Annotated in this window: 54 protein-coding genes (2 of these 54 cut by a window edge); 19 read left to right on the top strand and 35 right to left on the bottom strand. The window is 67.3% G+C overall.

Annotation, left to right across the window (positions count from 1 at the left end):
- From AC07PT_RS20405 to AC07PT_RS20390, 4 genes are all read right to left on the bottom strand, one after another.
- Nucleotides 1–24, bottom strand: partial view of a patatin-like phospholipase family protein gene (locus AC07PT_RS20405; RefSeq protein ID WP_494657906.1) — the 5' end (the start) only. The gene continues 912 nt to the left of window position 1, outside the view; 24 of the gene's 936 nt are visible here — the first part of the coding sequence; its start codon is at nt 22–24; its stop codon lies beyond the left edge, outside the window.
- Nucleotides 21–641 carry an OmpA family protein gene (locus AC07PT_RS20400; RefSeq protein ID WP_494657905.1) on the bottom strand — a complete coding sequence of 207 codons (621 nt, stop codon included), beginning with the start codon at nt 639–641 and terminating at the stop codon, nt 21–23. Before AC07PT_RS20400 ends, AC07PT_RS20405 begins: the two co-directional genes overlap by 4 nt.
- A 188-nt stretch (nt 642–829) precedes the next feature.
- Nucleotides 830–1,204 carry a hypothetical protein gene (locus tag AC07PT_RS20395; protein ID WP_492350490.1) on the bottom strand — a complete coding sequence of 125 codons (375 nt, stop codon included), beginning with the start codon at nt 1,202–1,204 and terminating at the stop codon, nt 830–832.
- Nucleotides 1,205–1,269: 65 nt separating this feature from the next.
- Nucleotides 1,270–1,635: a TraR/DksA family transcriptional regulator gene (locus AC07PT_RS20390; protein WP_494657904.1), complete on the bottom strand. Its 366-nt coding sequence runs from the start codon at nt 1,633–1,635 to the stop codon at nt 1,270–1,272.
- 212 nt (nt 1,636–1,847) lie between these two features.
- Between AC07PT_RS20390 and AC07PT_RS20385 the strand changes: the two genes are divergently transcribed.
- On the top strand, nt 1,848–2,666 hold the full coding sequence (locus tag AC07PT_RS20385; protein ID WP_492350492.1) for an enoyl-CoA hydratase/isomerase family protein: 819 nt from the start codon (nt 1,848–1,850) through the stop codon (nt 2,664–2,666).
- Nucleotides 2,667–2,693: 27 nt separating this feature from the next.
- Here the strand turns inward: AC07PT_RS20385 and AC07PT_RS20380 are convergent, their stop codons facing one another.
- On the bottom strand, nt 2,694–3,338 hold the full coding sequence (locus tag AC07PT_RS20380) for a glutathione S-transferase (protein ID WP_494657903.1): 645 nt from the start codon (nt 3,336–3,338) through the stop codon (nt 2,694–2,696).
- Nucleotides 3,339–3,466: 128 nt separating this feature from the next.
- On the opposite strand from AC07PT_RS20380, the gene AC07PT_RS20375 reads away from it, so the two are divergent.
- The 8 genes from AC07PT_RS20375 to AC07PT_RS20340 all read left to right on the top strand — a co-directional run bounded on the left by AC07PT_RS20375 (nt 3,467) and on the right by AC07PT_RS20340 (nt 10,862).
- Complete coding sequence (locus AC07PT_RS20375) at nt 3,467–3,841, top strand: hypothetical protein (protein WP_494657902.1); 375 nt, start codon at nt 3,467–3,469, stop codon at nt 3,839–3,841.
- Nucleotides 3,842–3,948: 107 nt separating this feature from the next.
- Complete coding sequence (locus tag AC07PT_RS20370; RefSeq protein WP_492350495.1) at nt 3,949–4,518, top strand: Crp/Fnr family transcriptional regulator; 570 nt, start codon at nt 3,949–3,951, stop codon at nt 4,516–4,518.
- Nucleotides 4,519–4,560: 42 nt separating this feature from the next.
- The gene (locus AC07PT_RS20365; protein ID WP_492350496.1) at nt 4,561–4,920 is read left to right on the top strand and encodes a DUF2946 family protein; all 360 of its coding nucleotides are present in this window, start codon (nt 4,561–4,563) and stop codon (nt 4,918–4,920) included.
- An 84-nt stretch (nt 4,921–5,004) separates the two neighbouring features.
- Nucleotides 5,005–7,395 (top strand): TonB-dependent receptor, encoded by a 2,391-nt coding sequence (locus tag AC07PT_RS20360; protein WP_494657901.1) that lies wholly within the window; start codon nt 5,005–5,007, stop codon nt 7,393–7,395.
- Nucleotides 7,396–7,406: 11 nt separating this feature from the next.
- Complete coding sequence (locus AC07PT_RS20355; protein WP_492350498.1) at nt 7,407–8,003, top strand: YcnI family copper-binding membrane protein; 597 nt, start codon at nt 7,407–7,409, stop codon at nt 8,001–8,003.
- Nucleotides 8,004–8,025: 22 nt separating this feature from the next.
- Nucleotides 8,026–8,505, top strand: a complete 480-nt coding sequence (locus AC07PT_RS20350; protein ID WP_494657900.1) for a copper chaperone PCu(A)C — start codon at nt 8,026–8,028, stop codon at nt 8,503–8,505.
- Nucleotides 8,506–8,659: 154 nt separating this feature from the next.
- Complete coding sequence (locus tag AC07PT_RS20345; protein ID WP_492350500.1) at nt 8,660–9,493, top strand: PhaM family polyhydroxyalkanoate granule multifunctional regulatory protein; 834 nt, start codon at nt 8,660–8,662, stop codon at nt 9,491–9,493.
- Between the two features lie 88 nt (nt 9,494–9,581).
- Nucleotides 9,582–10,862 carry an FIST signal transduction protein gene (locus tag AC07PT_RS20340; RefSeq protein WP_494657899.1) on the top strand — a complete coding sequence of 427 codons (1,281 nt, stop codon included), beginning with the start codon at nt 9,582–9,584 and terminating at the stop codon, nt 10,860–10,862.
- Here AC07PT_RS20340 and AC07PT_RS20335 read toward each other — a convergent pair.
- On the bottom strand, nt 10,823–11,410 hold the full coding sequence (locus AC07PT_RS20335; protein WP_494657898.1) for a MarR family winged helix-turn-helix transcriptional regulator: 588 nt from the start codon (nt 11,408–11,410) through the stop codon (nt 10,823–10,825). The two genes, AC07PT_RS20340 and AC07PT_RS20335, sit on opposite strands and share 40 nt — an antisense overlap.
- A 196-nt stretch (nt 11,411–11,606) precedes the next feature.
- Between AC07PT_RS20335 and AC07PT_RS20330 the strand changes: the two genes are divergently transcribed.
- Nucleotides 11,607–12,812 carry a sulfite oxidase gene (locus AC07PT_RS20330; protein ID WP_494657897.1) on the top strand — a complete coding sequence of 402 codons (1,206 nt, stop codon included), beginning with the start codon at nt 11,607–11,609 and terminating at the stop codon, nt 12,810–12,812.
- On the opposite strand, the gene AC07PT_RS20325 is transcribed toward AC07PT_RS20330, so the two are convergent.
- The gene (locus AC07PT_RS20325; RefSeq protein WP_492350503.1) at nt 12,793–13,551 is read right to left on the bottom strand and encodes a helix-turn-helix domain-containing protein; all 759 of its coding nucleotides are present in this window, start codon (nt 13,549–13,551) and stop codon (nt 12,793–12,795) included. The genes AC07PT_RS20330 and AC07PT_RS20325 overlap by 20 nt on opposite strands.
- 166 nt (nt 13,552–13,717) lie before the next feature.
- On the opposite strand from AC07PT_RS20325, the gene AC07PT_RS20320 reads away from it, so the two are divergent.
- Nucleotides 13,718–15,646, top strand: a complete 1,929-nt coding sequence (locus AC07PT_RS20320; protein WP_494657896.1) for an MFS transporter — start codon at nt 13,718–13,720, stop codon at nt 15,644–15,646.
- A 3-nt stretch (nt 15,647–15,649) separates the two neighbouring features.
- Here AC07PT_RS20320 and AC07PT_RS20315 read toward each other — a convergent pair whose 3' ends face one another.
- Together AC07PT_RS20315 and pstS are read right to left on the bottom strand one after the other, a co-directional pair.
- Entirely contained in the window at nt 15,650–16,822 is a 1,173-nt protein-coding gene (locus AC07PT_RS20315; protein WP_494657895.1) for a saccharopine dehydrogenase family protein, read from the bottom strand.
- Nucleotides 16,823–16,913: 91 nt separating this feature from the next.
- Entirely contained in the window at nt 16,914–18,029 is a 1,116-nt protein-coding gene (pstS, locus tag AC07PT_RS20310) for a phosphate ABC transporter substrate-binding protein PstS (RefSeq protein ID WP_494657894.1), read from the bottom strand.
- 119 nt (nt 18,030–18,148) lie between these two features.
- Between pstS and AC07PT_RS20305 the strand changes: the two genes are divergently transcribed.
- Nucleotides 18,149–18,292: a CopG family antitoxin gene (locus tag AC07PT_RS20305; RefSeq protein ID WP_494657893.1), complete on the top strand. Its 144-nt coding sequence runs from the start codon at nt 18,149–18,151 to the stop codon at nt 18,290–18,292.
- A 59-nt stretch (nt 18,293–18,351) separates the two neighbouring features.
- Entirely contained in the window at nt 18,352–18,465 is a 114-nt protein-coding gene (locus AC07PT_RS20300; RefSeq protein WP_494657892.1) for a CopG family antitoxin, read from the top strand.
- Between the two features lie 10 nt (nt 18,466–18,475).
- On the opposite strand, the gene AC07PT_RS20295 is transcribed toward AC07PT_RS20300, so the two are convergent.
- From AC07PT_RS20295 to AC07PT_RS20270, 6 genes are read right to left on the bottom strand one after another with little or no spacing between them, the layout of a single operon-like run.
- Nucleotides 18,476–19,660, bottom strand: coding sequence for an amidase (locus tag AC07PT_RS20295; protein WP_494657891.1), 1,185 nt, complete (start codon nt 19,658–19,660; stop codon nt 18,476–18,478).
- On the bottom strand, nt 19,647–20,690 hold the full coding sequence (locus AC07PT_RS20290; RefSeq protein WP_494657890.1) for an ABC transporter ATP-binding protein: 1,044 nt from the start codon (nt 20,688–20,690) through the stop codon (nt 19,647–19,649). The genes AC07PT_RS20295 and AC07PT_RS20290 overlap by 14 nt, the downstream gene beginning before the upstream one ends.
- A complete protein-coding gene (locus AC07PT_RS20285; RefSeq protein ID WP_492350511.1) occupies nt 20,687–21,811 on the bottom strand; it encodes an ABC transporter ATP-binding protein in 1,125 nt (374 codons plus the stop codon). The genes AC07PT_RS20290 and AC07PT_RS20285 overlap by 4 nt, the downstream gene beginning before the upstream one ends.
- The gene (locus tag AC07PT_RS20280) at nt 21,808–22,707 is read right to left on the bottom strand and encodes an ABC transporter permease (RefSeq protein WP_492350512.1); all 900 of its coding nucleotides are present in this window, start codon (nt 22,705–22,707) and stop codon (nt 21,808–21,810) included. Before AC07PT_RS20280 ends, AC07PT_RS20285 begins: the two co-directional genes overlap by 4 nt.
- A gap of 32 nt (nt 22,708–22,739) precedes the next feature.
- The gene (locus tag AC07PT_RS20275; RefSeq protein ID WP_492350513.1) at nt 22,740–23,693 is read right to left on the bottom strand and encodes an ABC transporter permease; all 954 of its coding nucleotides are present in this window, start codon (nt 23,691–23,693) and stop codon (nt 22,740–22,742) included.
- 19 nt (nt 23,694–23,712) lie between these two features.
- Entirely contained in the window at nt 23,713–25,386 is a 1,674-nt protein-coding gene (locus AC07PT_RS20270; RefSeq protein ID WP_494657889.1) for an ABC transporter substrate-binding protein, read from the bottom strand.
- 172 nt (nt 25,387–25,558) lie between these two features.
- Here AC07PT_RS20270 and AC07PT_RS20265 point away from each other — a divergent pair, with 172 nt between their 5' ends.
- The gene (locus AC07PT_RS20265; RefSeq protein ID WP_494657887.1) at nt 25,559–26,503 is read left to right on the top strand and encodes a LysR family transcriptional regulator; all 945 of its coding nucleotides are present in this window, start codon (nt 25,559–25,561) and stop codon (nt 26,501–26,503) included.
- Between the two features lie 92 nt (nt 26,504–26,595).
- Nucleotides 26,596–28,851: a putative bifunctional diguanylate cyclase/phosphodiesterase gene (locus AC07PT_RS20260; protein WP_494657885.1), complete on the top strand. Its 2,256-nt coding sequence runs from the start codon at nt 26,596–26,598 to the stop codon at nt 28,849–28,851.
- Between the two features lie 13 nt (nt 28,852–28,864).
- Here the strand turns inward: AC07PT_RS20260 and AC07PT_RS20255 are convergent, their stop codons facing one another.
- Entirely contained in the window at nt 28,865–29,695 is an 831-nt protein-coding gene (locus AC07PT_RS20255) for a creatininase family protein (RefSeq protein WP_494657883.1), read from the bottom strand.
- Nucleotides 29,696–29,837: 142 nt separating this feature from the next.
- Here AC07PT_RS20255 and AC07PT_RS20250 point away from each other — a divergent pair, with 142 nt between their 5' ends.
- Nucleotides 29,838–32,753 carry a bifunctional diguanylate cyclase/phosphodiesterase gene (locus tag AC07PT_RS20250; RefSeq protein ID WP_494657881.1) on the top strand — a complete coding sequence of 972 codons (2,916 nt, stop codon included), beginning with the start codon at nt 29,838–29,840 and terminating at the stop codon, nt 32,751–32,753.
- A 42-nt stretch (nt 32,754–32,795) separates the two neighbouring features.
- Here AC07PT_RS20250 and AC07PT_RS20245 read toward each other — a convergent pair whose 3' ends face one another.
- From AC07PT_RS20245 to AC07PT_RS20210, 8 genes are all read right to left on the bottom strand, one after another.
- Nucleotides 32,796–33,320: an ureidoglycolate lyase gene (locus tag AC07PT_RS20245; protein ID WP_494657879.1), complete on the bottom strand. Its 525-nt coding sequence runs from the start codon at nt 33,318–33,320 to the stop codon at nt 32,796–32,798.
- Between the two features lie 58 nt (nt 33,321–33,378).
- Complete coding sequence (locus AC07PT_RS20240) at nt 33,379–33,681, bottom strand: polyhydroxyalkanoic acid system family protein (protein ID WP_494657878.1); 303 nt, start codon at nt 33,679–33,681, stop codon at nt 33,379–33,381.
- Nucleotides 33,682–33,683: 2 nt separating this feature from the next.
- Nucleotides 33,684–34,853, bottom strand: a complete 1,170-nt coding sequence (locus tag AC07PT_RS20235) for an aminopeptidase (RefSeq protein WP_494657876.1) — start codon at nt 34,851–34,853, stop codon at nt 33,684–33,686.
- Between the two features lie 112 nt (nt 34,854–34,965).
- Entirely contained in the window at nt 34,966–36,009 is a 1,044-nt protein-coding gene (locus AC07PT_RS20230; protein ID WP_492350523.1) for a peptidoglycan-binding protein, read from the bottom strand.
- A 304-nt stretch (nt 36,010–36,313) separates the two neighbouring features.
- On the bottom strand, nt 36,314–37,456 hold the full coding sequence (locus AC07PT_RS20225; RefSeq protein WP_494657874.1) for an ABC transporter permease: 1,143 nt from the start codon (nt 37,454–37,456) through the stop codon (nt 36,314–36,316).
- Nucleotides 37,453–38,973, bottom strand: coding sequence for an efflux transporter outer membrane subunit (locus tag AC07PT_RS20220; protein ID WP_494657872.1), 1,521 nt, complete (start codon nt 38,971–38,973; stop codon nt 37,453–37,455). Before AC07PT_RS20220 ends, AC07PT_RS20225 begins: the two co-directional genes overlap by 4 nt.
- Nucleotides 38,970–40,064, bottom strand: a complete 1,095-nt coding sequence (locus tag AC07PT_RS20215) for an HlyD family secretion protein (protein ID WP_494657870.1) — start codon at nt 40,062–40,064, stop codon at nt 38,970–38,972. The genes AC07PT_RS20220 and AC07PT_RS20215 overlap by 4 nt, the downstream gene beginning before the upstream one ends.
- 5 nt (nt 40,065–40,069) lie before the next feature.
- Nucleotides 40,070–40,804, bottom strand: coding sequence for an ABC transporter ATP-binding protein (locus AC07PT_RS20210; RefSeq protein WP_494657868.1), 735 nt, complete (start codon nt 40,802–40,804; stop codon nt 40,070–40,072).
- Nucleotides 40,805–41,091: 287 nt separating this feature from the next.
- Here AC07PT_RS20210 and AC07PT_RS20205 point away from each other — a divergent pair, with 287 nt between their 5' ends.
- A complete protein-coding gene (locus AC07PT_RS20205; RefSeq protein ID WP_494657866.1) occupies nt 41,092–41,415 on the top strand; it encodes a DUF1840 domain-containing protein in 324 nt (107 codons plus the stop codon).
- 234 nt (nt 41,416–41,649) lie between these two features.
- Here AC07PT_RS20205 and AC07PT_RS20200 read toward each other — a convergent pair whose 3' ends face one another.
- The 11 genes from AC07PT_RS20200 to AC07PT_RS20150 form a co-directional block, all read right to left on the bottom strand.
- Nucleotides 41,650–42,615 carry a tripartite tricarboxylate transporter substrate binding protein gene (locus AC07PT_RS20200; RefSeq protein ID WP_494657911.1) on the bottom strand — a complete coding sequence of 322 codons (966 nt, stop codon included), beginning with the start codon at nt 42,613–42,615 and terminating at the stop codon, nt 41,650–41,652.
- Nucleotides 42,616–42,787: 172 nt separating this feature from the next.
- Nucleotides 42,788–43,243: a MarR family winged helix-turn-helix transcriptional regulator gene (locus AC07PT_RS20195; RefSeq protein WP_492350734.1), complete on the bottom strand. Its 456-nt coding sequence runs from the start codon at nt 43,241–43,243 to the stop codon at nt 42,788–42,790.
- 195 nt (nt 43,244–43,438) lie between these two features.
- Nucleotides 43,439–44,416, bottom strand: coding sequence for a tripartite tricarboxylate transporter substrate-binding protein (locus AC07PT_RS20190; RefSeq protein WP_494657864.1), 978 nt, complete (start codon nt 44,414–44,416; stop codon nt 43,439–43,441).
- A gap of 172 nt (nt 44,417–44,588) precedes the next feature.
- Nucleotides 44,589–45,842 carry a phenylacetate--CoA ligase family protein gene (locus AC07PT_RS20185; RefSeq protein WP_492350732.1) on the bottom strand — a complete coding sequence of 418 codons (1,254 nt, stop codon included), beginning with the start codon at nt 45,840–45,842 and terminating at the stop codon, nt 44,589–44,591.
- Nucleotides 45,843–46,242: 400 nt separating this feature from the next.
- Nucleotides 46,243–47,052 (bottom strand): ABC transporter ATP-binding protein, encoded by an 810-nt coding sequence (locus tag AC07PT_RS20180; protein WP_027478903.1) that lies wholly within the window; start codon nt 47,050–47,052, stop codon nt 46,243–46,245.
- An 80-nt stretch (nt 47,053–47,132) separates the two neighbouring features.
- Nucleotides 47,133–48,467, bottom strand: a complete 1,335-nt coding sequence (locus AC07PT_RS20175) for an ABC transporter substrate-binding protein (protein ID WP_492350731.1) — start codon at nt 48,465–48,467, stop codon at nt 47,133–47,135.
- Nucleotides 48,468–48,509: 42 nt separating this feature from the next.
- Entirely contained in the window at nt 48,510–49,586 is a 1,077-nt protein-coding gene (locus tag AC07PT_RS20170; protein WP_492350730.1) for a branched-chain amino acid ABC transporter permease, read from the bottom strand.
- 29 nt (nt 49,587–49,615) lie between these two features.
- Nucleotides 49,616–49,870: a hypothetical protein gene (locus AC07PT_RS20165; protein ID WP_494657861.1), complete on the bottom strand. Its 255-nt coding sequence runs from the start codon at nt 49,868–49,870 to the stop codon at nt 49,616–49,618.
- The gene (locus tag AC07PT_RS20160) at nt 49,867–50,796 is read right to left on the bottom strand and encodes a branched-chain amino acid ABC transporter permease (protein ID WP_492350728.1); all 930 of its coding nucleotides are present in this window, start codon (nt 50,794–50,796) and stop codon (nt 49,867–49,869) included. The genes AC07PT_RS20165 and AC07PT_RS20160 overlap by 4 nt, the downstream gene beginning before the upstream one ends.
- 16 nt (nt 50,797–50,812) lie before the next feature.
- Entirely contained in the window at nt 50,813–51,598 is a 786-nt protein-coding gene (locus tag AC07PT_RS20155; RefSeq protein WP_019577245.1) for an ABC transporter ATP-binding protein, read from the bottom strand.
- Nucleotides 51,599–51,614: 16 nt separating this feature from the next.
- Nucleotides 51,615–53,561: an AMP-dependent synthetase/ligase gene (locus AC07PT_RS20150; RefSeq protein WP_492350727.1), complete on the bottom strand. Its 1,947-nt coding sequence runs from the start codon at nt 53,559–53,561 to the stop codon at nt 51,615–51,617.
- A 159-nt stretch (nt 53,562–53,720) separates the two neighbouring features.
- On the opposite strand from AC07PT_RS20150, the gene AC07PT_RS20145 reads away from it, so the two are divergent.
- The gene (locus tag AC07PT_RS20145; protein ID WP_492350726.1) at nt 53,721–54,437 is read left to right on the top strand and encodes a Crp/Fnr family transcriptional regulator; all 717 of its coding nucleotides are present in this window, start codon (nt 53,721–53,723) and stop codon (nt 54,435–54,437) included.
- Nucleotides 54,438–54,622: 185 nt separating this feature from the next.
- Nucleotides 54,623–54,760, top strand: partial view of a PilZ domain-containing protein gene (locus AC07PT_RS20140; protein WP_494657859.1) — the start only. The gene runs 213 nt beyond the window's last position; 138 of the gene's 351 nt are visible here — the first part of the coding sequence; its start codon is at nt 54,623–54,625; its stop codon lies off the right edge, out of view.

The following is a 54,760-nucleotide window of genomic DNA, read 5'->3' as shown; positions in this document are numbered from 1 at the left end:
ATCGATCGAGGGCCGTGTCGTCATGACGCGGCGGCCGGACGAACCAGGCCCTGATCGATCAGGGACTTGAGTCGCTCCCAGGCGGATTCGAAGGCGTTGGGGGCTTCGCCGCGGGTCAGGGTGTCCAGTTGCTCGTCCAGCACCAGCACCTCGACGCGCCGGTTCAGGCGCCGCCCCTCCTCGGTGGCGTTCGAGGCCACCGGTCGTTTGTAGGAATAGGCTTCGGTCTTCAGCCTTGGCTCGGGCACGCCCAGGGTGATCAGTGCGCGCCGCACGGTCTGTGCGCGGGCTTCGGACAAAGCCTGATTGGTGGCGTCCGAGCCGGTGTTGTCGGTGTGGCCCTCCAGCACCACCGGGTGATCGGTCTTGTGCAGCAGCAGGTCGGCCACGCGGCTCAGGTAGGGGCCCGATTCGGCCGGGTTCAGGCTGGCCTGGCCGGTCTCGAAAAGTGCCGTGCCGGGCAGGAAGATCTGCACCCCCCGTGGCGATTGCGCCACGGCCAGCGTGGGGCCGCTGTAGACCATGGGGGCCGGCGGCGTTGGTGTCGGGGCCGGTGGCGGGCTCTGGCAAGCGCTCAGGGCCCATGCAGCGGCCAGCAGCACGGTGTGTCGGAGGGAGGTGGGGCGGGCGTTGAGGGGCATGTCGGCGATGACCGAAGTGAGCAGAGTGGATTATCGAAACACCCTCCGGCTCCCGTGCCGCGCCGCCTCGCAAGTTCCTGCGCTCAGTGTGACATTCCGCGCAGAAAGCCCAAATTGAAAGCAATTGTTTCAACGACACAGCCCCCGGGCCGGAGGGCGACGGGGGCTGTGTCGGGGCCGCGCGGGCTTCAGGCCACGGACGGGTCGGCGGCCAGGTTGTCGAACTTCTTGAAGTACTGGCGGGCCAGGGCCACCAGTTGGGCGTCGGTGGGATGGTCGGCGGCAATCGAGTCGACGATCACGCCAGCAATCGCCTTCTGGTGGCTGTTGCACCAGTCACGGAAGTTGTTGCGGGCCAGGCCGGGGCCGGTCAGCAGCACTTCGCGGGTGCCGGCCAGGGCTTCGGCGATGGTGGCGTAGAAGGCCACGTCATCGGCGGTCTTTCCCTGGTGCTTGTGGTGGCTGCGCGACTTGATGCGCTGGGCTTCCACGTGCTCGCGGTCAAACATCAGCACATGGGCTTCGGAGTGGTCCAGCCAGACGACGGCGTGAAAAGTAGTCATGAGGTCTCTCTTTCTGAGTTGGGTGATTGAATGAAGTGGGTCAGGCACAGGCTGCGCAGGCAGACTCAGTGCGCGTGGTGGTGTTCCAGGGTTTCCTGGCACTGGATGCAACGTTCGGCTTCCGGGGCGGCATGCAGACGCGCGGCCGGGATCTCGACGCCGCAGGCCAGGCATTCGCCGTAATGGCCCTCGTCCATGCGTTTCAGGGCGGCATCGATGGCCGCCACTTCGGCGGTTTCGCGCTCGTCCAGTGCAAAAGCCAGTTCGCGCTCGGTGGCCGACTGGGCCCGCGAGTCCTCGGGTTGCGGGGCTCGGGCATCGGCCTGGGCACGGTCAACCAGGCCGCCGCGTTGCAGGGCCAGTTGCTCGATCAGCGCGGCGCGCTGAGTCAGCAGTTGTTCGCGGAAGGGTTGGGTGAGGTGGGAGTGCATAGGGGCCTTTCTGATCTCTGGTTCGGCCCGGTCTCCTGGGCCATGGCTTCATGATCTGCCGGGTGTGCGGCGCCGTCTTTGATCATGGTCAAGAGCGCGGGTGGGCGCAAATGGGCGTTGTTGAGGTTTGAAGGGCCATGGAGGTGACAGCGAAATCCGCACCGAGGACCGCACAATCTTGGCGATTCCAACCCGCGATCCAGGAGACCGATATGACGAGCCACGCCACCCCGGCACCCGACTACACGCGCTACACCACCCTGTCCATCAGCCGCCGTGGCACCGAGGGGCAGGTGCTGGACATCCAGATGCGAGCCCTCAACGGCAAGCTGCCCACGGCCGGCCACGCAGGCCATCGCGAACTGGCCGAGATCTGGCGCGATGTGTCGGCCGACGAGAGCGTGCGGGTGGCGGTGCTGCGCGGCGAAGCCGGTGGCTTCTCGGGTGGCGGCGATCTGGCCATGGTGCAGGAGATGAGCGAGAACCACGAAACCCGGGTGCGGGTGTGGAAAGAGGCCAGAGACCTGGTTTACAACCTGATCAACTGCGACAAGCCCATCGTCAGTGCCATGCACGGGCCGGCGGTGGGGGCGGGCCTGGTGGCCGGGTTGCTGGCCGATGTGTCGATCGCCGCGCGCAACGCCCGCATTGTGGACGGCCACACCAAGTTGGGCGTGGCGGCAGGGGACCACGCCGCCATCGTCTGGCCCTTGCTGTGCGGCATGGCGCGGGCCAAGTACTACTTGCTGCTGTGCGAGCCCCTGTCGGGCGAAGAGGCTGAGCGCATCGGCCTGGTGTCGCTGGCGGTGGACGAGGCCGAACTGCTGCCCCGCGCCTACGAGGTGGCCGAGCGCCTGGCCGCGGGCAGCCAGAGCGCCATCCGCTGGACCAAGTACGCACTCAACAACTGGTTGCGTCAGGCCGGGCCGACCTTCGACAGCTCGCTGGCGCTTGAATTCCTGGGCTTTGCCGGCCCCGATGTGCGCGAAGGCATCAACGCCTTGCGCGAACGACGCCCGGCACGGTTTTGACGACCCGTCACACCGGGCCGTGGCGGCTTACTTGCGCCGGCTCATCATGAGTTCGGTGTTGGTCTTGCGGTCGGCGTTGATCTTCTGCACGTGGGGGCGCTCACCCATGCGCTTGAGGTAGTCGCGCACCGGCAGATCGGCCAGGTAGTCACGGCCATAGACGATCTTGGTGGCGCCGCTGATCAGCGGCAGGTGCACGATGGCGGTGCAATCGGCCAGGCTGAATTGGTCGCCGGCGATGAAGGGCTGGTCAAAGCGCGCGAGCTTGGCAAAAGCGGCGATGTTCTTCTCCAGCTGGGCGCTGATCTTTTCGCGGGTGCCTTCGCTCACCTGGCCACCAAAAAAGGCCTGCGGATACAGGTTGCGGGCCACCAGCTCCAGATGCAGCTCCAGGTAGGTGATCAGCTCGCGCACCTTGGCCGCGGCAAAGGGGTCGGCCGGCAGCAGGGGGTGGGCCGGGTGGGTCTGTTCGATGTATTCGCAGATCACGGCCGATTCGCTCAAGGCGCCGTGTTCGGTCTTCAGGTAGGGCACCTTGCCCAGCGGGCTGGCTTTCAGGTCCACCTCGCCCACCCAGGCGAGCTCCTCTTCAAAGGGGAGGCCCTTTTCCAGCAGGGCCAGTTTGACCTTGTTGTAATAGTTGCTTGCCGCAAATCCGCACAGTTTCAGCATCGGGGGTCTCCAGTTGATCATTCGTGATGCCGGCGGCGCGGGGCCGTCGGCGCTTGCCATCGTAAAGGCCTGCCAGGGCAGTCGGGCGTCCCGCGCTTGACTTGCTGCAGTGCGACATAATTCAAGCCATGCCGTTCATCCGCCCACGTCAGCTCTTCGCCCAGTCCATGCTGGCTTGGTTTGTGCTGTTCGTCGGCGCGTCGGTGGCGTCGCCGCTGATCCATCCGGTGGATTGGCAGGAGGTCTGCACGTCGAGCGGTGCACGCCGCCTCGTGGCCGGCACCAATCCGGCGGACGAGTCCGATGGCGTCTGGAGTGCCCTGGCCCATACGCTGGACTGCCCGGCCTGTCTGCCCGGCTTGGCCCCGGCGCCAGGGCGGCTCACCTGGGCCATGCCCAGCGGGCCGACAAGCGGCGCTTTGGCCGTGGGCGGGTGGGGCGGGCCTGTGACCCTGGCCGCCAGCGCCCCCCTGCCGGCACGCGGCCCACCCGGACGGAACTGATTCCGCTCCGGACCGGGCCGGCCCTTGGCGTCGGCTTCGGGCTCAGTCATGCATCCCGGGAACGCTTTTTGCCTGTCCCTGGTGTTCGTCTTATCAAGGGGGTCTTGATGACCTGTCAAGAAATTCAGCTGCCCGGCGAGGCCAAGTCCTTGCGCATGGGCGATTCATTGTTGGAAGCCGGGGCGATTGGCCCGGTGTGGCGCGTCACCCGTGGGGTGTTCCGCCTGGAGCGCGTCAGCGACGAGGGCGTGGCCTTTGTCCAGTTGGCCTTGCCGGGGGATCTGCTGGGGGTCGAGGCCTTGTGCAGCGAGCGGTATTCGTTTTCGGCCACCGCCGTGGTCGACAGCGAGGCCGTGCCGCTGGCCCTCGCGGATGACGCGGCCCGGCACCGCGTGCTGGCCGACGCCTTTTTGCAGCAACAGGCCCGCACCGCCGAGGCCGTGCGGCTGCGCAGCGGTACGGTGGCCAGCCGGGTGGACCATTTTCTGACCACGCTGGCGCACGCCACCGGGGTGATCACCCAGCGTGTGCGCGACTGTGATCTGCCCTACCTGCGCGACATTGCCCACATCGTGGATTCGGCGCCCGAGAGCGTGTGCCGGGCCATGGGCGGTCTGGTGGCGCCCCGCACCCGTGCCCGACCGGCGCGGCGCAAGCTGGACTCGGCACTGGCCTGAGTGCCTCAACACGGCCCGAGCTTTACCGCATAATCACCGGCCATGCACATGCTGCGACACGCCCGATACCTTGCCCGCCTGCTGGCGGCCTGGTTTGTGCTGTCGCTGGGCGTGGCCGTGGCGTCGCCCCTGGTGGCGCCGCTCGACATGGAGTTGGTGTGCTCCTCCACCGGCGCCATGAAGGTGCTGGTCAAGTCTGCCGACGGCGGCCAGGCCAGCCAGACCGGCCACACGCTCGACTGCCCGCTGTGCGCTGTGCTGGGGGCTCCGCCTCCGGTGCACACCCTGGTGCTGCCCCCGGTACTGCCGCTGGGCCATGTGCTGCAGAGCATTCCGGCCGCTCGCATCGCGGCCCTCACCGCGGCGCCCCTGCCGCCGCGCGGGCCGCCTGCCCACTCCTGAAATCAGTCCCTCTGCCCAGCCTTCGTCTGCGCTCACCTGGTGAGTGCGTCCGGCGGGTCTTGACCTGTTTTTTCTGGAGTGCCCATGCGCAAAAGCCGCATGGCGTCGGCCCTGGCCGTCGCCTTCCCCCGTGTTTCCTCTTCCGTTGCCGCCCCCGTTCTGACCAGCTTGATGGCCCTGTCCCTGGCGCCCCTGGCCCAGGCGGACGACAACAGCAACACCCCCAGCAAGTCGCTGGGGGTGGTCACCATCAGCAGTGGCCAGCCCAGCTCTCTGCCCACGCAGATCCCCACCACCCTGGAGGGGGCCACCCGTGAGCAGATCGAGACCACCATCAATGCCACCGACAGCGAAGACGCGCTCAAGTACTTCCCCAGCCTGCTGGTGCGCAAACGCTACATCGGCGACTACAACCACGCCATCCTGTCCACCCGGGCCTCGGGCACCGGCAACAGCGCACGCTCCATGGTGTATGCCGACGGCATCCTGCTGTCCAACCTGCTGGGCAATGGGGTCGGCGGCCTGAGCTTTCCGCCGCGCTGGGGCCTGGTGACCCCTGAAGAGATCGAGCGGGTGGACGTGATGTACGGGCCCTTCTCTGCGGCCTACGCGGGCAACTCGGCGGGGGCCGTGGTCGACTACGTGACCCGCATGCCCACGCGATTCGAGGCCCATGTCTCGGCGGGCTTCACCACCCAGCCCTTCGATCTGTACAACACCCAGGACACCTACAAGGCCTGGCAGACCAGCGCCTCCTTGGGCAACAAGAACGGTGACCTGTCGTGGTGGCTCAACTTCAACCACACCGACAGCGACGGCCAGCCCCTGACCTTTGCCACCCGCCTGCTCAGTGCCGGCAGCAGCACCGGCTCGGGCACCGCCGTGACCGGCGCCGTGGCCAACGCCAACAATGTGGGGCAGAAGTGGATCGTGCTGGGCACCGGCACGCAGTACCACACGGTGCAGGACCACGTGAAAGCCAAGCTCGCCTATGACTTCAGCCCCACCGTGCGCGCCAGCTACACCCTGGGTGTGTGGCAGAACAACTCGGTGGGCAGCCCCGTGTCCTACCTGCGCAACGCGGCCGGGCAGACGGTGTACAGCGGGGCCTTCAGCACCGGCGGGCTCAACTACACGGGGTCGCAGGCCCTCACGGGGGCTGACTTTGCGCTGACCCGCCAGACCAGCACGCATTTCATGCATGGCCTGTCCGTCAAGAGCCACACCCAAGGCGAGTGGGACTGGGAGGTGTCCGCCAGTCTGTACGACTACAGCCGCGATCAGTTGCGCCAGAACGCCGCCAGCAACCCGGCCCCGGCGGCCGCCAGCGGCGGCGCCGGCACCCTGGCCGACGGCGGCGGCACCGGCTGGAACACCCTGGCCGCGCGGGGCACCTGGCGCCCGACAGGCCTGCAGGGCGGCCACATCGTCGACTTTGGCGTGCAGCAAGACAGCTACAAGCTCAGCTATGTCACCAGCAGCCTCAGCAACAACTGGCTCAACGATGCCTCGGGCAGCCTGGCTTCGAGCGTGAAGGGCCGCACCCAGCTGCGCAGCCTGTGGGCCCAGGATGTGTGGGCCTTCGCCCCACGCTGGAAGGCCGTGCTCGGTTTGCGCCTGGAAGACTGGACGGCCACCCAGGGCCAGACCGCCTTCTCGGCCAGCAGTGCGCTGGCCTATGCCGAGCGCTCGGTGCAGGCCGCCTCGCCCAAGGCCGCGCTGTCGTGGCAGTGGCTGCCCGACACCGTGCTCAAAGCCTCATTGGGCCGTGCCGTGCGCTTTCCGACCGTGGCCGAGCTGTATGGCGCCACCTCGACCACCAACTCGCAGTACATCAACGATCCGAACCTGAAGCCCGAGCGCTCCTGGACCGCCGAGCTCAGTGCCGAAAAAGACCTGGGCAATGCCCTGGCGCGCCTGACCTGGTTTGCCGAGACCACCCGCGACGCGCTGTACTCGCAGACCGTGTACGACGCCACCGCGAACAAGAACATCAGCCGCGTGCAGAACGTGGGCCGCATCGACACCCAGGGCCTGGAGGCCGCCTTCAATGGCCAGGGTGTCGGTTGGCGCCAGCTGGACGTGCTGGGCAGCGTGACCTATGCGCACTCCATCATCAAAGAGAACGCCGGCTACGTCAGCACCCCGGGCGATACCCTGGGGCGCCAACAACCCAACATCCCGCGCTGGCGTGCCACGGCCCAGGCCACCTGGCATTTCAACCCGCAGTGGAGCGCCAGCCTGGGCGCCCGTTACAGCGGCACCCAGTACCGCACGCTCAACAACGCCGACACCAATGGCTTCACCTACATGGGCGTGAGCCGCTACTTCACCACCGACCTGCGGGTGCTGTGGCGCATCGACAAGACCCTGACGGCGTCGTTCGGCATCGACAACCTGAACAACTACCAGTACTGGAACTTCCACCCTTACCCGCAGCGCAGCTACCAGGCCAATCTGCGGGCTGATTTCTGAAAGCGCATCACATGTTCAAAGCTACCTTCCTCCTGGCCGCGCTGGGCCTGACCGTCGGGCTGAGCGCTGGCGCGCAAGCCCATGTCACGCTGGAGCAGCCCCAGGCCGTCGCCGGCAGTGCCTACAAGGCCGTTTTCAAGGTGGGCCATGCCTGTGGTGAAGGGCAATCCACCACGGCCATCACCGTGCGCGTGCCCGAGGGCTTTCGCGGGGCCCAGCCGGTGCCCAAGGCCGGCTGGACCCTGCGCGTGCAGCGAGCGGCGCTGGCCCAGCCGTATGAAGCCCACGGCCGCGTGGTCAAGGACGACGTGGTCGAGGTGCGCTGGCAGGCTCAGGGGCCCGACAACGCCTTGCCCGGTGCCTACTATGATGAGTTTGTATTGCGTGGCACGCCGGCCGGCCCGGCCGGGCCGCTGTGGTTCAAGGTGCTGCAGGGATGCGACGGTGGCCAGGCCGATTGGGCCGAGGTGCCTGCGGCGGGCAGCGCCACACGGGGCCTGAAAGCCCCGGCGGCCCTGCTGGAGGTACTGCCGCCAGCCCCGGCCCTGACCTCGACAGCCCCAGTCGCTCCCGCAGCCCCGGTGGCCCCGGCCGCCCACGTTCATTGATTTCATCGCCAGAAAGAACCCCATGCAAAAAGCATTCATGACCTTGATCGCCGCCGCCAGCCTCGCGCTGACCACCTTGCCTGCCAGCGCCCAGGTGGTGCAGGTGCAGGGCGCCTGGGCCCGCGCCAGCGTGCCGGGCCAGAAGGCCACCGGTGCCTTCATGACCCTCACCGCCCCTGCCGGGGCCACCCTGGTGGGCGTCAGTTCGCCGGCGGCCGGTGTGGCAGAGGTGCACGAGATGAAGATGGAGGGCGACGTGATGAAGATGCGCGCCCTGCCGTCGCTGGCCTTGCCGGCAGGTCAGGCGGTCGAACTCAAGCCCGGCGGCTACCACGTCATGCTGCTGGACCTCAAGGCTCCGCTGGCCAAGGACAGCCAGGTGCCCCTGACCTTGAAGCTGCGCGACGCCAAGGGCGCCGAAAGCCAGCTCGACATCAGCGTGCCCGTGTCGGCGGTTCCACCCATGGGTGACATGAGCGGCCACCAGCACCACCAGCATTGAGGCGGTGGGCGCCGGCTGATACCCGGTGTCTTTGCTGCAACCAAAGGCAAGCCTTGTGTGCAGCGCACCGATCAAGTGCAAGTCCGCCTGTTCCAGCGGCGGGTCATCCGGTAAGCTGCGGCCATCGATCTCATTTTCAGAAGATGGAGCAGACATGACGGACACCACCCCCTTCGGCTTCGGCAAACTTGTGCCGGGTTTCGACTTCCTGCAGAACCTGGCCAGCTCGGCCGTCAAAGGGGCGCAGCAAGGCCTGCCCAACATGCCCAGTCTTTCGAGCTGGGTGGCCCCCACCCTGAGTGTCGAAGAGATCGAAAAGCGCATCGGCGAACTCAAGGCCGTTCAGTTCTGGCTGGATCAGAACGCCCGTGCCCTGGCCGCCACCATCCAGGCCCTGGAAGTCCAGAAAATGACCCTGGCCACCCTGAAGGGCATGAACTTCAGCATGGGCGATGTGGCCAAGGCCTTCCAGGTCAAGACGGCCGACATGGTGTCGGAGATGCAGAAGGCGTCGGCCAACCTCGCCGCTGCCGCTACCGCCGCCACCTCGGCCGCGGCCCCCGCACCGGCCCCGACGCCGGCACCGCCGCCTGCGCCTGAACCCGAGCCTGCTTCCGCGCCGGCTCAAGCCCAGGCAGATGGCAGCGCCGCCCCAGGCGTGGTCGACCCGCTGCAGTGGTGGGGTGCCCTCACCCAGCAGTTCCAGCAGATCGCCACCGATGCCATCAAGGACACGGCCGTGGCCCAGGCCCTGGACAGCACTCGGAACCTGGCCACCGGCCTGGCGCGTGAGGCCCTCAAGACCACGGCCGAAGCCGTGAGTGCCGGAGTCAAGGCCGCCAAGGCGGCCAAGGCCAGGGCCACCCCCGAAGCCAAGGCGCCCGCTTCGCCCAAGGCGGCGGCCAAAAAGGCACCGGCTGCCCGCAAAGCCCCTGCGGCCAAAAAAGCCCCTGCGGCCAAGAAGGCGGCGCCACGCCGCGCCGCCTGAGGCCGGGCTGGCCCGGTTCAACCGGGCCAGATTGCACTTGACGGGGTTTTGACGCGGCAGAATGGGGGCACGCAGAAGCGGAGTCCTCATGTCACTTTTTCCTCATGGCCACGCCACCCATCCCCAGTGGCGCATGGCAGCCGGCCTGGTACTGGCCCAGTTGCGGGCCCAGATGGCCTTGCCCGGTTATGCGCACAACCCCACGCTGGGCCTGCTCTACATCACCGACCATTACGCCGCCGAGGCCCAGGACCTGCTGGATTTCCTGTCGGCCGAGCTGCCTGAAATCAACGACTGGGCCGGCACCGTGGGCATCGGGGTGGCCGCCAACAACGCTGAATACTTTGACGAGCCCGCCCTGTCCCTGATGCTGTGCGACATCCCGGCTCACCAGTACCGGGTGTTTTCAGGGGTGGCCCCGCTGGGCCTGGGCTTTCAGGCGCATACCGCGCTGGTGCATGCCGACGCTGGCACGCCCGATGTGGCCGAGCTGATTGCCGAGATGGCCGGCCGCACCGACACTGGCTACCTGTTCGGCGGCCTGTCGGCCAGTCGCCACGGCAACGTGCAATTTGCCATCGGCGGTGACGGCAACATCCGTGGCCATGGCGCGGCACGGGGCGTGTTTCGCGGCGGGCTCAGCGGGGTGGCCTTCACTGAAGAGGTGTCGCTGATCTCGCGCGTGACCCAGGGCTGCCTGCCGGTGGCGCCGGTGCACGAGGTCACGGCCGCCGAGGGCCATGTGGTGCTGGCCCTGGATGGCGAGCCGGCGCTGGCTGTGCTGCTGCGCGATCTGCGCGTCACGCTCGACCTGGATGGCCCGCAACGCAGCCCCGCCCTGCAGCAGGCCCTGGAGGTCTTGCGCTCCACTCTGGTGGGGCTGAGTGCGGCCGGCGACGACAGCCTGGACCGGCATGGCCGCTTCGGCACCGACGTGTTGGTGCGTCACATCATCGGGCTCGACCCGGCACGCCAGGGGGTGGCCGTGGCGCACCCGCTGCAGGTGGGCATGCGCCTGGCGTTCTGCCGCCGCGACGTGCAGGCGGCCCGTGCCGACCTGATGCGCATCTGCGCCGAGATCCGAGAAGAGCTGGAGCCCGAGATGCTCTCGGCCGACCAGGCCTCGGCCCTGTCGTCGGGCTTGCCCGAATCCGGGCCGGTGGCCGGGCGCCGCATGGCCGGAGCGGTGTATGTGAGTTGCTCGGGGCGGGGCGGCCCGCATTTCGGCGGCCCCAGTGCCGAGCTGCAGATCGTGCGCCATGCCTTGGGCGACGTGCCCCTGGTGGGGTTTTTTGCGGGCGGCGAGATCGCCCGCCACCACCTTTATGGTTACACCGGTGTGCTGACGGTGTTCACCACCGAGGATTGACCGGTCGCCGTCGGCACCCTCTCGTCCGGGGGACCGTCCGGGATGTCGTCCGGGGTCTCCGACAGGCTCTGGCTGCGTGCATGGGCAATCAGCAGGTCGAACAGTTCGCCCAGCCGGGCCTGGTCCGATTCGGACAGGGCGCCGAAGATGGCCTGGTTGCGCCGTTCGATCACTTCCATCGTGCGGCGCCATTGCAGACGGCCGGCCTCGGTCAGGCTCAGCACCACGCCCCGGCCGTCGGTGGGACTGGCCTGCTTGAGCACCAGCCCTTGATCAACCAGCGACTGCGCGGCCCGGCTGGCCTGACCCTTGTTCAGGTTGGCCCGGTGCGCCAGATCGTTCACCGACAGCGGCTCGAAGGCCCCGATCGAGGCCAGGCAGCGCCCGTCACTCAAGGGCAGGCCGGCCTCGGCCAGGTAGGCGCGCTGGCTCTCCAGGTCGGTCAGTTTGTGCAGCAGGTGCAGCCGGTAGGTCAGGGTGCGCTCCAGCGGCATGGCAGGCATGGCTTCGCGCTGCGCTGCGGTGGAGGATGAGGGGTTGTTCGCCATAGGGGTAAGTCTACCCACGGCCCAGCCCGGACAGGCCCTGGCTTTGGTCCACAATCGTGGCCAGACCTTTTTGGGTCTGGTGTGGGGGCCGCCTGCAGGCGGGGCCGTTTGCCCGCCCATTGACCAGACCATTGACCAGCCCATTTGTCAGCCCATTTGTCAGCCTGTTCACCAGCCCGTTCCTTGTCGGTGTGCCATGTCCGAATCCCTCCAGACTGCCTTCCCTTCTTCATCATCACGCCGCCGCTGGCTGGGCGGTGCCGCGGGCCTTTGCTTGCTGGGAGGCTGGCAGTCTCCGGCCTGGGCCGAGCCTCGCGTGTTGCCCGGTTATGCGGCCTGGAAAGACGCCGCCGCGCTGGAGGAGCACAGCCACCTCGCGCTGGAAACCCGGCGCAGCGCCATGGGCAGCAGCGTCATCACGCCGGCCAGTCAGCTGTTTGTGCGCAGCCATCTGGCGCCCCCCGAATCACGCATCCTCAGTGATCGCGATGCCTGGGTGCTGCAGACCGCCGGCCTGAAGCACGCGCGCGACATCACCCTGGGCGAGCTGCGCGATCTGGGCCTGGAGACGGTCGCCACGGTGCTGCAATCGGCGGGCAATGGCCGGGCGTTTTTCCCGGGCAAGGTCAACGGCTTGCCCTGGGGCGTGGGCGCCGCGGGCTGCGTGGTCTGGAGTGGTGTGCCGCTGCGCCGGGTGGTCAGTGCCCTGGGCGGGCTGCTGCCCGAGGCCCGCTACATCACGGGAACCGGGGCCGAGGTGCTGCCCGAGGGCATTGACCCCTTGAACCTGGTGGCCGAGCGTTCGGTGCCCCTGCGCGCGCTCGACGAGGCCCTGTTGGCCTGGGAGATGAATGGCGAGCCGCTGCCCCTGGCCCACGGCGGCCCGCTGCGCCTCATCGTGCCCGGCTACTACGCCGAGAACCAGATCAAGTACATCCGCCGCCTGGCCTTCACCGAGCAGGAGAGCACGGCCCGCATGATGGCGCGCGATTACCGCCTTACCCCCGCCGGTGCCGAGCCTGGGCCGGGCGACGCGCCGCTGTGGGAGATGGACCTCAAGTCCTGGATCAACAGCCCCGCCCCGGGGGGGCGAGCCCTCAAGCCCGGCCTGGTGCGCGTGCTGGGCGTGGCCTTTGGGGGCACCCGAGCCGTGCGCCAGGTCGAGGTGTCGGTCGATGGCGGCCAGCGCTGGGGCGTGGCCCAGTTTTCCGGCCCCGACCTGGGCCGCTTTGCCTGGCGCCAGTTCGTCTTCGAGACCGAACTGCGCAGCGGCAGCCACGTGCTGGTCTGCCGCGTCACCGATGACGAGGGCCGCGAGCAACCACGCCTGCGCACCGACAACGCGGGCGGCTTTGCCAACAACAGCTGGCTCGATCACGCCGTCAAGGTGCAGGTGGCTTGAGTGGCTGGAGGCGTCGCAGCGCGCTGAAGGCCTCGAACTCCCAGCTGCGCTGGGCCAGCAGCAAGGTGTAACCCTCGCGCTGGCTTTCAGGCAGCTTCTGGTCGGCCAGGTGCTGTTGGGCAAAATCCTGCGCCACGCGCTGCAGCCGTTCCATGAACATCGGGGCCAGGCTGCGACTGATGCTGCCGTGCACCAGCAGCAGCCCCTCGTCCGGCCCCGAGAATGCCCCCGAAAAATAGTCCAGCAGGGCGTGCTCGCGGAAGTAATTCATCACCGGCCCATGCGGGCGCCAGCGGAAGGTCTTGGCCAGCTTCAGGCGGTAACGGTTCAGCGGGCGCAGCTCGATGATGCCCACGCGGTCCAACTGCAGCAGGGCTTTCACCGCCTCGGCCTCGCTGAGCCGGTAGGTCTGGGTGATTTGTTCCAGCGTCCATTGGCTCAGCACGCAGATGGCGCACAGCAGCAGTTTTTTGTCGGCCACCACGGCTCGCTCCTGCGCTTCGGTCATCTGGGCCAGCAGGGGCTGGGCATCGGCCACCCGGCGCGCCAGTTCGGCAAAGTCGAGTCGCAGCGCGCGGCAGATGGCATCGATGCGCGACAAGGACAGGTCGCCCTTGGCCAGCATGCGCTTCACGCTCGATTCGGCCATGCCCAGGGCCCGGGCCAGGTCGGCATAGGTCATCTGCGCGGATTTGAGTTCCTGCTTCAGGATGCGGATCAGGTCGGCGGTGCTGCTCATGGAAGCCTGGAAGGTAATGGGTATTGAAAAATGGTACCAAAAGTGGATTTTTGGCATTCAAGTGCCAAAAACGGGTGATCTCACGCACCGTTTGCGGACACTCCGGGCTCAGGTCCTCGGGTCTGCCTGCCTCTAAACTCGGCCCACCGTTGATTTCTGTCACACCATGAACACTTCCGTCCAGGACGCTCACTCTGAGCACCCCAATCAGTTTGCCCTGCTGCGCCAGCGTCGGTTCGCCCCCTTTTTCTGGACTCAGTTCTGTGGCGCTGCCAACGACAACCTGTTCAAGTTCGCTTTCACGGTGATGGTCACCTACCAGCTGCAGGTCAGCTGGTTGCCGGCCTCGCTGGCCGGGCTGGTGATCGGGGCCTTGTTCATCCTGCCGTATGTGCTGTTCTCGGCCACCTCGGGCCAGTTGGCCGACAAGTGGGACAAGACGCGGCTGATCCGCCTGGTCAAGTCGCTCGAGATCGCGATCATGCTGATCGCCGCCTGGGGCTTTGTCAGCGGCCTGGTGCCGGTGCTGCTGCTGTGCACCTTTCTGATGGGGCTGCACAGCACCTTGTTCGGCCCGGTCAAGTTCGCCTACATGCCCCAGGTGCTGAGTGAGCGCGAGCTCACCGGAGGCAACGGCATGGTCGAGATGGGCACTTTCGTGGCCATTCTGCTGGGCCAGGTGGCGGGCGGGCTGCTGGTGGCCGTGCCGGCCGTGGGGCATGCCGAGGTGGCCGTGGCCTGCGTGCTGCTGGCCCTGCTGGGGCGCGGCGTGGCGCAGGCGATCCCGGCCACACCGGCCACCGATCCGGGGCTGAAGATCAACTGGAACCCGGTCAGCGAGACCTGGCGCAATCTGCGCCTGGCGCGCGAGAACGTGGTGGTGTTCCGCTCGCTGCTGGGCATCAGCTGGATGTGGTTTTTCGGCGCCGTGTTCCTGAGCCAGTTCCCCAGCTTTGCCAAGGAAGTGCTGCACGGCGATGAAAAGGTGGCCTCGCTGCTGCTGGTGGTGTTCTCGGTGGGCATCGGCATCGGTTCGCTGCTGTGCGAGGTGCTGTCGCGGCGCCACGTCGAGATCGGCCTGGTGCCCTTGGGCGCCATCGGCATGAGCGTGTTCGCCATCGACCTGTACTTCGCCTCGCGCGGTCTGCCACCGGCCGAGCAGATGGGCCTGGCGGCCTTCGTGGCCCAGCCCGCGCACTGGCATGTGATGGCCGACCTGCTGCTGCTGAGCCTGTTTGCGGGCCTGTACAGCGTGCCCATGTACGCCCTGATCCAGATGCGCAGCCAGCCCACCCACCGGGCTCGCATCATTGCGGCCAACAACATCCTCAACGCCCTGTTCATGATCGGCAGCTCGGTGATCGCCGGCGCCTTGCTGGGGGCGGGCTTCAGCATCCCGCAGGTGTTTCTGTTCGTGGGCCTGGCCAATGCGGTGGTGGCCGGCTACATCTTTCTGCTGGTGCCCGAATACCTGCTGCGCTTCGTGGCCTGGGTCATGTCGCGCTTTGTGTACCGGTTCAAGGTGCGCGGCGATGAGCACCTGCCGGTGGCGGGGGCCGCGGTGCTGGCCTGCAACCACGTGAGCTTTGTTGATGCCGTGCTGCTGATGGCGGCCAGCCCGCGCCCGATCTACTTCCTGATGGACCACCGCATCTTCAGTGCGCCGCTGTTGGGCACGCTGTTCCGCCTGGCCAAAGCCATCCCGATCGCGCCGCAGAAGGAGGACCCCGCCGCCTACGAGGCCGCTTTCGATCGCGCCGCCCAGGTGCTGCGCGAGGGCGATCTGCTGGCCATCTTCCCCGAGGGCGGCATCACCCGCGACGGGCAGTTGCAGCCCTTCAAGGGCGGCATCGTGAAGATTCTGCAGCGCGCCCAGGCCGACGGCCTGAGCGTGCCGGTGTTGCCCATGGCCCTGACGAATCTGTGGGGCTCGTACTTCAGCCGCATCGAGCAGGGTGGCGCCATGGTGCGCCCCTTCCGGCGCGGCCTGTTCAACCGGGTCGGGCTGGAGGTGGGCGCGCCGGTGGCGGCGGCCGGCCTCAGCCCCGAGGGCCTGCGCGAGCAGGTGGCTGCCCTGCTCGCACGCGGGGACTGAGGCTCAGTCTTCTACCGAGAAGCTCAGGCCCGCATGGGCCTGCAAGCGCGCGATCAGCTTGTCGCCCATGGCCGAGGCCGGGGTCCAGATGCCGCCTGGGGTGGCGGCGCTGTCCAGCAGCAGGCAGGCGGCGGCCTCGCTGATCATCTTGGAGGTCGAGCCATAGCCCGGGTCGCGGTCGCCCTTCACGCCCACTTTCAAGCTGTGACCGGCGCTGTCCTGGCCCAGGAAAAGCACGTCGTAGTAGCCAGCCTCGCGCTCTTCGCGTGAAGGGCCTTCACCCGGCTTCGGGCCTTCGTCCGAGCCCATCGACTTGTCGCTGGCCACGGCCTGGGCGATGGCCTGGCCTTTTTCGCCAGCCCCGGTGACCAGCATCTCGTCGTAGACGAAGTCCTGGCCGTAGGCATGCTGCAGCAGGAAGTTGGAGCGGTGCACATTGCGGGTGTTGATGGCCGCCATCACAAAGGGGGCCACCCACAGGCCCAGGGCCTCGTCGAGCTCGGGCTTGTTGCCCGAGGGCTGGCGCGGGCCCTCAAAGCCCGGTGTCAGCGAGAAGGGGTTGCGCAACAGGGCCAACACGCCGGGGTCGCTGGCGGCGGCGGCCATGGTGGCTTTCAGGCTGGCGGCGGTGCCGCCCGAGAAGGTGCCTTTCATCTTGCGCACCCGGCCACGCACGCGCTGGGCGGCCTGGCCGAAGCGGGCCTTCATCTCGGTCTGCAGCAACAGCACGCCCAGGTCGAAGGGGATGGAGTCGAAGCCGCAGGAGAACACGATGCGGGCACCGCTGGCGCGGGCCTGGGCCTCGTGGGCGTCGATCATGTGGCGCATCCAGGCGGGCTCGCCACACAGGTCCACATAGTCCACCCCGGCCTGGGCGCAGGCGGCGACCAGCTCGTTGCCGTACAGCTGGTAAGGGCCGACCGTGGTCAGCACCAGGCGGGTCTGTGCCATCAGGGCCTGCAGGCTGGCGGGGTCGGCACTGTCGGTCACCACCAGCGGGGTGTCGGCGGGGGCGCCCAGCTCGTCGCGCACCGCGGCCAGCTTGGCGGCGCTGCGTCCGCCCATGGCCCAGCGCAGGCCGCTGCCGGCGGGGTATTGGCGCAACAGGTACTCGACCACCAGACGGCCGGTGAAACCCGTGGCGCCGTGCACCACGATGTCAAAGGGTTTGCTCATGAGGGCTCCTTGAAAAACCGTTGTTGCGCTGCGGCGCAGCACAAAGGCCGCGATTTTGGAGCCCGACGGCGCGGGGCGCTGTCGCCCAGGTTCAGCCGGCCTGGGCAATGGCCGAGAAGGCCTCCGCGCCCAGCTTGCGGCCCTGCTTGTCGACCACGCTGCTCAGGGCCTTGAAGGCGCTGGCCTGCAGGGCGTCTGGCAGGCGCACAAAGCTCAGGCCTTCGACCACCGAGTCGCCCTTGAGCAGGGCCCACATCAGAAAGCGCAGCGCCCGCGCGGTGTCGGCCGGCTGGCCGCTCACCCGTGGCAACAGCACGAAGGTGCCCATGGTGATCGGCCACACCCCAGGCCCCGGCAGGTTGGCCAGGCTGGCGTGGAAGTTGCCCTTGGCGGCCCAGTCGCTGGTGCGCAGGGCGGCCTTGAAACCGGCCACCCCGGCCGTCGCAAACTCACCGGCGGCATTGCGCAACAGCACCGGGCTCAGGCCATTGGCGCCCACGTAGTTGAAGTCGACATAGCCGAGGGCGCCAGCGGTGTCCTGCACCGCGCGCACCACGCCGTCGCTGCCTTTGGCACCCGTCACGTGCTCACCCCAGGGCAGGCTGGTCTTGACCCCCAGGCGTTCTTTCCAGGTCGGGCTCAGGCGGGCCAGGTAGTCGGCCACATACCAGGTGGTGCCCGAGCCGTCGCTGCGGCCCACTGGGCGGATCACCAGGTCGGGCAGGTTCAGGTCGGGGTTCAGGGCGGCAATCTCGGGCGCCGACCAGCGGGTGATGCTGCCCAGGTAGATCTGTGCCAGCACCTCGCCGGTCAGGCGCAGCCGGCCCCGGGGAACGCGAGGCAGGTTCACCACCGGCACCGCCCCGGTCACGAAGGTGGGCACCAGCACCAGTTGATCCCGGTTCAGTTCGGCTTCCGGTGGCGCCACATCCGAGGCGCCAAAGGCCACCTCCTGGGCGCGGATCTTCTTCAGCCCGGCCGACGAGCCACTGGCCTCGTACTGCAGCAGCACATCCTGCGTTTTGCCGTAAGCCGCCGCCCAGGCGCGGTACAGCGGGGCCGCGGCGGACGAGCCCGCCCCGGTCAGGGTCTCGGCGGCCAGGGCCGGGCCCCAGGCCGCGGCCAGCAGCAGCGACAGGGTGGCGCGGCGGCTCAGGGCGGGGGGCGGGGCGTTGTTCAGGTAGGGCTGGGCGGGGTGTCGGTTCATGGCGCAGTCGGGCAACAAGCGCGCGATGATACGGGCGATGTGTGACAAATTTCACAGAAAAAGCCGTCTGATCCGGGTCATTTCAGCAAGAGACATGCATCGAAAGGAGCGAGCCGTCTATGAACAAGCGCCTTGAGGCCATTCCTCATTTCGAGACCGAGGTGCAGGAGCGCGAATACTGGGCGTCGCATGACTCCAGCCCGCACCGGGGTTGGTCACTGGCCAGCCGGGCCGTTCTGCCGAATCTGAAGCCCACGACTTAGGGCCTGTTAACACTGATTTCGCTGGTGAAATCAGTGTTAACAGGCCCTGGACCATCTCCTTGCGCCTGCCCCCGCATTTGCTGGACTCGCTCAAGGTGGTGGCGAAGGCCCGGGATGTGCCCTATCAATCCCTGATCAAGGTCTGGCTGCAAGAAACGCTGCAGGAGCCGTGAGCCTCACGGCTCACCCCGCCAGCGCCACCCCCAGCCGGATCAGCGAAGCGTCCGAGCCCACCGGCCCGATCAGCGACACGCCCAGCGGGGCGTCGGCCTGGGTTTGGCGGGCCAGCGGCAGCGAGACCTGGGGCAGGCCGCCCAGCCCGGCCACGCACAGCATGTGGATGGCGCGGTTTCGGTAGTCCTCCAGGGCCGACTCAGGTTCGCTGCGCAGGGGGGCCACATCGGGCATGGTGGGCAGCAGCAGCACGCCGTCGGGCCCCAGCAAAGCCCGCATGTGGGCCTGGAAACGGCGGCGAAAGGCTTCGGCCTCGGTCACCTGGGCATCCGTCACCTGGCGCGACCAGGCAAAGCGCTCGGCCACGCCCGGGCCCAGCGGCGGGGCGTAGCGTTCGATCAGCGGGCCATCGGTCATCCAGGCCTCGCGGCCCTGGAGGTAGCGGAAGTTCCAGTACATGGCGTCGAACGAGTCCAGCATCACCGGGCAGGCTGCGGCCGGCCCCCACAGGGCTTCGGCCCGGGCCAGCACTGGTTGCACGGCGGCCACGGCGGCCGCCTGGGCAAAGGCCCACAGGTCCTCCGGTCTCAGCAGTCGGGGGCGGGCAGGCAGGGCCGTGCTGTCTTCGCCCAGCAGCACCTCGGCCACGCGCGAGAAGGTCAGCGGGTCGCGGGCAAAGAAGCCGCAGGTGTCGAAGCTGGGCGCCAGGTCCAGGGCGCCGGCCAGCGAGATGCGGCCGTGGCTGGGGCGCAGGCCGTACAGCCCGCAGTGGCTGGCCGGGGCGCGCACCGAGCCCCCGGTGTCCGTGCCCAGGGCAAAGTCGACCAGTCGGGACGACACGGCCGAGGCCGAGCCCGAGGACGAACCGCCCGTGATGCGCTCCGGCGCCGCCCCGTTGAGGGGGGCGCCGAAGTGCGCATTGTTGCCATTCATGGAGAAGGCCAGTTCGTCGGTGACGGTCTTGCCGGCAAAGGCCGCCCCGGCGTCCAGCAGGCGCTGCACCGTGGGGGCCGTGCGGGTCTTCAGCCCCGACAGGGCCAGCACCAGCGGATTGCCGCCGCCCGTGGGGTAGCCGGCCACGTCGAACAGGTCTTTCACCCCGAAGCGCAGGCCCGACAGGGGGCCGGTGCCCGCGTTCGGCACCGGGGCGTCGGGGTAGGGAACAAAAGCGTGCGCAGGGTCATGCAGAGGCATGGGTGTCTCCAACAGGGGGGGCGGGCTGGGGGGCGGCGGCCGGTTCAGGCAGCTGCCCATGGAAGCAGCGTACCGTGTGATCGGCATGGACGGACTCCACCGGGGGCTGGCTGCCGCGGCACAGCTCGCTGGCGCGCGGGCAACGCTCGGCAAACGAGCAGCCCGGGGGCAGCCGGGCCAGATCGGGGGGCGAGCCGCTGATGGTCTGCAGGCGCTGGCCGGGCACCATGGCGCCGTGCGAGCGGCTGCCCAGCAAGGCCTGGGTGTAGGGGTGGCGCGGGGCCCGGATCAGCTCGCGCACCGAACCCTCTTCGACAATGCGCCCGCCGTACATCACGGCCACGCGGTCGGCCACTTCGACGGCCGCCCCGATGTCGTGGGTGACAAAGATCACCGACAGGCCCAGCTCGCGCTGCAACTCGCGCAGCAGCAGCAGGATCTGGATCTGCACCGTGGCATCCAGCGCGGTGGTGGGCTCGTCGGCCAGCAGCACCTGGGGTTTGCAGGCCAGGGCCAGGGCGATCATGGCGCGTTGGCGCATGCCGCCCGACATCTCGTGTGGGTAGGCCTGCAGCCGGCGGGCCGGACTGGGGATGCGCACCTGCTCGAACAGGGCCAGGGCGCGCCGCTCGGCCTCGGCGCGGCTCACGGGTTCGTGGCGGCGGATGGCCTCGACGATCTGCCGGCCCAGGGGGTACACCGGGTCGAGTGCCAGCAGCGGCTCTTGAAAAATCATCGAGGTGGTCTTGCCGCGGTAGTCGTTGAGCTCGCGCGGGCTCAGCGCCAGCACATCGCGCCCGTCCACCAGCACCTTGCCGCGCATCTGGGTGCGGCGCTCGGGGTGCAGGCGCAGCAGGGTGCGCAGGGTCACGCTCTTGCCCGAGCCCGATTCGCCGATCAAGGCCATCACCTGGCCTCGGGCCACATTCAGCGTCACGCCGCTGACCGCCTGCACCGGCAGCTTGCCGCCGGTGAAGGTCACGCACAGGTCCTCGATCTGCACCAGGGGGGTGGGGTGGAGGCTGTTCATGCCAGGGCCTCTTGAGCGCCTTGGGGGCGCAACAGATTGCTCGGGTCGTGCAGCGAACGGTTCAGGGCATCGGGGTGTTCGCTGCCACGCTCATGCACCAGGCAGCGCACCTGGTGCAGCGGGCTCACGCTGCTGGGGATGGGGGCCTGGCGGGCGCAGGCCGGTGCGGCCATCGGGCAGCGCGGGTGAAAGCGGCAGCCGCCCGGCGGGTCGATCGGGTTGGGTGGGTCGCCGCTGAGGGCCGGGGCCTCGGTGCGGTGGTCCGGGTCCATCGAGGGCACGGATGACAGCAGGGCACGGGTGTAGGGGTGGGCCGGGTCGTCGAACAGGGCGCCTGCGGGGCCCACTTCCACCACCTCGCCCAGGTACATCACCAGCACCCGGTCGCTCATGTAGCGCACCACGTTCAGGTCGTGGCTGATGAAGACATAGGTCAGGCCGAACTCGGCCTTCAGGTCCAGCAGCAGGTTCAGCACCTGGCTTTCCACCGACTTGTCCAGGGCCGACACGGCCTCGTCCAGGATCAGCAGGCGCGGACGCAGTGCCAGGGCCCGGGCGATGTTGACGCGTTGGCGCTGGCCGCCCGACAGCTCATGCGGGTAGCGCCCGGCAAAGCGGGCCGGCTCCAGGCCCACGCGGGCCAGCAGGTCGTGCGCCCGGCTCATGGCCTCGGCGGCCGGCACCCCGTGCACCCGGGGGCCGAAGGCGATCGAGTCCTCCAGGGTCAGGCGTGGGTTGAGCGAGGCATAACTGTCCTGGAACACCATCTGCACCTGGCGGCGGAACTCTTTGAGCGGCAGGTCACGGCTGCCCACGGTTCGCCCGTCGAACACGATCTGCCCGGCGGTGGGTTCCAGCAACTGCATCAACAGCCGGGCGGTGGTCGACTTGCCGCAGCCCGATTCGCCCACCACGCCCAGGGTCTCGCCCTTGAGCACCTCGAAGTTCACGCCGTCGACGGCGCGCACCTCGCCACGGCGGCGGCCCAGCAGGCCGCCCTTGAGGGGAAAGTGCTTGACCAGGCCGCGGATGGTCAGCAACGGCTGGGCCGGGCCGCCCACGTCCACCACGCTCAGCGGCGCCTCTGGCCCGGTCTTGGGGAGTGAATGCCAGGTGCTCATGCGGCCCCCTTGTTGTCCATGGCCGAACGCAGGCCGTCCGACAGCAGGTTGAAGCTCACCGAGGTGATGAAGATCATCACCCCGGGCAGCGCCGCCACGGCGGGCTGGGAATAGATGGCCGTGCGCAGGGTGTTCAGCATCAGGCCCCACTCCGGCTCGGGCGGCTTCACGCCCAGGCCCAGAAAGCTCAGGCCGCTGGCCAGGATCATCGAGACCGAGATCAGGCTGGTCGAGTACACAAAGATCGGCCCCAGCACATTGCCCAGCACGTGCACCCGCACGATGGTGAAGGCGCTGGCCCCCGAGGCCCGGGCCGCATCCACGTAGTCGCGGTTGCGCACCTGGGTGGTCACGGCCTCGGCCACGCGGGCGATCTGCGGCACGAACACCACGGTCAGCGCCACGAGCGAGTTCAGGATGCCCGCCCCCAGGGCGCCGGACAGCGCGATTGCCAGCAGCACCGAAGGGAAGGCATAGAACACATCGATGGTGCGCATGATCACGGTGTTCACAGGCCCGCCGGCGTAGCCTGCCACCAGGCCGATCAGCGAGCCGAACACAAAGGCGCACAGCACCGGGGCCAGGCCCATGAACAGTGACAGGCGGGCACCGATGATCAGACGCGACATCAGGTCGCGCCCCAGCTCATCGGTGCCCAGCAGAAAGCCCGGGGTGCCGATGGGCTTGAGCCGCTTGAGCATCGAGGCCGCGTAGGGGTCGGCCGGGGTGATCCAGGGGCCCAGGGCGGCCATCAGCAACAGCAGCAGCACCACTGCGCCGGCGGTCATGGCCACGCGGTCGCGCAGCAGCCTTTGCAACACCGATTGCCAGTAGCCTGGCGAGGTCTGCGCGGTCACGGGCAAGGTGCGCCGGCGGGGGGCCAGGGTTGAAGACATGGGGCGCTTTCTCCGGGTCAAGGGGGGGGCTGTCAGGCCCGTGCGATGCGCGGGTCGAGCAGGGTTTGCAACAGGTCCACGATCAGGTTCAGCAGCACGAAGAACAGGGCCAGCACCAGGATGGTTCCCTGCAGCAAGGGCAGGTCGCGCTGGAAGATGGCCGAATTCAGCAGAAAGCCGGTGCCGGGCCAGGAGAACACGGTCTCGATCAGGATCGAGCCGCCCAGCAGGTAGCCCAGCTGCAGGCCCATCACCGCCAGCGCGGTGGGGGCGGCGTTTTTCAGCAAGTGGCGGAACACCCCGAACTGGGTCAGGCCACGGGCACGCAGGCCGACGATGAACTCCTGCTCCAGGATCTCGGCCACCAGGGCACGCACAGTGCGCGAGATGATGCCCATCGGGATCACCGACATGGTCACGGCCGGCAGCACCAGGAACTGCAGGTGCTCCCAGTCCCAGGCCCAGCCCTCCGAGCCCGAGGGGCCGGCGCCGGTGGCGGGCAGCCACATCAGGCTCGACGAGAAGACGATGACCATCACCATGCCCAGCCAGTAGTGCGGCACGCTCACGCCCAGCACCGACAGCAGCGAGGCCAGCTTGTCGACCCAGGAGTTGCGGAAGAAGCCCGCCACAAAGCCGAACAGGCTGCCCAGGACGAAGCCGATGGCGGTGGCCACCACGGCCAGGCGCAGGGTGTTGCCCACCGCCTTCATCACCTCGGCAGCCACCGGCCGGCCGGTGGCAATCGAGGTGCCCAGGTCGCCCTGGGCGGCCCGCCACAGCCACAGCCCGAACTGCTCGGGGTAGCTGCGATCGAAGCCATACAGCTGGCGCATCTGGGCGGCCAGCTCGGCCGAGGCGTCGGGCGGCAGGATGGACACCAGCGGGTCACCCGGCGCCAGGTGCACCAGGGCGAAGCACACCAGGGACACGCCCAGCATGATGGGCAGGGCGTAGCTCAGGCGACGCAGCAGGTAGGTGAACATGGTGCGGTCCCGGTGGCGCTCAGTCCATCGTCATGGTGGCAATGTCGATGAACCAGCTGCGCGGCTGCACCACGTTCTTCACCTTGGCCGACAGGGCGCGCGGACCCACGTCGTGGGCGATCCACACAAACGGGGCTTCGTCGACGATGCGGGCATGCAGCTTGGCCAGGGCGGCGTCGCGTGCCTTGTCGTCAAAGCTGGTGCGGGCATCGGCCACCAGTTTGTCGATTTCGGCATTGCCGAAATAGCCCCAGTTGTTGGACACCGGCGGGAAGGTCTTGGTGCTGACGAAGCGCACCATGGCAAAGAAAGGGTCCATGGCGGCAAAGCTCACGTTGATGGCGTTGCTGCCGTTGGCCGAGGGGTCCTTGCTGCCTTTGCGCCAGTTGGTGAACAAGGTGTTCCACTCGATCACGTCGAACTGCACATCGAAGAAGCATTGCTTGAGCGACTGCTGCACGAACTCGTTCATGGGCAGGGGCTGCATCTGACCCGAACCCGAGGCCGAGATCTGCACCTTCACCTTCACCGGCTTGGCGGCCGAGAAGCCGGCCTGGCCCATCAGGGCCTGGGCGGCCTTGACGTCGTACTTGATGTCAAACGCGGGGTTGCCCCACCAGGGGTGGCCCGGCGGCACGGTGCCCTTGGGGATGGCCATCATGCCGCCCAGCATCTGCTTGAGGCCCTCGCGGTCCACGCACAGGTTGGCGGCCTGGCGCACGCGCTTGTCCAGCCAGGGCGAGCCCTCGGCAAACGACAGCTGCCAGGGCCACACATGGGGCTGGGCGTTGCTGTAGAGCTTGAAGCCGCGCTGCTTGATCTGGTCCATGGCGTCGGGGGCCGGGGCCTCGATCCAGTCCACCTGGCCCGACAGCAGGGCGGCGGTGCGGGCATTGGCCTCGGGCATGGGCAGCATCACCACCTTGTCGATCTTGGGCGTGCGCTTGGGGTCCCAGTAGCCCTTGTTGGCGGCCAGCTCCAGGCGCTCGCGAGGCACAAAGCGGGTCATGTGGAAGGGGCCGGTGCCCGAGGCATCGGCGGCAAACGCGGCCCAGGCCTGCTTGCTGCGCTCCGCCGGCTCGCTCACGCTGGCGGGCACGGCCTTGAGCTTGGCCTCCCAGTGGCTGGGCGAGGCCATGAACAGGTTGCTCAGGTTGATCGGCAGAAAAGAGTCGGGCTCGCTGGTGATCAGCTCCACCGTGTGCTCGTCGATCTTGCGGGCCGATTTCAGCGTGGGCATGCGCGAGGCGGTCACGCCGACCTGGCTGGCGTCGAACTGCGGGGCCTCCTTGTCGAGCACTTTGCGCACGTTCCACACCACGGCGTCGGCATTGAAGGGGCTGCCGTCATGGAACTTCACGCCGCTGCGCAGCTTGAACACCCACTTGGTCTTGTCCTTGGCGTCCACCGCCCAGCTCAGCGCCAGCGCCGGGATCAGCACGCTGGGCGCATCGGCCTTGGACAGGTCCCACTGCGTCAGCGAGTCGTACATCGGGATGCCGGTGAATCGGTTGCCTTCAAAACCCTGGTCGGGCTGGCCCAGCGTGCGTGGGATGTCGCCGGCCGTCATGGCAATGCGCAACACCTTCTCTTGTGCATGGCTGCCGGTGGCGGCCAGCGAAGCGGCCAACAGCGTCAACACGGCGGGGGCGCGCAGCCAGGACATGGGAAAACGGTCTACCAAGCGATTCATGGAGTGCTCCTGCTAACCAGTCAAGATTGAATGCAGCAAAGTGCAAGTAACATGCCAACGTTTTGATGTCATTCCGGCGCTCGCCTGGTCCGCAACAGTGCATGCAGCCCTGTCGTGGTGCCGGTCCTGCCAATCCGGTTTGGATGCACCCGCCGCTTGCCCGGAGCTCACCATGTCCCTGGCCTACAACCTCGCCCGCTTTGACCTGATCTCGATCCGCCTGGCCGTGGCCTGCGCACAAAGCGGCAGCCTGACCGCGGCGGCCCGTGAGGGCCACCTGGCGCTGGCGGCGGCCAGCCGGCGCCTGCGTGAACTGGAAGACGCCACCGGCGGTCCCCTGTTCGAGCGCCACGCCAAGGGCCTGACCCCCACCCCGGCCGGGCGCCTGTTCGTGAAACATGGCCTGAGCCTGCTGCAGACCCTGGATCAACTCACCCGCGAGCTGGGCGATCTGCGCCAGGGCATTGCGCGCCACATCCGCCTGTGCGCCAGCACCGCCGCGATCAACCAGTTCCTGCCCGTGTTGCTGGCGCGTTTTGGCGAGCTGCACCCCCAGGTGCGGGTGGATCTGGAGGAGCAGGTCTCCGACACCGTGGTCCGCACGCTGCGCGAGGGGCGGGCCGATCTGGCGGTGTTTGTAGAAGGGCCCGACACCAGCGGCCTGAGCACCCGGCACTTTCGCGACGATGAGCTGATCCTGGTGCTGCCGGCGCGCCACGCCGTGGCCACCAGCACCCCGGCGCGTCAGCCGGTGGCCTTTGCCAGCCTGCTCGACGAACAATGGATCAGCCTGGCCGCCGGGGCCGCCATGCTGCAACAGCAGCAGCAGGCGGCACGTGCCGTGAACAAGCCCCTGCGCCTGCGCATGCAGGTGCGCAGCTTCGACGCGGTGTGCCACATGGTGGCCTCGGGCCTGGGGCTGGCGGTGCTGCCCAAGGCGGCGTCACTGCCCATCGCGCGGGCCATGAAGCTGGCCTGGCGCCCGCTGGCCGACCCCTGGGCACGGCGGCGCCTGCTGGTGGCCACCCCCGAAGGGGCGGTGGACGAGGGGGTGCAGTTGCTGGCGGACTTTCTGGTGGCAGCCCCGGGAAAATCCCGCGACAAAAAATCACCCTAGTTACTCTATAGTCACTGATACAAGGCGGTTGGTTGTTGAACTGAAAGGTTCAGGGACTGCTCGCGCGGCCTTGGCCCTTTCACAGGTAGCCCATGTCATCAGACGCACTGATTCCTTTCCTCCAGGAGCCCGACTCGCCCGAGGCCCCGCCGCCCCAGCCGGGTTCGCCCGCGCTGCCGCCTTGGCGGGTGCTGGTGGTGGACGATGACCGCGACGTGCACGACAGCACCGCTTATGCCTTGCGCGGCCTGGAGCTGGTGGGCCGGCCGGTGCAACTGCTGCATGCCTATTCCAGCGCCGAGGGCCTGATGCTGCTGCGCCACGAGCACGATGTGGCGGTGATCCTGCTCGACGTGGTGATGGAGACCGAGCACGCCGGCCTGGCCATGGTGGACAACATCCGCAACGGCCTGGGCCTGCACAACACCCGCATCATCCTGCGCACCGGGCAGCCCGGGCAGGCGCCCGAGATCGAGACCATCCGGCGCTACGACATCAACGACTACAAGACCAAGAGCGAGCTCACGCGGGCCAAGCTGTACGCCACCCTGACGGCCGCCGTGCGCTGCTATGACCAGCTGTGCCGCCTGGACGCCAGCCGCCGCGGGCTGGAGAAGATCGTCGCCGCCAGCAATCAGTTCATGGCCGAACAGGGCCTGCAGACCTTTGCGGAAGGCGTGATCACCCAGATCGCCAGCCTGATCGGCATTCGACCCGACGGCCTGGTGTGCGCCAGCACCGACCCTTCGCCCGGCGCGGGCCAGGCATCGGATTTCGTGGTCATCGCGGCGGCTGGCCCGTACCGCCACCTGATCCAGAAGCGCTTGGGCGAGATCACCGACCCCGAGATCGTTGAGCAGCTCAGCCGCTGCCTGGCCGAGCGCCGCAGCCAGGTGGCCCAGCGCAGCCTGACGCTGTTCTTCTCAGGCCGCGACGGTCAGGACTTTGCCGCCTTTGTGGCCGCGGGTGAGCCGCTGCGCGAGGTGGACGCCCATCTGCTGGAGGTGTTCTGCACCAACATCGCCCTGTGTGCGTCCAATGTGTCGCTGTTCATGCGCCTGCGCAGCGTGGCCTTTGTCGATCGCATGCTCGGCATCCCCAACCGCACGGCCCTGGTTCAGCACCTGGACGAGCAGGTGGCTGCGGGCGAGCTGCAGGATCTGGTGCTGGCCCTGATCGATGTGGACCAGTTCGCCGAGACCAATGACATGTTCGGGCACCGCTACGGCGACCTGCTGCTGGGCGCCATCGCCCAGCGCCTGTCGCAGGCCCTGGTCAGCCGCTGCTACATCGCCCGGGTGGCGGGCAACACCTTTGCGGTGGTGGGCCATGAGGACGTGGTCAACCCGGAGGAGTTGCGCACCCTGTTCGAGCAGCCCTTCCAGGTCGAGGAGATCAACCGGCGGCTGTCGGTGTCGATGAGCCTGGTGCGCTGCGCCGAGGTGCCGGCCCTCAACGGCAGCGAGTTGCTGAAGGATGCCTCGATCGCCATGAAGCGCGCCAAGGCCGCGGGCCAGGGGCGCATCGAGTACTACTCGGCTGCGCTGGGTGCCGACTCCAAGGAGCGCACCCGACTGCTGCACGGCCTGCACCGGGCCTTTGACCATGACCGGTTGTTCGTGGTCTACCAGCCCCAGGTCTCGCTGCTCACCGGGGCGGTGCTCGGGGTGGAGGCCCTGATGCGCTGGCGGGCCGAAGACGGCTCGCTGGTGCCGCCCGACCGCTTCATCCCGGTGGCCGAGCGCTCGGGCCTGATCGTGGGCCTGGGCACCTGGGTGCTGCGCACGGCCCTGAGCGACCTGGGTCGGCTGCACCAGTTGGGCTGGCGCCCGCTGCGCATGGCGGTCAACGTGTCGGCAGTGCAGTTTGGCCAGCCTGACTTTCTGCAGACCCTGGATGAAGCCTTGCACGACAAGCAGATCGCGCCGGATTGCCTGGAGCTGGAGATCACCGAGTCGGTGTCCATGGTCGGCATGGAGCGGGTGGCCGCCGTGATGCGCGAGATCCGCAGCCGGCAGGTGGCCGTGGCGATTGATGATTTCGGCACCGGGTTTTCGTCGCTGTCCTATCTTGATCAACTGCCGGCCGACCGCCTCAAGATCGATCGGGCCTTTGTGGAGCTGCTGGAGACCGAGCGCCCCGGCGCCCGCATCGCCCGCATGATCGTGCCCCTGGGCCATCAGCTGGGCATGAAGGTGCTGGCCGAAGGGGTCGAGACCGAACGGCAGGTGGCCATCCTGCGCGATCTGGGCTGTGACGAGGCCCAGGGCTACCTGTATGCCCGCCCGATGCCCTTTGACGTGCTGTGCGAGTGGCTGGCGCGGCATCCGGTGGGGATGGTGGCCTGAGCCCCTCGATCTTTCAGAACTGGGGTTTGTCCACCAAGGTGCTGAGCGGCAGGTCGGCGATCTCTTGCAGCAGCAGGGCCAGTTGGCGGGCGGCGGCGTCGATCAGGGCGTGGCCCTTGTCGGCGGTGGCGGCGGCGGCATTGCCGGCGGCGCCGGCGGGGTTGTAGTCTTGCATCTGCCAGCCCAGCTTGGCGCTGCGTCCGTTGCCCAGCAGCGTGTAGCGCGCGGCCCGGTCCTGCGAGCTGCTGTGAAAGTGGCGGGCCTGGGCCATGTCCACCCGTTCGGGCTGGAGCGCCAGCATCATCGAGGTCTCGATGTCACCGGCGTGGATGCCGAAGCGATGCTCATCGGGGCTGAACTGGGCCTCCAGCTCGGGGGGCAGCGGCAGGTTGAACCAGCTGCTGCTGTAGACGATCAGGTCGCAGCGGCTGCGCAGCTCGCGGGCCACGATGTCGAGCACGCTGACCTGCCCGCCATGGCTGTTGAACAACAACAGCTTGCGCACCCCGGCGCGGGCCACACACTCGCCCAGCTCCACCCACAGCCGGATCAAGGTCTCGGGCGACAGCGTCAGCGTGCCCGCAAAGCGCTGGTGTTCAGGGCTCAGGCCCACGGCCTGGGTGGGCAGGAACAGCGTTGGCAGCGCGGCGGGCAGGTAGGCCTGGCTGGCCGCCACGATGCCCTCGACCAGGGCCGTGTCCACGTTCAACGGCAGGTGCGGGCCATGCTGCTCGATGGCCGCCACCGGCAACACGGCCACCACCTCGGCGGCCTGGCCACTGGCCTGCAGGTGGGCAAAATCACGGGCACTCAGGTCGGCCCAGAAGCGCGATGGAAGGATCATTCGAGCATCTTAGATGGGTGGCGGCGATCGCAACAAGCCGGAGCACGGATGAACCCGTCATCTCCAGAATTGACCAATATCACCAATTTGCGCGTCACAACCCGTTAGGATGCAGGCCCATACCCACCCAAGCCCATCCCAAGTGCCCGTTGATCTGAAATCCAAGCTGCAGTCGGCGCTGTGGACTGCCGTGATTTATGCCGCTACGGGCTGGCTTTCCTTGCAGATCTGCATCCCGCCGGACTATGTCTCGCTGATGTTCCTGCCGGCGGGCGTGGCCTTGGGCATGGCACTGACCCGGGGCCCCTGGGCCTTGCCCGGGGTGGCGCTGGGCTCGATGGTGGTGCAATGGCTGGCGGCTCAGCAGGCGGGCCTGGAGGGCGGTCTGTCCTGGACCCTGTTGGTGTCCCCCGTGGGCGCCGCGCTGCAGGCCTGGCTGGGAGCTTGGCTGGCGCGCCGCTGGGTGGGCTACCCGGATCCGGTCGAGACGCCGCAGCGCGTGATGCTGCTGTTGCTGGGCGTGGGGCCGTTGAGCACGCTGGTCAACGCCAGTCTGTCGGTGCCGGTGCTGGTGCTGTCGGGCCTCATTCCGATCAGCGAGGCCATCTTCAGCTGGTGGACCTGGTGGCTGGGTGATGCGGTGGGCGCCGTGCTGGGCTTGCCCCTGCTGCTGGTGTTCCTGGGGCAGCCTGCCGTGGCCTGGCGGGCGCGGCGGCTCAGCGTGGCCATTCCCCTGTTGCTGGCCATGCTGGTGGTGGGGACGGTGGTGTTCGAGACCAAGAACTGGGAAGACCAGCGCATTCGCAGCCAGCTGAACCAGTATGCGCATGAGTTGGGCGGGCTGCTGCAGCGCCGCCTGGACGCCCAGAACGACAGTGTGCAGGCCATTGCCCGGGTGATGCAGATCAGCCGCACTGCGCCCGAGCTGGCCCAACCCGAGGCCCAGACCGACTTCTCCATCACCGTGCGCCATTGGCTGGACCGCTATGGCGGCACGCAGAATTTCGGCTGGAGCCCGCTGGTCCTGCGGTCCGGCCGTGCCGCCTATGAAGCCGGCCGATGGCCCATCAAGGGCCGCTCAGCCACAGGCGAGACCTTTGCCGCAGCCCAGCGCGACAGCTACCTGCCCATCACACTGATCGAGCCCCTGTCGAGCAATGCCCAGGCCCTGGGCCTGGATGTGGCCGTGCTGCCGGCCACGGCCGATTCGGTGGCCGGCACCCGCACCACGGGCCAGCCCCGCGTGAGCGAAGGCATCCGCCTGGTGCAGGAGGTGGGCGAGCAACGCGGCGTGGTGATGTACCAGGCCGTGTTCCAGCCCCACAGCACCGTGCTCAAGGGGGTGGTGTCGGCGGTCTTTCGCATGGATGACGTGCTTCAGGCGCTGGGCACGGCGGCCGCTGGGGTGCCCCCCGAGAGTTGCCTGCTCGACCCGCAGGCCGCCGCAGGCAACCGCCGCCTGGCCGGCCCGAGCGGCTGTGATGCGCCAGACTGGGCCCACGTGCCCATGAGTGTTCAGTTGCCGGTGCAGTTCGGCGGGCGTGACTGGTTGCTGCTGGTGCGCGCCAATGCCGGTTTTCTGAACCAGGCGCGTGACCTCAGCGCCTGGGCCATGGTGGCCCTGAGTCTGCTGTGTGTGGGTTTGCTGGGGGCGTTTCTGCTGGTCATCACCGGCCAGACCCGGCGCACCCAGGCCCTGGTCGAGCAGCGCACGCTGGAGCTGGCCGCGCTGGCCCATTACGACAGCCTCACCGGCCTGCCCAACCGCAGCCAGTGGGTCTCGCGCGGCCAGGCCGAGCTGCAGCAGGCCCTGCAAGAACACCAGTCACTGGCCGTGCTGTTCCTGGACCTGGACCACTTCAAGCACATCAACGACACCCTGGGCCATGCGCTCGGTGACGAGCTGCTGCAGGCCGTGTCGCAGCGGCTCCAGCCCTGCCTGGAAAGCCACCACATGCTGGCGCGCATCGGGGGCGACGAGTTCGTGGCCCTGCTGCCCCAGCTGCAAGGCCCCGACGAGGCCGCCCAGGTGGCCGAGCGTCTGCGCCGGGCGCTGCAGGCCCCCTTGTACATCCAGGGCCATGAGATCAACCTGTCGGCCAGCATCGGCATCGCCTGCTACCCGCAGGACGGCGACAACCTGGACCACTTGCTCAAGCACGCCGACACCGCCATGTATGTGGCCAAGGATGCCGGGCGCAACGGCTACCAGTTCTTCATGAAGGAGATGAACGCGCGCGTGTCGCGGCGCATGTTCCTCGAAAACAACCTGCGCCGCGCGCTGGAGCGCGACGAGTTGTTCCTGGTCTACCAACCCCAGATCGATGCCGCCAGCGGGCAGGTGGCGGGGGTCGAGGCCCTGGTGCGCTGGCGCCACCCTGATGAAGGCCTGATCCCGCCTGACCGCTTCATTCCGGTGGCCGAGGATTGCGGCCTGATCGAGCCTCTGGGGGCCTGGGTGCTGCACCAGGCCTGCCGTCAGCTGCAGGACTGGACCCAGCTTGGCGAGATGGACCTCATGATGGCCATCAACATCTCGCCCATGCAGTTCCGCAAATCGGGCTTCATCGACACCGTGCGCCATGCGCTGAGTGCCAGTGGCGTGGACCCGGCACGCATTGAACTGGAGATCACCGAAACCCTGCTGATGCAACCGCTGAAGGACCTGGACAACCGCCTGCGCGAATTGGCCGACATGGGCCTGACCTTCGCGCTGGATGATTTTGGCACCGGCTACTCCAGCCTGGGCTACCTCAAGCGCCTGCCCATCTCGCGCATCAAGCTCGACAAATCCTTTGTGGCCGACCTGCCCGGCGACGTGGAGGACGAGGCCATCACCCGGGCCACGCTGTCCATGGCCAAGGACCTGGGTTTGCGCTGTGTGGCCGAGGGCGTGGAGACCGAGGCCCAGCAACGCTTCCTGACGGAGCGTGGCTGCGACACCTTGCAGGGCTACCTGTTTGCCCGGCCCATGCCGGCTGACGAATGCCGTGAATGGCTGCGCCGTTACCGGCGTGGCCAGCTGCGGGCGACCGTGGCCGAACCGCTGCGGGCCTGAGCTGACCGATGCCCCGGACTCCGGCCGGGGCCGCGGCCCCAGTCAGCCCAGGCTCAACTGCAAGGTCTCGGCCAGGGTGGCCAGTTCGCAATCGATGGCGGCACCCGCGGGCGGATGCCGTTCCAGCACCACGAAGCTGCCCGCCTCCACCGCCAACAGGGCGTGGTGCCAGGTGCCGGGGTGCAGCAGCACGCCCTGACGGCCATTGCTGATGAAGGCTTGTACATCGTCGGGCCCCGGCAGCGCATTGGGCCGGGCTACCACTACCACGAAGCGCGCCCCTTCCAGCGGGATGAAGGTCTGGCTGGCCAGGGTGTGGCGCTCCAGCACATCCACGGGCAGGGGAAAGCGCCGGGCCTCGGCGCTGTAGATGGCCAGGCCCGCCTGCCCGCCGGCCTGCTCGAAACGCAGGTCCAGCGGCAGATCGAGACGCCAGCAGCTGTGGTCATTGATGGGGCGCGCCTGCGCCGGCGGCGTGCCAAAGCCCTCCAGCACGGCACCAAAAGGGGCAAACGCCGAGGCACTCAGCGGCTGGGGCCGCAGCAGGGTGGGGGTCAGACAACTCATGCCGCCCAGGCAAGCATGGGGCGTGCCTGCCCTCGTGCGGCCGGGGGCCATCCCGGGTTCAGGCCTGGCGCTGTCGCCCGATCAGCTCGTCGAGCTGGCGCGCGATTTCCTGTTCGATCTGGTCCTTGAACGAGCCCAGCAGAAAGCCCAGCGTGGCCTGCAGCTCGAAACGCTCGGCGTTCACCCGCAGCGTGCCCTGCGCACCGGCCCGGCTGAAATGCAGCACATCTTCGGCGTCGCCCTCTTCGTAGCGGCAGCTCATGTCCAGTTTGCGTTCGGCCTTTTCGGCCCAGCCTGTGGCCACCTCGCGGGCGCCGTTCAGGCCCAGCTCATGGTCGCGGTGGATGTGGATGTCGGGCAAGTTCAATCTCCGGCAGAAGGGGTGGCCGATGATACCGGTGCGGGTGCCTGCAGCCGGCGCAGGCGCTCGGCCTCAGGCTGACGAGCCAGTTGTCGCACGGCCTCGTAAAACAGCGGCCAGGCCTGCTCGGGCTGGCGCTCGTGCTGCTGCTCGAACAGGGCCTCGAAGCCCGGCACCAGCGCGTCGTAGGCGGCCAGTGCGCCAAAGGCCGCATTGTTGGCGTTCGCCACCCAGGCGTCGTAGGCGGCCTGCCGGGGTGGGTCGATCTGCCAATGGCGGCGCATTTCGGCGTACTGACGGCGGAAATCCGCCATGACCTCGGCTTTCTGCTGCGCCAGGTCGGCGGGCTTGCGGCCTGGCTGGCGAGCCCCGGCATACACCGCCTCCAGGCGGGCCCGCGTGGCCCGGGTCAGTTGGCGAAAGCCCAGGCGCTGGGCTTCGCTCTGGGCATAGGTTTCGCGCGCCGCCGGGCTGGCGGCCTGGGCCAGCCATTGGCGCACACCGATCAGCTCGACCGCAGTGGCAAAAGATTCGTTGAAGGGGGTGTCGCCGTTCAGGTAGACCACCTGATGCGCCAGCTCGTGGAAGATCAGCCGGGCCAGTTCACCTTCGGGGTACTGGATGAAGGTGTTGAGCAGCGGGTCGCCCCCGGCCCAGTTGAGCCAGCCCAGGGTCGAGTAGGCCGGCACGCCGTAGACATGGGTTTCCAGCCCCTGCTCACGCAACGTGGCCGCTTCGGTACGGGCCTCCTGCACATCGAAGTAACCTCGGTAGCCGATGCAGCCCGTGACCGGGAAGCACCAGGTGTGCAGCGTCAGGGCATCGGGCGGCGCCGCCGTCACATTCCAGATCACGGCGCTGCGGTGCAGGTCGGCGTAGCGGTGGTAGCTGGCGTTGTCGGGCAGGCCCAGCTGGCGCACCGCGTATTCGCGCAAGGCCTGTGCCGATTGCAGCCGGGTTTTGAGCAGGGCGGGCGTGGCCGGGTCGGCCAGCCAGTCGGGGATGGGCCGGGCGGCCTGCATCAGCTGCACATGGCCCCTCGCCGATTGCCAGTAATAACCCAGGGTGCTGCAGCCCGTCAGGCCCCACGCCAGCAGGCAGGCCAGCAGCGCTTGGCGCAGGATACGGCCAGGCAGGAAGACGGTTGATGTGGACAGATCAGGCGCACGCATGGTCGGATTACAGCATGCGTGAAACGCCTGCAGCCCCAGCAAAAAGGCGCCTGGCCCATTCCGAAATCAGAACAGGCCAGGCGCCTTCATGGCCGCCGTGAGCGGATCTCGCTTACTTGCTCAACTCGGCCTGGGTGGCGGTGTCGAGTTCGCCGGTGGTGGGCAGTTGGCGCGACTTCTGGAACTTGGCCAGTTCACGCTTGGTGCGCGGGCCCATCGAGCCATCGGGCTTGCCGACGCTGAAACCCAGGTCATTGAGCTTCTGCTGAGCTGCCAGCACGCTCATGCCGGCGCCAGCCGCCGGGGCTGCCTTGGCGGCCGGTGCGTTGGGGTTGACGCCGCCGTCCACGTTCAGGCGCCCACCGGTGCCCAGGCCGCCCTTGACGGTCTGGGCCTTGTAGTTCTGCACGGCCTTGACGATGTTGGCGTACGAGTCGAGGAAGGCGGCCACGATCACCTTGCCCTCGGCGGTGTTGGTGTAACCACCGCCCAGGCCGCCGAAGCCGGCACCCAGGATGCCGCCAAAGGCACCGAAGTCCCAGTTCTTGGCACTGCCTTCGGCTGCGGCAATCTGCACGCTGGAGCGGTTGTCGTCCAGGGTCAGCAGGGTGCTGGCTTCCTTGGCGCTCATGCTGCCGCCCACCAGGGCACCCACGGGGCCCAGCAGGCCACCGACTGCCGCACCGGCGCCACCGGCGTTGTTGTTCGAGAAGGTGATCGAAGGGGTCAGCGAGTAGTCGGCCGACACCATCTGGCCCTTGCCGAAGTTGGAGTTGTTGCGCAGTTCACCCGATTGGGCCAGGGCGCGTTCCTGCATCATGTTGTTCATGGCGCGACCCCGGTCCACCACCACGAAACAGTTCGACTGCTGGATCAGCAGCTTGAGCACCGGGGTGGTCGGGCCCAGGTGGCGTTGCTGCGTCAGCATCACGTACCAGGGGGCATTGGTGTCTTCGACGATGGCGATCGTGCCCAGCGTTTCTTCGCAGCGTGGCAGCTTGCTGTTGGCGCCCTGGCTGTTGGCACCACCGGCCGAGCCGGTGGCTTCGGTCTTGGCGGCGGCCGAGCCGGTTTCCATGGTGGCGCAGCCAGACAGGGCGGCCAATGAACCGGCCAGGGCCAGCAGCGTCAGTTGATGGGGGAATTTGAAGGCCATGAAATGAACTCTAGTGAATAGCGCATGTCGGGCATGCGGGTGTTGGAATGGTTCGGGTGCTCCCAGGATTCCCTTCGCACGGCATTCCACGGGCCTGTGCTGCCCAGGTCAGTCGTGCGGCGGAAAACTCGAAGATGCTAACGTGCGCGTCAGTATGTTTACAAAAGTTTTTGCAACGCACATCCCCGGGAAACCCGCGTTAGGCCGGCGATTCAGAGGCCTTTGCGTTGCCGCAAGCCAGTCGGGCTGTTTCAGGTCCCCACTGTTGTCCTGATGCAACAGGCGAAGTCGAGGCGGGCACCGATCAGCCCCTGAAGATGTCGAAAGGCTCGATGCGCAGCACGCGCCGGATGCCGATGTAGCTCGAAATGCCCGCGATGATCAGCACCATCACAAAAGCCATGCCCAGGTTGCCGTAGGTGGTCATGGCGGCATAGCCGGGCAGTCGGGCGCGGGCGATCGAGATCATCAGGCTGACCAGGCCGACGCCCAGGCCATAGCCGGTGAGGGCGGTGAAGCCGGCCATGAACAGGATCATCAGCACCAGTTGACGGCTTTTGGCCCCGATGGCCTTGAGCGCGCCGAACTTCTCCAGGTTCTCCAGAATGAAGGTGTAGAAGGTCTGGCCCGAGATCGACAGGCCCACGATGAAGCTGATGATGGTCATCAGCAGCAGGTTGGTGCCGATGCCGGTCTGGAAGGTGTAGAAGTGGGCGATGGCGTCATTGAACTCGGTGCGCGTGCGAGCCACATAGCCGAGCCGGGCCACGGCCTGCTGGATGTGCGCCACATCGGCGGCTGTCTTGGGCTGCACCAGCACATACGAGATCGTGAAGCGGGTGGTGGGCAGGTACTCGGTGGCCCGGCTGTAGGTGGTGTAGAGCGTGGGCACACCGTTCAGGCCGTTGGCGGCCACCTTCGCAATGCCCACGATCACGCTGCGGTGGTCGTTGAGTTCGAACGAGCTGCCGATGACCGGGTTGCCGAGCTTGCCGTATTCCGAGTCATGCACCACCACAAAACCGCTCTCGGCAAACAGGTCCTGGATCTGCCCCTGTTCGAGATCGGGCCGCCCGTAGAGCGTGGAATCATCCAGGCCGATCACGCTCACCCCCTGGTAGCTGCCATTGGCCAGGCGCACCTGGGCCCCGCCGATGAAGATCGGCACCGCATAGCGCACGCCGTCCAGGCTGCGCACGGCGTCCAGCAGGTAGTCAGGCATGGGGATGGGGCTGCTGGCGGTGTTGACCGCCGGGTCCATCACCCACATCTCTGCGCCCACGTTGGTCACGGTCGAATAGGCCCGGTTCAGGATGCCGGCAAACATGGCCGTCATCTGCACCATCAGAAACACCGAAAACGTGATGCCCATCACCAGGGCCGAGAACTTGCCCTTGTCGTTGACCAGCAGCTTGAAGCCGATGCGCAGGATGCCGCCATGTTTCATGGCGCCTCCTGCCGGGCCGGCCCTGCGGCCCCCATGCCCGGCCCAGGCTCCCAGCCGCCCCCCAGGGCGGCGAACAGGGCCACCGTGTCCTGCTGGCGTTGGGCCACCGCCTGCAGCCGAGCGATGCTGGCCTGCTGGAATTGCTGTTGGGCGGCCAGCACATCGAGGTGGCTGCCCAGCCCGGCCTGGGTGCTGGCCTGGGCCTGCTGCAGGTAGCCTGCTGCGGCCTGCCAGGCCCGCTCCTGGCTGTCCAGGGCCTGGGCATCTTGGCCCAGCGCGCTCAGGGTGTCAGCCACCTGGGCCAGGGCGCTCAGCACAGTCTGGCGGTAGCTGGCCAGGGCCTGGTCCAGGTTGGCACGGGCGGCCTCGCGGCCATGCCACTGGCTGCCGCCCTGGAACACCGGCAGGCTGACCGAGGGGCCGAAGCTCCAGTATGTTTCGCTGCCGCCCAGCAGTTGCCCGGGGCTGCGCGCGGCGTTGCCGGCGGTGGCGCCCAGGCTCACGTTCGGAAGCATGAGGGCCGTGGCCACGCCCACGGCGGCGCTGGCTTGATGGGCCACCGCCTCGGCGGCCAGGATGTCGGGCCGCTGGCGCACCAGCTTGGCCGGCAGGCGCAGGGGCAGGCGCTCGGGCAGGTGCAGGCTGGCCAGGCGCGGCGCGGGCAGCGCCGGTGCGGCGGGTTCGTCGCCGACCAAGGTGCTCAGCAGGTGCTGGCTTTGCGCCAGTTTCTGCTGCAGCGCGGCCAAGGCGGCCTGGTTGCTGGCCAGCGGCGCGGCCAGGGCCAGCAGGCTGGCCGGGGCGGCGGTGCCGGCACGCACCTGCACCTCGGTGAGCTGGATCTGGGTTTGCTGCAGGGCCACCAGGTCGCGCGTGGCCTCCCACTGGGCTTCGTAGGCGGCGCGGGCCATGGCGGTGTTCACCACATTGGCCGACAGGCTCAGGTAGGCGGCCCGGGTCAGCTGCTGCTGTTGCTCGGCCTGGGCCTGCAGGCCCTCGACGTTGCGCCGTTGCTGGCCGAACAGGTCCAGGGCATAGCCCACGCTCAGACCCAGTGTGGCCACATTGAACAGCGCGCCCGGCGTGAGCAGGCCTTGCTGGATCGGGGCGGTCTGTTGGCGCCGCGCGTCCAACCCCAGGTTGACCTGAGGAAAGAACACGCCGTAGCCGGCCTGCAGGCTCTCCTGGCTGCGCAGCAGGCTGGCCTGGGCGGCCCGCAGACCGGGGTTGTTCTGTAGCGCGCGCTGCATCAGCGCATCCAGCTCGGGGGACTGGAACTGCCGCCACCAGTCGCGGGGCAGGTCGGCGGTCTCATCAAAGCGCTGGCTCAGGCCTTGGGCGGTGGGGGTCGGGGTGAGCGCCTGTGGCAGGTACCGGGTCGTGGTGGGCGCGGCAGGGGCCTGGAAATCGGGCCCCACGGCGCAGCCGGACAGGCTCAAGGCCAGCCAGAGCGCCGCGACCATCGGCTTGCGGTCCAGGCGGGGGGGCCTGCGAAGGCGAAGGTGCGGACCGGGGCTCATGGCGCCTTGCTCCCGATGTAGACGTCCACCAGTTGGCCCGGGTACACCACCGGAGCGTCGGCATGCTTGAAGCGGAACAGCACCGGCAGCACCCGCAGGTCAACCTTCTCCTGGCGCTGGTTCGAGAGCTGGATCTTGGGCATCACCAGGGGCAGCACGCGGTCGAAGGTCAGGGCTACCTTCTGCTCGGTGCCGCGGATCGACATCTCGGCCCGGATCTGTTCGGGCTTGGGCAGGCGGCTCACCAGGATCTCGTCGACAAAGCAACGCACCGCCAACGTGTCCTGCGGGCCGCTCATCACCACCACCGGATCGTAGCCCTGGGTGTAGGGGTTGTAGGCCCCGTTGCTGCCCGCGGTGCCGCCACGCGCTGCATTCACGCCCAGCACCACACCGTCCACCGGTGCGCGCAGGGTGTACTTGGCCAGTTGAGCCCGCGCCGCCTGGTAGGCCTGGTTCTGGGCCTGCGCCTGCTTGTCCTGGCTGGCGATGTCGTACTGCCAGGCCCCGGCCTGGGTCTGGGCCAGTTGCCGGGCTGCGACCTCGCGGCCCGCTTCGGCCTGGGCCAGGGCGTGGCGTGCGCCGTCCAGAACGTCACGGCTGATGGCCCGGGGGTCGGCTTCGAAGGTGCGCTGGCGCTTGTCGAAACTGTCGCGGGCCGCCTGCACATTGGCTTCGGCCTGCGTGAGCTGGGCTTTGGCGATGGCCAGGGTTTCGGGCCGCGGCTGGGCGCGCAGTTGTTGCAACAGGCTCTGGGCGGCCTCGGCCTGCAGGCGCAGCTGTTCGGTGCTGGCCTTCTGCACCGTGTCGTCGAGTTGCAGCAGGGCGGTGCCGGCACTCACGCTCTGGCCGTCGCGCACCAGCACCTTCAGCACCGGGGCCGCCACCTCGGGGTAGAGGTTGATGTTGGCGCCGCTGTCCTGGCTGCTCTCGACGATGCCATTGGCAAAAATGGCACTCGCGTACGGGCTTTGCGCGGGCTTGAACACCGGCGGCTGCGGGTGCCGCTCGACCGCGAACAGGTAGGCCCCCAGAAAGCCTCCCAGCAGGCCCAGCACGGCCGCGATGAAGATCAGGTATTTTTTGAACATCAACATCATTCAGTTCCCTTGTCGAAGCCGGTGATGTGCCCGTTTTCCATGTGCACGATGCGGTCGGCGAATTCATTGATGCGGGCGTCGTGCGTCACGATCAGGATGCAGCGGTGCTGGTTCAGGATCTGCTGCTTGACGAAGGCGATGATCATCTTGCCGGTGTCACCATCGAGCGAGGCCGTGGGCTCGTCGAGCACCAGGATGTCGGGCTGACCCACGATCGCGCGGGCAATCGCCACCCGCTGCTGCTCGCCGCCCGACAGCTTGACGGGCAGCACGTCAGCGCGGCGCGCCAGATTGACCACGTCCAGGATGCGCCGCCCGGCGTCCTGGGCCGCGTCCCAGGGCTGGCCGCGCAGCACCAGGGGCACGGACACGTTCTCGGCGGTGGTCAGCCGCGGGAACAGGTGAAAGTCCTGGAACACAAAGCCGATGTTGTTGAGCCGGAACTCGGCCAATTCATCCTTGCCCAACTGCCAGATGTTGCGGCCCTTGACCAGCACCTCGCCCTCGTCGGGCCGCAAAATGCCCGAGATCATGCTCAGGAACGTGGTCTTGCCGCTTCCGGAGGGGCCGACGATGAACACCATCTCGCCGAAATGCGCCACAAAGTCGACCTGATCGACCGCCTTCATGCGCGTATCGCCCTCGCCAAACCATTTGCTCACGTCACGCGCGACGATGGCTTCGCCTGGGGTGGGGGCAGAATCCGTGCGGCTTGGCTGGCTGGCTGTCATGGGGCGCGTCGTGGGGCTCACGGGTTGGCAAGCCCTGAGGACTGCGTGTGAGGTGGGCGCCCGACCACCAGGCGCCCGAAGTGTTCACGATAGGCCGTCGCGGCGGCCTCGACTTGATGTTGATCAATCGGCCCTAGGGTTTGTACCTGCTTTGCAAACCGTTCACATCGTTGCGGCAAGGCCGGGCCTGATGGGGGCTTGCCCGCTGAGTTGGCCCTCGGGCAAGCCCCCATCAGGGGTGAGAATCACCCCATGGCGCCACTTGGCGACACTAGGAAAGAACCACCATGCTTTACAAGTTCAAGTCCAAATCCACGGCTGACCTGATCATGCTGGAGCCCAACGGGCGCCGGGTGCTGGAGATCATCGGCAAGACGCCAGGCCCGCAGGGCATCATCCTGTCGTCCCAGATCGCCGCCGCCGTGGGCGCCCTCGAATCCGCCGTGGCCGCCGAGGATGCCCTGGCCGCCCAGGCGCGGGCCGACAACCCCGAAGAGGACGAGGAAACCGCCCGCCCCCAGGGCGTGTCACTGCGCCAGCGGGTGGCGCCGCTGATTGACATGCTGCGGCGCAGTGAGCGGGAGGGGCATGATGTGACTTGGGGGGTGTGAGGGGGGGCTGACTTGGCGGTCAGTGCGCTTGGGGCATTGCCGCTGATGAGGGGCGAGCCTTGCCCACTCATCGTGGATTCTGTCTTGCCGCTGCGCTCTGGTGGTTCTGCTCTTTGTTTCAGGGCGGAGGCCGGGGCGCAATCCCGGCCTCCGCCCTGAAACAAATGACAGAAGGAACAGAGCGCAGCGGAGACGCCAATCCGCGTACCAAACGCCCGCAGCGGACGCCCGACCTCAATCCACTTTCGCCCCAGAAGCCTTCACCACCTGAGCCCACTTCCGATGCTCGCTGTCGATCAGCTTGGCAAACTCTGCAGGGGTGATACCACTCGGTATCGCCCCCTGCGCCTGCAGCTTTTCCTTGAAGGCCGGGGCCGCGAGCGACTTGGCCACCTCCTGCTGGATGCGGTTGACGATCTCGGGCGGCGTGCCGGCCGGGGCCAGCAGGCCGAACCAGGAGCTGGCCTCGAAGCCCTTCAGGCTGGGGCCGCCGGCCTGTTCCACGGTGGGCACGTCGGGCAGGGCCGGCGAGCGTTGTGCACTGGTCACGGCGAGGGCCTTGAGCTTGCCGGCCTTGATCTGCTGCAGTGCCGAGGGCAGGTTGTCGAACATCACGTCCATGTTGCCGCCCACCAGGTCCATCAGGGCGGGGCCCGAGCCGCGGTAGGGGAAGTGGATCATGTAGGTGCCCGTCATGCTCTTGAACAGCTCGCCCGCCAGGTGGATGGACGTGCCGTTGCCGCTGGACGCCATGTTCAGCTTGCCCGGGCTGGCCTTGGCCATGCGGATGAAATCCTGCACGCTGTTGATGTTCATCTCGCGTGCCTTTTCGGCGTTGACCACCATCACATTGGGCACCGCCGCCACCAGCGTGATGGGTGCGAAGTCCTTGATCGGGTCGTAGGGCATTTTCTCGTACAGGGCCCGGTTGATGCCGTGCGTGCCCACCGTGCCCATCAGAAGGGTGTAGCCGTCGGCCGGTGATTTGGCCACGATGTCGGCACCCACATTGCCGCCGGCGCCGGTTCGGTTGTCGATCACGAAGGCCTGGCCAAAGGCCTTCTGCAGCTCGGGTGCCATGGCGCGGGCCAGCAGGTCGGTGGTGCCGCCCGGGGCAAAGGGCACCACGATGCGCACGGGTTTGCTGGGCCAGGCGCTCTGGGCCAGGGCCTGCTGGGCGGCCAGAGGCCCCAGCAGCATGGCCAGGCCGAGCAGGCTGCCAGGCAGGCGGCGCAGCCAGGTGCGGCGCTGGGGGGCGGCGGGCCGGTTGGGGTGACGGGGGTGGGGCATGTGGCGGGTCTCCGTGAGGTGGGCGGCGATACGGGCCGCCCGGTAGTTTCAGGGTCAGGTCAGCGGCGTACCGGGCGCGTGCTCAGTGGGGGCGCCCACGCAGGGCCTGCTCATGGGACAGCACTTCGATCAGGTCGTCCAGGCTTTTTTCGAGCCGCACCCGGCGTGCCGGGTTCAGGCCACGGAACAGCTCGGCCTCCCGCTCATTGGCCAGGGGCTGGATCTGCTGGTGCAGTGCCAGCCCTTGCGGGCTCAGTTGCAGGCACTGGCGGCGTTGATCGTGCGGGTCGGGGCTGCGCAGCAGCCGGTCCTGCGCCGTCAGGCCTGCGAGCGCGCGGCTGATCGACATCTTGTCCAGGCCGGTCAACTCGGACAGACGGGCCGCCGACAAACCGGGTTGCACCGCCAGCAAGGCCATCACCCGCCATTCATTGAGCGTCAGGTGGTACTGGCGTCCGACCTGGTCATGAAAGGGGCGCACCGTGAGGTTCATCAAGCGGACCAGCTTGGAAAACAGCGGAGCATCGGGCGAATTCATGGAGATCAGCGGTGTTGGTCGTACGACCGGAGGGTGTTTTAAGCGATGGTAACGATCGTTACCAAGCCGGACACCCGGGCTTTCCCTGGCTTTCAAGCCTCAAAAAAAACCGCCTGGCTCGCGGACGAGGCAGGCGGTCTGTTGGGCACGAAAACCGGGCGGGCTTTCAGTGCAGTGCGTGCCCCTCGGGGCGCATCAGTCGGCGTACACGCCGGCGGCCTTGATGATGGGCGTCCACTTGGCGATTTCAGCTTGCACAAACTTCTTGTGCTCGGCGGGCTCGATGCGCCGGTCGGTGGCCACCACGGCACCCAGGCCTTCCTGCTTCTTGATGAAGTCGGGGTCTTTCAGGGCGGCCTTCAGGGCCGTGTTGATCTTGACCTGGATGTCGGCCGGCGTGCCCTTGGGCGCGTACAGGCCGTGCCAGATGGTGATCTGGAAGTCCTTCACACCCGATTCGGCCAGGGTGGGCAGGTCTTTCAGCAAGGGGGTGTTCAGGCGTTTGGCCGTGGTCACCGCGTAGGCCTTGACTTTTTTGCCTTCGATCTGGCTGGTCGTGTTGGTGGTCTGGTCGCACAGCAGATCGATCTGGCCGCCGATCAGGTCGGTGATGGCGGGGGCGGTGCCCTTGTAGGGCACAGTGGTCATGTCCGTCTCGATGGCGTTCTGGTACAGCAGGCCGCACAGGTGCGAGGCCGAGCCGACGCCCGCATTGCCCAGGTTGATCTTGCCCTTGTTCTGGCCGATCCAGGTGGCCAGTTCCTTGTAGTTGCTGGCCGGCATGCTGGGCTTGGCGATCAGGGTCATGGGCACGTCGTTGATGATGCCCAGGTACTCGAAGTCGGACTCGACCTTGAATGGCAGGTTGCGCACCAGCGCCGGCATGGTGGCCATGGCGATGTGGTTGACCAGCAGGGTGTGGCCGTCGGGTGTGGCGCGGGCCACCTTGGCGGCACCGATGGAGCTGCCGGCGCCGGCTGCGTTCTCGATCACCACCGAGGTTCCCAGTTGCTTGCGCAGGGCTTCGGACAGGTCACGGGCCACGCGGTCGGTGGGGCCACCGGCCGAGAAGGGCACCACCAGGGTGATCGGCTTGTCCTTGAGGGGGAAGTCGGCGGCCAGGGCGCTGAACGATGCAGCGATCAGGGCCACCAGGGGCAGCAGCTTGGTCATGAGGGTCTCCTTCTTGATGGTGCGAAGGATGATAGCCACTGCACGCGGCGGTCGGCATCCCGGGAACTACGTACCCGATTCGCCAGAAAACCCTTTGTCATCAAAGGTTTAGGGCCGATGGGGTCGCCCGGTCGTCAGGTCTTTGACAGCCTGCCGCCGGGCGTGGCCTGACTCAGCGGTAGCTGCGCGCGTCCTCGATCACCTTGCCGTCGTTGGGCAGGCTGCCGGGGTTGACCAGCTCGACCTCGCCACGCAGCTTGGTCACCTCGCGGATGGCGTCGGCAATGGCGCCGGCCAGGCCTTCTGCCATCTCGGTGGTCTCTACCTGCAGCACCATCTGGTCGTTGGCCATCTCACCGCTGACCACCAGGCGGGCCTTGCGCACCTGCGGGAAACGACGAGCCACTTCGGCCACCTGGCCCGGATGCACAAACATGCCGCGCACCTTGGTGGTCTGGTCGGCCCGGCCCATCCAGCCCTTGATGCGGGTGTTGGTGCGGCCCGTGGGGCAGGGGCCCGGCAGCACCGCCGACAGGTCGCCCGTGCCGAAGCGGATCAGCGGGTAGTCGGGGTTCAGCGTGGTCACCACCAGCTCGCCCACCTCGCCTTCGGGCACGGGGTCGCCGGTGCCGGGGCGCACGATCTCGACGATCACGCCCTCATCCAACACCAGGCCTTCGCGAGCGGTGGTTTCGTAGGCGATCAGGCCCAGGTCGGCCGTGGCATAGCACTGGTAGCCGTCCACGCCGCGGGCCTGCAGCCAGTCGCGCAAGGAGGGCGGGAAGGCCTCGCCGCTGACCAGGGCCTTGCGCAGGCTGGGCAGGGGCAGGCCCAGTTCGGCTGCTTTTTCGACCAGGATCTTCAGAAAGCTGGGGGTGCCGATGTAGCCCGCGGGCTGCAGCTCGGCCATGGCCTGCACCTGTTGTTCGGTCTGGCCGGTGCCACCTGGGAACACGGTGCAACCCAGGGCGTGGGCGCCGCTCTCCATCATCGAGCCTGCCGGCACGAAGTGGTAGCTGAAGCTGTTGTGGATCAACTCCCCGGGCCGGAAGCCCGCGGCGTGGATGGCGCGCGCCATGCGCCAGTAGTCGCGGCGTGTGCCCTCGGGTTCGTACAGCGTGCCGGGGCTGGCAAACACACGCGGCATGGCGGCGCCAAAGCCCAGTGCGCTGAAGCCGCCGAACACATTGCCTGCGGCGGCACGCGCGGCCTGCTGGCGCTCCAGCAGCTCGTGCTTGCGGGTCACCGGCAACTGGGCCAGGGCGGCCCGGCTGTCGATGCGCGCCGCGTCCACGCCGGCCAGCAAGGCGCCAAAGGCGGTGGTGCGGGTCTGTGCATGGGCCACTTGCGTGGGCAGGGCGGCCATCAGCGCTGCTTCGCGGTCGGCCGGCGTGCGCGTTTCCAGCGCGTCGTAGCTTGAGGTCATGGTGAATTCCTGTCAGGGGTGCACTCGGGCAGGGCTTGCGGAAACAGAGAAGGCGTGAGAACGGGCAAGATCCATCCAGGCATGCCGTGGGCCGCAGCAGCAGACCACGTGCAACGGGTTCTCATCGGGAGATTCAAACCTGGCCAAGGGCTATGCAGCCCATCCGGCTGAGCCCAGACACAAGCAAACTGCCATGTCGTGCTCGGGTTCGGTATCGACGTATTCGGGGGCATGGACTCAAGACCTGGTCAGTTCAATACAGTGTGAAAAAGGGGCGCCTGCTCGCAAAAGCAGGGCGTGCGCGCTTGGGGAAATCCAGCCGCCGCCGGGCTGCCCCAAGGCGGCTGGGGCCCCCTCGGGGGGCAGCGACCACACGCAGTGAGGGAGCGTGGGGGCCATTTCATGCCAGCCAGCGCTTGCGGCGCTTGTAGCTTTTCACGTCTTTGAAACTCTTGCGCTCGCCGCCGCCCACGCCGAGGTAGAACTCTTTCACGTCTTCATTGCTGGCCAGGTCGCTGGCGGCGCCGTCCATCACCACGCGGCCGCTTTCCATGATGTAGCCGTAGTCGGCGTACTTCAGGGCCATGTTGGTGTTCTGTTCGGCCAGCAGGAAAGTGACCTTCTCTTTGGCGTTGAGGTCTTTCACGATGTTGAACACCTCTTCGACGATCTGCGGCGCCAGGCCCATCGAGGGCTCGTCGAGCAGCACCATGCTGGGGTTGGCCATCAAGGCGCGGCCGATGGCGCACATCTGCTGCTCGCCGCCCGAGGTGTAGGCCGCCTGTGAGGTGCGGCGGGTCTTGAGGCGCGGAAAGTAGTTGTAGACCTTCTCAAGGTTGGCCGCCACCTCGCCCTTGTCGGCGCGGGTGTAAGAGCCGGTCATGAGGTTCTCTTCGATCGTGAGGTGGGCAAAGCAGTGCCGGCCCTCCATCACCTGCACCACACCGCGCTTGACCAGGTCGGCCGGCGACAGGTTCTCGATGCGCTCGCCGCGCAGCTCGATCGAGCCCTTGGTGACTTCGCCGCGTTCACCCTTGAGCAGGTTGGAGATGGCGCGCAGCGTGGTCGTCTTGCCGGCGCCATTGCCACCCAGGATGGCCACGATGCCGCCTTCGGGCACCTGCAGGGAGACGCCTTTGAGCACGAGGATCACGTGGTTGTAGATCACCTCGATGCCGTTGACGTTGAGAACGATGTTGGGTTTGTCCATGGCACTTCTTTGTGGAGAGGTCGGGGCGTGCCGGGCGCTTGCCCGGCACGGAACCATTGCGTCAAGCCATCACGACCGCATCACGACTGGCAGTCGGCCGGGGTGCGCGGGGTCAGCTTCTTCTCGGCGGCGTACTTGGCGGCAGCGGCCTTGACCATGGGCTTGATGATTTGCTCATCACCCTGCATCCAGTCGCTGGTGATCTTCCAGGCCTTGCCGTCCCAGCTGTGCATGCGGGCCCAGTAGGCGCCCATGTGGTCCTGGCACGAGGTGCTGATGGGGCGCAGCACGCCGCCAAAGCCCAGCGCATCGAGCTTGGCCTGGGTCAGGTTCAGGTTTTCCAGGCCCCAGCGCACCTGATCGCCGTTCATGACCTTGCCCTTGCCATAGCGCTCCTGGGCGGCCCGGATGCCTTCCACGGTCAGCATCGCGCTCATGGCGCCGCGCAGCCACAGCACCTGGCCAACCTCTTCCTTGGGGCCCGTGCCCTGGCCCTTGGCGTGCAGGGTGGCCAGGGCCTCCTTGACCAGCTTGGCATCGAAGTCGGAGCTGTTTTGCAGCGCCACGGCGTTGTAGCCCTTGGCGCCTTCGCCCACGTCACGCACATCGGGTTCGGCACCCGACCACCACACGCCGTACATCTTCTCGCGCGGGTAGCCGGTGGCCTGGGCTTCCTTCAGGGCGGTGGAGTTCATCACGCCAAAGCCCCACAGAATGGTGTAGTCGGGGCGCGACTGGCGGATCTGCAGCCAGGTGGCTTTTTGCTCCACGCCCGGGGCCGTCACCGGCAGCAGTTGCAGCTCGAAGCCATGGGCCTTGGCACGTTCCTGGATGATGGGCAGGGCTTCCTTGCCGAAGGGGCTGTCGTGGTAGACCAGGGCGATCTTCTTGCCCTTGAGCTTGTCCAGCCCGCCTTCCTTCTTGCCGATGGCCTGCACGATCACGTCGCCCGCCACCCAGTAGTTGCCGGCCAAGGGGAAGTTCCACTTGAACACCGTGCCGTCGGCGCTTTCGCTGCGGCCATAGCCCAGGGTCACCAGCGGGATCTTGTCGGTGGGCGCCTTCTCGGTGATGGCAAAGGTGGCGCCGGTGGACCAGGGCTGGATCACGGCGGCACCGCCATGGTTGCCCTTGAGGCGTTCATAGCACTCCACGCTGCGGGCGGTGTCGTAGCCGGTCTCGCACTCTTCGATCAGCAGCTTCACGCCATTGATGCCACCACGCGCGTTGACGAGCTTGTAGTAGTCGACGATGCCGTTGGCAATCGGCGTGCCGTTGGGCGCGTAGGGGCCCGTGCGGTACGACAGCACCGGCATGTACTGCTCCTTCGCCTGGGCGAAGGCCGACGTGCTGACGAGGGAGGAAACGCCTGCGGCAAGCAGGGTGGCAGCGAGGGCCAATTGGCGAATCTTCATGGTTGTCTCCGTTGTTGAATGGATGAAGGCACGGTCAGGAAATCAATGGGGGAAAGGCCAGAGGCGCAGCTTCTGCTTGGCGGTGGACCACAGCTTGGCCAGCCCATGCGGCTCGACGATCAAAAACCACACGATCAGGCCGCCAAAGATCATCAGCTCGGCGTGCGAGGCCGCGGTGGTGCTGATGTCACGCCCGACCAGGCCGGCCAGGAAGGGCAGGAACTGGCTCAGCGCGATCGGCAGCACCACGATGAAGGCGGCGCCGAAGAAGCTGCCCATGATCGAACCCAGCCCGCCGATGATCACCATGAACAGCAGCTTGAACGACAGGTCGACCGAGAACGCGCCCGGCTCCCAGGCCCCCAGGTAGAAGAAGGCCCACAGCGCGCCGGCCACGCCGATGATGAACGAGCTGACCGCGAAGGCGCTGAGCTTGGCGTACATGGGGCGGATGCCGATCACCGAGGCGGCCACGTCCATGTCGCGGATGGCCATCCACTCGCGGCCGATGGCGCCGCGCACCAGGTTCTTGGCCCCCAGGGCGATCACGGCCAGGGCACACAGGCAGAACAGGTACTTGCTCACGTCGCTTTCGAGCGCAAAGCCGAACACCTGCAGGTTGGACACCGCCACCGAGCCCGAAGAGTTGTCCAGCGTGAACCACTTGATGCGCAGGAACATCCAGTCGGCAAAGAACTGCGCCGCCAGCGTGGCCACGGCCAGGTACAAGCCCTTCACGCGCAGGCTGGGCAGCCCGAACAGGATGCCGAAGGCCGTGGCGCACAGGCCGCCGAGGATCAGCGTGGGGATCAGCGGCATGCCCGGGATGCGGGCAAAGAAGTTGTAGGCGCCGTAGGCCCCCACCGCCATGAAGGCGCCCGAGCCCAGCGAGATCTGGCCGCAGTAGCCGACCAGGATGTTCACCCCCAGGGCTGCCAGCGACATGATCACAAACGGGATCAGGATGGCGCGGAACAGGTAGTCGCTGGCTGTCAGCGGTACCACCACGAAGGCCAGTGCCAGCAGGGCCAGCATGAAGAAGCGGTCCTGCGCGATCGGGAAGATCTGCTGGTCAGCGCGGTAGGTGGTCTTGAACTGGCCGTTCTCACGGTAGAGCATGGTGTGTCTCCTGGTGTTCTTGTTGTGGCTTAGACGTGGTGGATGATCTTTTGGCTATGGCCCGCTGCGCTTGACTTGCGATGCAAGTCAGCCTTCGCCGAAAGCTCATCGCTGGCCGTTGCCGGCCCGGAATCCTGCGGATTCATCGCGTATTTCATACGGATGTGAAAGGTCTTTTGGCTTCGGCCCGCTGCGCTTGACTTGCAGTGCAAGTCAGCCTGCGCCGAAAGCTCATCGCTGGCCGTTGCCGGCCCGGAATCCTGCGGATTCATCGCGTATTTCATACGCGATCGATGATCTTTTCCCCGAACAAACCTTGGGGTCTGAAGAGGAGGAACACGAGGGCCAGGACGTAGGCGAACCAGATCTCGATGCCGCCGCCCACGAAGGGGCCGAGGTAGACCTCGGAGAGCTTTTCGCCCACGCCGATGATCAGGCCGCCGATGATGGCGCCGGGCACCGAGGTCAGGCCACCCAGGATCACCACGGGCAGGGCGCGCAGGGCCACGGTGGCGAGCGAGAACTGCACGCCCAGCTTGCTGCCCCAGATCATCCCGGCCACCAGGGCCACCACGCCGGCCACGCACCACACGATCACCCAGATGCGGTTGAGCGGGATGCCGATCGACTGGGCCGCCTGGTGGTCGTCGGCCACGGCGCGCAAGGCGCGGCCGGTGGCGGTCTTCTGAAAGAACACGCTCAGTGCGGCCACCAGGGCGGCGGCGATGGCGGCGGCGATCACGTCTTCCTTGTTGATCAGGATGCCGCCCTGGAAGATCGACTCGAGCGCGAACATCGGGTCTTTGGGCATGCCCACGTCGATCTTGTAGACGTCGCTGCCGAACAAGGCCTGGCCCAGGCCTTCCATGAAGTAGGTGATGCCCAGCGTGGCCATCAGCAGGGTGGCGCCCTCCTGGTTGACCAGGTGGCGCAGCACCAGAAACTCGATGGCCCAGGCCACCACGAACATCACCACGCCCGCCGCCACAAAGGCCAGCAGATTGGCCACGATGGCGTTGTCCAGGCCCGTCCAGGCCGGAATCCACTCGGCAAAGCGCGCCATGGCCAGGGCGGCGAACAGCACCATCGCGCCTTGCGCAAAGTTGAACACGCCCGAGGCCTTGTAGATCAGCACAAAGCCCAGTGCGACCAGCGAGTACAGCATGCCGGCCATGAGGCCGCCAATCAGGGTTTCTAGAAAAAATGCCATGTCCTGCCTCTCTTGATCAGTGGCCGGCGCCGAGGTAGGCGCGGATCACGTCTTCGTTGTTGCGAACTTCGTCGGGTGCGCCGTCGCCGATCTTCTTGCCGTAGTCCAGCACCACCACGCGGTCCGAGATGTCCATCACCACGCCCATGTCGTGCTCGATCAGCACGATGGTGGTGCCGAATTCGTCGTTCACATCGAGGATGAAGCGGCACATGTCCTGCTTCTCTTCCACGTTCATGCCGGCCATGGGCTCATCGAGCAGCAGCACCTGCGGCTCCATGGCCAGGGCGCGGCCCAGGTCGACCCGCTTTTGCAGGCCGTAGGGCAGCTGGCCCACCGGGGTCTTGCGAAAGGCCTGGATCTCCAGGAAGTCGATGATGCGTTCCACGAACTCGCGGTGCCGGATCTCCTCGCGCTCGGCCGGGCCGATGCGCAGGGCCTGCAGCAGCAGGTTGCTTTTGATCTTCAGGTTGCGCCCCGACATGATGTTGTCGAGCACGCTCATGCCCTTGAACAAGGCCAGATTCTGGAAGGTGCGGGCCACGCCCATTTCGGCCACCTGACGCGAGTTCATGTGGTCGAAGGTCTTGCCGCGGAAGGTGATCGATCCCTCCGACGGGGTGTACACCCCGTTGATGCAGTTGAGCATCGAGCTCTTGCCGGCGCCGTTGGGGCCGATGATGGAGCGGATCTCGTGCTCGCGCACATTGAACGAGATGTCGGTCAGGGCCTTCACGCCGCCAAACCGCAGGCTGATGTTCTTGACGTCGAGGATGACGTCGCCAATCTTTTTGGTGCTCATGTTGCTTCGCTGTGGGTCAGGCTGCGGTCTTCACCGGGGCAAAGGTCTTGGCGTCCGACAGCTTCAGCGTGGCGCTGACGCTGCCGGTGCGGCCATCCTCGAACTTGACCTGGGTCTCGATGTACTGCTCGGTGGCGCCGCCATACAGGGCGTCGACCAGCACCGCGTACTTCTCTCCGATGTAGCCACGGCGGACCTTGTTGGTGCGGGTCAGCTCGCCATCGTCGGCGTCCAGCTCTTTGTGCAGCACCAGAAAGCGGCTGATCTGCGAACCCGCCAGCAGCGCATCGGCGGCCAGGTCAGCATTGACCTTTTCCACGCACTCGAGCATCAGTTGGTACACCTGGGGCTTCTGCGCCAGATCGGTGTAGCCCGCGTAGGGCAGGTTGCGCCGTTCGGCCCAGTTGCCCACCGCATCGAAGTCGATGTTGAGCATCACGCACACCCGGTCTCGCCCGTCGCCCAGGGCCACGGCCTCCTTGATGTGCGGGAAGAACTTGAGCTTGTTCTCCACGTACTTGGGCGCAAACATGGCGCCGTCGTTGGCCCCGCCCTTGAGGCGGCCCACGTCTTTCACGCGGTCGATGATCTTCAGGTGACCGTGGGCGTCGATGAAGCCGGCGTCACTGGTGTGGTACCAGCCGTCGTCACTGAGCACCTCGGCCGTGGCCTTGGGGTTCTTGTAATACTCCTTCAGCAGGCCGGGTGACTTGACCAGGATCTCGCCGTTGTCGGCCACCTTGATCTCCACCCCCTGGCAGGGCACGCCCACGGTGTCGGCGCGGGCCTCGTGGTCGGGCTGCAGGCACACGAACACGGCGGTCTCGGTGGAGCCATACAGCTGCTTGAGGTTGATGCCGATCGAGCGGTAGAAGGTGAACAGGTCGGGCCCGATGGCCTCGCCCGCGGTGTAGGCCACCCGCACCCGCGACAGGCCCAGCGTGTTGCGCAGCGGCCCGTAGATCAGCAGATTGCCCAGGCCATACTGCAGCGCGCCCAGCAAGCCGATGGGCTTGCCGTCCATGCGGTCGGGGCCAAAGCGCTTGGCAATGGCCATGCACTTGTGGAACAGCGTGCGCTTGAGCCAGCCCGCGTCTTCCATGCGGATCATCACGCTGGTCAGCAGGCCTTCAAACACGCGCGGCGGCGCAAAGTAGTAAGTGGGGCCCACTTCGCGCAGGTCGATGGCCACGGTGGCGCTCGACTCGGGGCAGTTGACCACGTAGCCGCAGCTCAACCATTGCGAGTAGCTGAAGATGTTCTGCCCGATCCAGGCCGGTGGCAGGTAGGCCAGCACCTCTTCGGCCGAGCTCAGCTTGTCAAAGCTCGCCCCGGCCTGGGCGCGATCGACCAGCGCCCGGTGGGTGTGCACCACGCCCTTGGGGTTGCCCGTGGTGCCCGAGGTGAAGAACATGGCCGCCACGTCGTCGGGCTGGGCCTTCTCGACCTCTTCGCGCCAGAAGTCGGGGTGGTTCTGGGCAAACACCTGGCCGCTGGCCACGAGCTCGTCGAGCGCGCCCAGGCCTGGGTCGGTGTAGTTGCGCAGGCCGCGTGGGTCGTCGTAATAGATGTGGCTGAGGGCGGGGTACTGCTCACGCACCTCCAGCATCTTGTCGACCTGCTCCTGGTCTTCCACCAGGCAGTAGCGAACCTCGGCGTTGTTGAGCGGGAACACGCACTCGGCGGCGGCCGCGTCCTGGTACAGGGGGATCGGGATCGCGCCCAGCGACTGTGCTGCCAGCATGGTGGCGTACAGGCGCGGGCGGTTGGCCCCGATCACCACCATGTGCTCGCCCCTCACCAGACCGGCTTGGTGAAGGCCGCAGGCAATGTGTTCGACCAGGTGGGCCAGGTCAGACCAGCTGCGGGTCTGCCAGATGCCGTATTCCTTTTCTCGGATCGCTGGCGCCTGAGGGCGCTCGCTCGCGTGCTTTTGCAGCAAGCGGGGAAACGTGGTGTGCATGACGGTTCCTTGTCTCCAGTTGGATGGGGCGGACTCTGCGGTCGCCGCCGATATGCAATGAATCGTAAGCAGGGGTTTGACGCCATGTTGTCGTTGCAATGACAATTTGCGGGTTGTCCCTTGTTCGGACTTTCCCCAGTTCTGTCCCGGAGGTGTTGCATGGCCAGCGAGTCTGCGTTGTATCAGCGTCGTCGCCCCCCCACGGCCGAGGAAATGGCCGGCATCCCCTGGCTGCACCATCTGCAGCCCACCGAGCGCGACCGCATCTTGCCGATGCTGGTGGTGGGCGATGCCCTGCCGGGCGACTACATCTGCCGCATGGGCCGGCCCGTGAACTACTGGTTCGGTGTGGTTGAAGGTTTGCTCAAGATGAGCGCCGACAGTGCCCAGGGCCATCCCATCACCTTCACCGGGGTGCCCCCGGGGGGCTGGTTTGGCGAGGGCACGGCGATGAAGCGTGAGCCCTACCGCTACAACATCCAGGCGTTGCGCCGCAGTGTGGTGGCAGGCCTGCCGCTGGAGGGGTTCCACTGGCTGCTGGACCATTCGCTGGGCTTCAACCGCTTTGTCATGAACCAGCTCAACGAGCGCCTGGGGCAGTTCATTGCTGCGCGTGAGATCGACCGCATGAACAACCCCGACGTGCGCGTGGCGCGCAGCCTGGCCGCGCTGTTCAACCCCGTGCTGTACCCCGGTGTGGGTGAGGTGCTGCGCATCACCCAGCAAGAGCTGGCCTACCTGGTGGGCCTGTCACGCCAGCGCGTGAACGAGGCGCTGCGCAACCTGGAGCGCCAGCAGATCATCCGGGTGGAGTACGGCGGTCTGCGCGTGCTGTCGGCCGAGGGCCTGCGATCAACCCTGCAGGCTTCGGGTTGAGGCGGGAATCCCCTTCTTATTGCGCACAAAAGTGCGCAATCTGATGCAAAACCCTTTGATCAGCCGGACTCTGGGTTGGATCCGCCCGGGGGCAACGATAATACCGCCCCTCCGTGATGGGGCGCTGAACCGAACAACGCCCCGCAGAACCTGAGGCCCGCGAGACCCGCGGGCCTGCCCCCGATATGAACTCCCCCGTCCATTCCGCCTCGTCCGAGCGGCGCAGCGCTTTCCGAAAACTGGTCCGATTGACCGCCGTCCTGGAGGTGGATGGTGCCGCCCCCCTGGCCGTGCGCACCGTGGAGGTCTCGGCGGGCGGCGTG

The sequence above is a fragment of the Curvibacter sp. GW821-FHT09D12 genome (assembly GCF_059416245.1).
This window is presented reverse-complemented; position numbering and strand designations above follow the sequence as displayed.

What these genes read in the sequence shown, in the direction of transcription:
- AC07PT_RS20400 (WP_494657905.1), bottom strand. Translation starts at nt 641, where the DNA reads ATGCCCCTCAACGCCCGCCCCACCTCCCTCCGACACACCGTGCTGCTG.
- AC07PT_RS20395 (WP_492350490.1), bottom strand. Translation starts at nt 1,204, where the DNA reads ATGACTACTTTTCACGCCGTCGTCTGGCTGGACCACTCCGAAGCCCAT.
- AC07PT_RS20390 (WP_494657904.1), bottom strand. Translation starts at nt 1,635, where the DNA reads ATGCACTCCCACCTCACCCAACCCTTCCGCGAACAACTGCTGACTCAG.
- AC07PT_RS20385 (WP_492350492.1), top strand. Translation starts at nt 1,848, where the DNA reads ATGACGAGCCACGCCACCCCGGCACCCGACTACACGCGCTACACCACC.
- AC07PT_RS20380 (WP_494657903.1), bottom strand. Translation starts at nt 3,338, where the DNA reads ATGCTGAAACTGTGCGGATTTGCGGCAAGCAACTATTACAACAAGGTC.
- AC07PT_RS20375 (WP_494657902.1), top strand. Translation starts at nt 3,467, where the DNA reads ATGCCGTTCATCCGCCCACGTCAGCTCTTCGCCCAGTCCATGCTGGCT.
- AC07PT_RS20370 (WP_492350495.1), top strand. Translation starts at nt 3,949, where the DNA reads ATGACCTGTCAAGAAATTCAGCTGCCCGGCGAGGCCAAGTCCTTGCGC.
- AC07PT_RS20365 (WP_492350496.1), top strand. Translation starts at nt 4,561, where the DNA reads ATGCACATGCTGCGACACGCCCGATACCTTGCCCGCCTGCTGGCGGCC.
- AC07PT_RS20360 (WP_494657901.1), top strand. Translation starts at nt 5,005, where the DNA reads ATGCGCAAAAGCCGCATGGCGTCGGCCCTGGCCGTCGCCTTCCCCCGT.
- AC07PT_RS20355 (WP_492350498.1), top strand. Translation starts at nt 7,407, where the DNA reads ATGTTCAAAGCTACCTTCCTCCTGGCCGCGCTGGGCCTGACCGTCGGG.
- AC07PT_RS20350 (WP_494657900.1), top strand. Translation starts at nt 8,026, where the DNA reads ATGCAAAAAGCATTCATGACCTTGATCGCCGCCGCCAGCCTCGCGCTG.
- AC07PT_RS20345 (WP_492350500.1), top strand. Translation starts at nt 8,660, where the DNA reads ATGACGGACACCACCCCCTTCGGCTTCGGCAAACTTGTGCCGGGTTTC.
- AC07PT_RS20340 (WP_494657899.1), top strand. Translation starts at nt 9,582, where the DNA reads ATGTCACTTTTTCCTCATGGCCACGCCACCCATCCCCAGTGGCGCATG.
- AC07PT_RS20335 (WP_494657898.1), bottom strand. Translation starts at nt 11,410, where the DNA reads ATGGCGAACAACCCCTCATCCTCCACCGCAGCGCAGCGCGAAGCCATG.
- AC07PT_RS20330 (WP_494657897.1), top strand. Translation starts at nt 11,607, where the DNA reads ATGTCCGAATCCCTCCAGACTGCCTTCCCTTCTTCATCATCACGCCGC.
- AC07PT_RS20325 (WP_492350503.1), bottom strand. Translation starts at nt 13,551, where the DNA reads ATGAGCAGCACCGCCGACCTGATCCGCATCCTGAAGCAGGAACTCAAA.
- AC07PT_RS20320 (WP_494657896.1), top strand. Translation starts at nt 13,718, where the DNA reads ATGAACACTTCCGTCCAGGACGCTCACTCTGAGCACCCCAATCAGTTT.
- AC07PT_RS20315 (WP_494657895.1), bottom strand. Translation starts at nt 16,822, where the DNA reads ATGAGCAAACCCTTTGACATCGTGGTGCACGGCGCCACGGGTTTCACC.
- pstS (WP_494657894.1), bottom strand. Translation starts at nt 18,029, where the DNA reads ATGAACCGACACCCCGCCCAGCCCTACCTGAACAACGCCCCGCCCCCC.
- AC07PT_RS20305 (WP_494657893.1), top strand. Translation starts at nt 18,149, where the DNA reads ATGAACAAGCGCCTTGAGGCCATTCCTCATTTCGAGACCGAGGTGCAG.
- AC07PT_RS20295 (WP_494657891.1), bottom strand. Translation starts at nt 19,660, where the DNA reads ATGCCTCTGCATGACCCTGCGCACGCTTTTGTTCCCTACCCCGACGCC.
- AC07PT_RS20290 (WP_494657890.1), bottom strand. Translation starts at nt 20,690, where the DNA reads ATGAACAGCCTCCACCCCACCCCCCTGGTGCAGATCGAGGACCTGTGC.
- AC07PT_RS20285 (WP_492350511.1), bottom strand. Translation starts at nt 21,811, where the DNA reads ATGAGCACCTGGCATTCACTCCCCAAGACCGGGCCAGAGGCGCCGCTG.
- AC07PT_RS20280 (WP_492350512.1), bottom strand. Translation starts at nt 22,707, where the DNA reads ATGTCTTCAACCCTGGCCCCCCGCCGGCGCACCTTGCCCGTGACCGCG.
- AC07PT_RS20275 (WP_492350513.1), bottom strand. Translation starts at nt 23,693, where the DNA reads ATGTTCACCTACCTGCTGCGTCGCCTGAGCTACGCCCTGCCCATCATG.
- AC07PT_RS20270 (WP_494657889.1), bottom strand. Translation starts at nt 25,386, where the DNA reads ATGAATCGCTTGGTAGACCGTTTTCCCATGTCCTGGCTGCGCGCCCCC.
- AC07PT_RS20265 (WP_494657887.1), top strand. Translation starts at nt 25,559, where the DNA reads ATGTCCCTGGCCTACAACCTCGCCCGCTTTGACCTGATCTCGATCCGC.
- AC07PT_RS20260 (WP_494657885.1), top strand. Translation starts at nt 26,596, where the DNA reads ATGTCATCAGACGCACTGATTCCTTTCCTCCAGGAGCCCGACTCGCCC.
- AC07PT_RS20255 (WP_494657883.1), bottom strand. Translation starts at nt 29,695, where the DNA reads ATGATCCTTCCATCGCGCTTCTGGGCCGACCTGAGTGCCCGTGATTTT.
- AC07PT_RS20245 (WP_494657879.1), bottom strand. Translation starts at nt 33,320, where the DNA reads ATGAGTTGTCTGACCCCCACCCTGCTGCGGCCCCAGCCGCTGAGTGCC.
- AC07PT_RS20235 (WP_494657876.1), bottom strand. Translation starts at nt 34,853, where the DNA reads ATGCGTGCGCCTGATCTGTCCACATCAACCGTCTTCCTGCCTGGCCGT.
- AC07PT_RS20230 (WP_492350523.1), bottom strand. Translation starts at nt 36,009, where the DNA reads ATGGCCTTCAAATTCCCCCATCAACTGACGCTGCTGGCCCTGGCCGGT.
- AC07PT_RS20225 (WP_494657874.1), bottom strand. Translation starts at nt 37,456, where the DNA reads ATGAAACATGGCGGCATCCTGCGCATCGGCTTCAAGCTGCTGGTCAAC.
- AC07PT_RS20220 (WP_494657872.1), bottom strand. Translation starts at nt 38,973, where the DNA reads ATGAGCCCCGGTCCGCACCTTCGCCTTCGCAGGCCCCCCCGCCTGGAC.
- AC07PT_RS20215 (WP_494657870.1), bottom strand. Translation starts at nt 40,064, where the DNA reads ATGTTCAAAAAATACCTGATCTTCATCGCGGCCGTGCTGGGCCTGCTG.
- AC07PT_RS20210 (WP_494657868.1), bottom strand. Translation starts at nt 40,804, where the DNA reads ATGACAGCCAGCCAGCCAAGCCGCACGGATTCTGCCCCCACCCCAGGC.
- AC07PT_RS20205 (WP_494657866.1), top strand. Translation starts at nt 41,092, where the DNA reads ATGCTTTACAAGTTCAAGTCCAAATCCACGGCTGACCTGATCATGCTG.
- AC07PT_RS20200 (WP_494657911.1), bottom strand. Translation starts at nt 42,615, where the DNA reads ATGCTGCTGGGGCCTCTGGCCGCCCAGCAGGCCCTGGCCCAGAGCGCC.
- AC07PT_RS20195 (WP_492350734.1), bottom strand. Translation starts at nt 43,243, where the DNA reads ATGAATTCGCCCGATGCTCCGCTGTTTTCCAAGCTGGTCCGCTTGATG.
- AC07PT_RS20190 (WP_494657864.1), bottom strand. Translation starts at nt 44,416, where the DNA reads ATGACCAAGCTGCTGCCCCTGGTGGCCCTGATCGCTGCATCGTTCAGC.
- AC07PT_RS20185 (WP_492350732.1), bottom strand. Translation starts at nt 45,842, where the DNA reads ATGACCTCAAGCTACGACGCGCTGGAAACGCGCACGCCGGCCGACCGC.
- AC07PT_RS20180 (WP_027478903.1), bottom strand. Translation starts at nt 47,052, where the DNA reads ATGGACAAACCCAACATCGTTCTCAACGTCAACGGCATCGAGGTGATC.
- AC07PT_RS20175 (WP_492350731.1), bottom strand. Translation starts at nt 48,467, where the DNA reads ATGAAGATTCGCCAATTGGCCCTCGCTGCCACCCTGCTTGCCGCAGGC.
- AC07PT_RS20170 (WP_492350730.1), bottom strand. Translation starts at nt 49,586, where the DNA reads ATGCTCTACCGTGAGAACGGCCAGTTCAAGACCACCTACCGCGCTGAC.
- AC07PT_RS20165 (WP_494657861.1), bottom strand. Translation starts at nt 49,870, where the DNA reads ATGAAATACGCGATGAATCCGCAGGATTCCGGGCCGGCAACGGCCAGC.
- AC07PT_RS20160 (WP_492350728.1), bottom strand. Translation starts at nt 50,796, where the DNA reads ATGGCATTTTTTCTAGAAACCCTGATTGGCGGCCTCATGGCCGGCATG.
- AC07PT_RS20155 (WP_019577245.1), bottom strand. Translation starts at nt 51,598, where the DNA reads ATGAGCACCAAAAAGATTGGCGACGTCATCCTCGACGTCAAGAACATC.
- AC07PT_RS20150 (WP_492350727.1), bottom strand. Translation starts at nt 53,561, where the DNA reads ATGCACACCACGTTTCCCCGCTTGCTGCAAAAGCACGCGAGCGAGCGC.
- AC07PT_RS20145 (WP_492350726.1), top strand. Translation starts at nt 53,721, where the DNA reads ATGGCCAGCGAGTCTGCGTTGTATCAGCGTCGTCGCCCCCCCACGGCC.